59 protein-coding genes, 1 pseudogene and 1 riboswitch (2 of these 61 running past the window's edge) are annotated in these 55,530 nt (G+C 59.3%); of the genes and pseudogenes, 34 read left to right on the top strand and 26 right to left on the bottom strand.

From position 1 onward, the window contains the following. From lptE to lipB, 11 genes are all read left to right on the top strand, one after another. Nucleotides 1-63, top strand: partial view of an LPS assembly lipoprotein LptE gene (gene lptE, locus GF111_RS06700; RefSeq protein WP_038877452.1) — the 3' end only. It extends 498 nt beyond the left edge of the window; only the last 63 of its 561 coding nucleotides appear in the window; its start codon lies off the left edge, out of view; its stop codon occupies nt 61-63. Further along, nucleotides 60-1,094, top strand: coding sequence for a DNA polymerase III subunit delta (gene holA, locus GF111_RS06705; RefSeq protein ID WP_055316089.1), 1,035 nt, complete (start codon nt 60-62; stop codon nt 1,092-1,094). Before lptE ends, holA begins: the two co-directional genes overlap by 4 nt. After that, complete coding sequence (gene nadD / locus GF111_RS06710; RefSeq protein WP_015376938.1) at nt 1,084-1,746, top strand: nicotinate-nucleotide adenylyltransferase; 663 nt, start codon at nt 1,084-1,086, stop codon at nt 1,744-1,746. The genes holA and nadD overlap by 11 nt, the downstream gene beginning before the upstream one ends. Nucleotides 1,747-1,940: 194 nt before the next feature. Continuing rightward, nucleotides 1,941-2,258, top strand: coding sequence for a ribosome silencing factor (gene rsfS, locus GF111_RS06715; protein WP_038877448.1), 318 nt, complete (start codon nt 1,941-1,943; stop codon nt 2,256-2,258). A gap of 3 nt (nt 2,259-2,261) precedes the next feature. After that, on the top strand, nt 2,262-2,732 hold the full coding sequence (rlmH, locus tag GF111_RS06720; protein WP_004940002.1) for a 23S rRNA (pseudouridine(1915)-N(3))-methyltransferase RlmH: 471 nt from the start codon (nt 2,262-2,264) through the stop codon (nt 2,730-2,732). 38 nt (nt 2,733-2,770) lie between these two features. Further along, nucleotides 2,771-4,666 carry a peptidoglycan DD-transpeptidase MrdA gene (gene mrdA, locus GF111_RS06725; RefSeq protein WP_038877446.1) on the top strand — a complete coding sequence of 632 codons (1,896 nt, stop codon included), beginning with the start codon at nt 2,771-2,773 and terminating at the stop codon, nt 4,664-4,666. A gap of 8 nt (nt 4,667-4,674) precedes the next feature. Next, entirely contained in the window at nt 4,675-5,787 is a 1,113-nt protein-coding gene (gene mrdB, locus GF111_RS06730; RefSeq protein WP_004940006.1) for a peptidoglycan glycosyltransferase MrdB, read from the top strand. Between the two features lie 10 nt (nt 5,788-5,797). Next, nucleotides 5,798-6,877 (top strand): endolytic peptidoglycan transglycosylase RlpA, encoded by a 1,080-nt coding sequence (gene rlpA / locus GF111_RS06735; RefSeq protein ID WP_147190413.1) that lies wholly within the window; start codon nt 5,798-5,800, stop codon nt 6,875-6,877. Nucleotides 6,878-7,057: 180 nt separating this feature from the next. Further along, nucleotides 7,058-8,269 (top strand): D-alanyl-D-alanine carboxypeptidase DacA, encoded by a 1,212-nt coding sequence (dacA, locus tag GF111_RS06740; RefSeq protein ID WP_004940010.1) that lies wholly within the window; start codon nt 7,058-7,060, stop codon nt 8,267-8,269. A gap of 104 nt (nt 8,270-8,373) precedes the next feature. Further along, nucleotides 8,374-8,640 carry a DUF493 family protein YbeD gene (gene ybeD / locus GF111_RS06745; protein WP_004940012.1) on the top strand — a complete coding sequence of 89 codons (267 nt, stop codon included), beginning with the start codon at nt 8,374-8,376 and terminating at the stop codon, nt 8,638-8,640. A gap of 134 nt (nt 8,641-8,774) precedes the next feature. Continuing rightward, nucleotides 8,775-9,443: a lipoyl(octanoyl) transferase LipB gene (gene lipB / locus GF111_RS06750; protein WP_047728544.1), complete on the top strand. Its 669-nt coding sequence runs from the start codon at nt 8,775-8,777 to the stop codon at nt 9,441-9,443. Between the two features lie 52 nt (nt 9,444-9,495). On the opposite strand, the gene GF111_RS06755 is transcribed toward lipB, so the two are convergent. Continuing rightward, nucleotides 9,496-10,398, bottom strand: coding sequence for a capsular polysaccharide synthesis protein (locus GF111_RS06755; protein WP_162420116.1), 903 nt, complete (start codon nt 10,396-10,398; stop codon nt 9,496-9,498). Between the two features lies 1 nt (nt 10,399). Further along, a complete protein-coding gene (locus tag GF111_RS06760; protein ID WP_139156106.1) occupies nt 10,400-11,695 on the bottom strand; it encodes a flippase in 1,296 nt (431 codons plus the stop codon). Between the two features lie 632 nt (nt 11,696-12,327). Between GF111_RS06760 and GF111_RS06765 the strand changes: the two genes are divergently transcribed. Beyond that, entirely contained in the window at nt 12,328-13,284 is a 957-nt protein-coding gene (locus tag GF111_RS06765; protein ID WP_162420119.1) for an acyltransferase, read from the top strand. A 315-nt stretch (nt 13,285-13,599) separates the two neighbouring features. Further along, nucleotides 13,600-14,565, top strand: a complete 966-nt coding sequence (lipA, locus tag GF111_RS06770) for a lipoyl synthase (protein ID WP_025160046.1) — start codon at nt 13,600-13,602, stop codon at nt 14,563-14,565. A gap of 93 nt (nt 14,566-14,658) precedes the next feature. On the opposite strand, the gene tatA is transcribed toward lipA, so the two are convergent. Beyond that, a complete protein-coding gene (gene tatA, locus GF111_RS06775; RefSeq protein ID WP_038877431.1) occupies nt 14,659-14,874 on the bottom strand; it encodes a Sec-independent protein translocase subunit TatA in 216 nt (71 codons plus the stop codon). 218 nt (nt 14,875-15,092) lie between these two features. Between tatA and GF111_RS06780 the strand changes: the two genes are divergently transcribed. Continuing rightward, a complete protein-coding gene (locus tag GF111_RS06780; RefSeq protein ID WP_038877428.1) occupies nt 15,093-16,160 on the top strand; it encodes a diguanylate cyclase in 1,068 nt (355 codons plus the stop codon). A 1-nt stretch (nt 16,161) separates the two neighbouring features. Here GF111_RS06780 and GF111_RS06785 read toward each other — a convergent pair whose 3' ends face one another. Next, nucleotides 16,162-16,590 carry a GNAT family N-acetyltransferase gene (locus GF111_RS06785; protein WP_048232905.1) on the bottom strand — a complete coding sequence of 143 codons (429 nt, stop codon included), beginning with the start codon at nt 16,588-16,590 and terminating at the stop codon, nt 16,162-16,164. Between the two features lie 82 nt (nt 16,591-16,672). Then, nucleotides 16,673-16,735, top strand: a riboswitch (Fluoride riboswitch). A gap of 79 nt (nt 16,736-16,814) precedes the next feature. Between GF111_RS06785 and crcB the strand changes: the two genes are divergently transcribed. From crcB to GF111_RS06800, 3 genes are all read left to right on the top strand, one after another. Further along, entirely contained in the window at nt 16,815-17,198 is a 384-nt protein-coding gene (gene crcB, locus GF111_RS06790; RefSeq protein WP_004940022.1) for a fluoride efflux transporter CrcB, read from the top strand. Between the two features lie 289 nt (nt 17,199-17,487). Further along, nucleotides 17,488-18,084, top strand: coding sequence for a TetR/AcrR family transcriptional regulator (locus tag GF111_RS06795; protein WP_038877424.1), 597 nt, complete (start codon nt 17,488-17,490; stop codon nt 18,082-18,084). A 6-nt stretch (nt 18,085-18,090) separates the two neighbouring features. Further along, entirely contained in the window at nt 18,091-19,281 is a 1,191-nt protein-coding gene (locus GF111_RS06800; RefSeq protein ID WP_134267088.1) for a multidrug effflux MFS transporter, read from the top strand. Here GF111_RS06800 and tnpA (GF111_RS06805) read toward each other — a convergent pair. The 3 genes from tnpA (GF111_RS06805) to cspE form a co-directional block, all read right to left on the bottom strand. Beyond that, nucleotides 19,227-19,643 carry an IS200/IS605 family transposase gene (gene tnpA, locus GF111_RS06805; RefSeq protein WP_370633551.1) on the bottom strand — a complete coding sequence of 139 codons (417 nt, stop codon included), beginning with the start codon at nt 19,641-19,643 and terminating at the stop codon, nt 19,227-19,229. The two genes, GF111_RS06800 and tnpA (GF111_RS06805), sit on opposite strands and share 55 nt — an antisense overlap. A gap of 185 nt (nt 19,644-19,828) precedes the next feature. Next, nucleotides 19,829-20,266 carry an IS200/IS605 family transposase gene (tnpA, locus tag GF111_RS06810; RefSeq protein WP_038874510.1) on the bottom strand — a complete coding sequence of 146 codons (438 nt, stop codon included), beginning with the start codon at nt 20,264-20,266 and terminating at the stop codon, nt 19,829-19,831. Between the two features lie 70 nt (nt 20,267-20,336). Beyond that, a complete protein-coding gene (gene cspE / locus GF111_RS06815; protein ID WP_004940030.1) occupies nt 20,337-20,546 on the bottom strand; it encodes a transcription antiterminator/RNA stability regulator CspE in 210 nt (69 codons plus the stop codon). A gap of 346 nt (nt 20,547-20,892) precedes the next feature. Here cspE and GF111_RS06820 point away from each other — a divergent pair, with 346 nt between their 5' ends. From GF111_RS06820 to GF111_RS06845, 6 genes are all read left to right on the top strand, one after another. After that, nucleotides 20,893-22,056, top strand: a complete 1,164-nt coding sequence (locus GF111_RS06820; RefSeq protein ID WP_047728553.1) for a M20 peptidase aminoacylase family protein — start codon at nt 20,893-20,895, stop codon at nt 22,054-22,056. A gap of 187 nt (nt 22,057-22,243) precedes the next feature. Beyond that, nucleotides 22,244-23,569, top strand: a complete 1,326-nt coding sequence (locus tag GF111_RS06825; protein ID WP_147190723.1) for an LLM class flavin-dependent oxidoreductase — start codon at nt 22,244-22,246, stop codon at nt 23,567-23,569. Nucleotides 23,570-23,595: 26 nt separating this feature from the next. Then, a complete protein-coding gene (locus GF111_RS06830) occupies nt 23,596-24,516 on the top strand; it encodes an ABC transporter substrate-binding protein (RefSeq protein ID WP_047728556.1) in 921 nt (306 codons plus the stop codon). 9 nt (nt 24,517-24,525) lie between these two features. Beyond that, nucleotides 24,526-25,053 (top strand): GNAT family N-acetyltransferase, encoded by a 528-nt coding sequence (locus GF111_RS06835; protein WP_147190721.1) that lies wholly within the window; start codon nt 24,526-24,528, stop codon nt 25,051-25,053. 30 nt (nt 25,054-25,083) lie between these two features. Continuing rightward, nucleotides 25,084-25,971, top strand: a complete 888-nt coding sequence (locus tag GF111_RS06840) for an amino acid ABC transporter permease (RefSeq protein WP_004940038.1) — start codon at nt 25,084-25,086, stop codon at nt 25,969-25,971. A gap of 9 nt (nt 25,972-25,980) precedes the next feature. Further along, nucleotides 25,981-26,808: an amino acid ABC transporter ATP-binding protein gene (locus GF111_RS06845; RefSeq protein ID WP_147190719.1), complete on the top strand. Its 828-nt coding sequence runs from the start codon at nt 25,981-25,983 to the stop codon at nt 26,806-26,808. Nucleotides 26,809-26,844: 36 nt separating this feature from the next. Here the strand turns inward: GF111_RS06845 and GF111_RS06850 are convergent, their stop codons facing one another. Further along, entirely contained in the window at nt 26,845-27,354 is a 510-nt protein-coding gene (locus GF111_RS06850) for a VOC family protein (protein WP_038877409.1), read from the bottom strand. A 166-nt stretch (nt 27,355-27,520) separates the two neighbouring features. Here GF111_RS06850 and GF111_RS06855 point away from each other — a divergent pair, with 166 nt between their 5' ends. Beyond that, on the top strand, nt 27,521-28,000 hold the full coding sequence (locus tag GF111_RS06855; protein WP_038877408.1) for a cold-shock protein: 480 nt from the start codon (nt 27,521-27,523) through the stop codon (nt 27,998-28,000). An 81-nt stretch (nt 28,001-28,081) separates the two neighbouring features. Next, nucleotides 28,082-28,243 carry a YnfU family zinc-binding protein gene (locus GF111_RS06860; RefSeq protein ID WP_216636306.1) on the top strand — a complete coding sequence of 54 codons (162 nt, stop codon included), beginning with the start codon at nt 28,082-28,084 and terminating at the stop codon, nt 28,241-28,243. Between the two features lie 6 nt (nt 28,244-28,249). Here the strand turns inward: GF111_RS06860 and GF111_RS06865 are convergent, their stop codons facing one another. The 14 genes from GF111_RS06865 to GF111_RS06930 all read right to left on the bottom strand — a co-directional run bounded on the left by GF111_RS06865 (nt 28,250) and on the right by GF111_RS06930 (nt 42,797). After that, nucleotides 28,250-29,698: a GGDEF domain-containing protein gene (locus tag GF111_RS06865; RefSeq protein WP_038877558.1), complete on the bottom strand. Its 1,449-nt coding sequence runs from the start codon at nt 29,696-29,698 to the stop codon at nt 28,250-28,252. A gap of 769 nt (nt 29,699-30,467) precedes the next feature. Continuing rightward, the gene (locus GF111_RS06870) at nt 30,468-30,713 is read right to left on the bottom strand and encodes a DUF2274 domain-containing protein (protein WP_000108283.1); all 246 of its coding nucleotides are present in this window, start codon (nt 30,711-30,713) and stop codon (nt 30,468-30,470) included. After that, the gene (locus tag GF111_RS06875) at nt 30,710-31,990 is read right to left on the bottom strand and encodes a TrbI/VirB10 family protein (protein ID WP_003092274.1); all 1,281 of its coding nucleotides are present in this window, start codon (nt 31,988-31,990) and stop codon (nt 30,710-30,712) included. Before GF111_RS06875 ends, GF111_RS06870 begins: the two co-directional genes overlap by 4 nt. A gap of 2 nt (nt 31,991-31,992) precedes the next feature. Then, on the bottom strand, nt 31,993-32,985 hold the full coding sequence (gene trbG, locus GF111_RS06880) for a P-type conjugative transfer protein TrbG (RefSeq protein WP_000776560.1): 993 nt from the start codon (nt 32,983-32,985) through the stop codon (nt 31,993-31,995). Further along, nucleotides 32,982-33,686, bottom strand: a complete 705-nt coding sequence (gene trbF / locus GF111_RS06885) for a conjugal transfer protein TrbF (protein ID WP_001211312.1) — start codon at nt 33,684-33,686, stop codon at nt 32,982-32,984. Before trbF ends, trbG begins: the two co-directional genes overlap by 4 nt. A gap of 18 nt (nt 33,687-33,704) precedes the next feature. Beyond that, on the bottom strand, nt 33,705-35,072 hold the full coding sequence (trbL, locus tag GF111_RS06890; RefSeq protein ID WP_023093366.1) for a P-type conjugative transfer protein TrbL: 1,368 nt from the start codon (nt 35,070-35,072) through the stop codon (nt 33,705-33,707). Then, nucleotides 35,069-35,395, bottom strand: coding sequence for a hypothetical protein (locus GF111_RS06895; RefSeq protein WP_014603538.1), 327 nt, complete (start codon nt 35,393-35,395; stop codon nt 35,069-35,071). Before GF111_RS06895 ends, trbL begins: the two co-directional genes overlap by 4 nt. A 12-nt stretch (nt 35,396-35,407) precedes the next feature. After that, complete coding sequence (gene trbJ / locus GF111_RS06900; RefSeq protein ID WP_003092277.1) at nt 35,408-36,151, bottom strand: P-type conjugative transfer protein TrbJ; 744 nt, start codon at nt 36,149-36,151, stop codon at nt 35,408-35,410. Continuing rightward, nucleotides 36,148-38,598, bottom strand: coding sequence for a conjugal transfer protein TrbE (gene trbE, locus GF111_RS06905; RefSeq protein WP_000933135.1), 2,451 nt, complete (start codon nt 38,596-38,598; stop codon nt 36,148-36,150). Before trbE ends, trbJ begins: the two co-directional genes overlap by 4 nt. 12 nt (nt 38,599-38,610) lie before the next feature. Next, nucleotides 38,611-38,880 (bottom strand): VirB3 family type IV secretion system protein, encoded by a 270-nt coding sequence (locus GF111_RS06910; RefSeq protein WP_003092280.1) that lies wholly within the window; start codon nt 38,878-38,880, stop codon nt 38,611-38,613. Continuing rightward, entirely contained in the window at nt 38,877-39,263 is a 387-nt protein-coding gene (locus GF111_RS06915) for a TrbC/VirB2 family protein (protein ID WP_000150010.1), read from the bottom strand. The genes GF111_RS06910 and GF111_RS06915 overlap by 4 nt, the downstream gene beginning before the upstream one ends. Beyond that, nucleotides 39,260-40,330: a P-type conjugative transfer ATPase TrbB gene (trbB, locus tag GF111_RS06920; RefSeq protein WP_023093367.1), complete on the bottom strand. Its 1,071-nt coding sequence runs from the start codon at nt 40,328-40,330 to the stop codon at nt 39,260-39,262. Before trbB ends, GF111_RS06915 begins: the two co-directional genes overlap by 4 nt. Continuing rightward, nucleotides 40,327-40,803 carry a ribbon-helix-helix protein, CopG family gene (locus GF111_RS06925; protein ID WP_000085131.1) on the bottom strand — a complete coding sequence of 159 codons (477 nt, stop codon included), beginning with the start codon at nt 40,801-40,803 and terminating at the stop codon, nt 40,327-40,329. The genes trbB and GF111_RS06925 overlap by 4 nt, the downstream gene beginning before the upstream one ends. After that, complete coding sequence (locus tag GF111_RS06930) at nt 40,800-42,797, bottom strand: conjugal transfer protein TraG (protein ID WP_001163195.1); 1,998 nt, start codon at nt 42,795-42,797, stop codon at nt 40,800-40,802. Before GF111_RS06930 ends, GF111_RS06925 begins: the two co-directional genes overlap by 4 nt. A 305-nt stretch (nt 42,798-43,102) precedes the next feature. Here GF111_RS06930 and GF111_RS06935 point away from each other — a divergent pair, with 305 nt between their 5' ends. From GF111_RS06935 to GF111_RS06945, 3 genes and pseudogenes are all read left to right on the top strand, one after another. Beyond that, entirely contained in the window at nt 43,103-44,008 is a 906-nt protein-coding gene (locus tag GF111_RS06935; RefSeq protein WP_023093368.1) for a LysR family transcriptional regulator, read from the top strand. A 281-nt stretch (nt 44,009-44,289) separates the two neighbouring features. Then, the gene (locus GF111_RS06940) at nt 44,290-44,820 is read left to right on the top strand and encodes a hypothetical protein (RefSeq protein WP_000043569.1); all 531 of its coding nucleotides are present in this window, start codon (nt 44,290-44,292) and stop codon (nt 44,818-44,820) included. Between the two features lie 101 nt (nt 44,821-44,921). Continuing rightward, nucleotides 44,922-45,101, top strand: a pseudogene (locus GF111_RS06945) (integrase core domain-containing protein); the annotation flags it as partial. A gap of 228 nt (nt 45,102-45,329) precedes the next feature. On the opposite strand, the gene GF111_RS06950 reads toward GF111_RS06945, so the two are convergent. From GF111_RS06950 to GF111_RS06965, 4 genes are all read right to left on the bottom strand, one after another. Then, nucleotides 45,330-45,647, bottom strand: a complete 318-nt coding sequence (locus GF111_RS06950) for a multidrug efflux SMR transporter (protein WP_000539741.1) — start codon at nt 45,645-45,647, stop codon at nt 45,330-45,332. Nucleotides 45,648-45,705: 58 nt separating this feature from the next. Beyond that, nucleotides 45,706-45,969 carry an EexN family lipoprotein gene (locus GF111_RS06955; protein WP_000717310.1) on the bottom strand — a complete coding sequence of 88 codons (264 nt, stop codon included), beginning with the start codon at nt 45,967-45,969 and terminating at the stop codon, nt 45,706-45,708. A 32-nt stretch (nt 45,970-46,001) separates the two neighbouring features. Next, the gene (locus GF111_RS06960) at nt 46,002-46,907 is read right to left on the bottom strand and encodes a LysR family transcriptional regulator (RefSeq protein WP_000405670.1); all 906 of its coding nucleotides are present in this window, start codon (nt 46,905-46,907) and stop codon (nt 46,002-46,004) included. Nucleotides 46,908-47,000: 93 nt separating this feature from the next. Further along, a complete protein-coding gene (locus GF111_RS06965; RefSeq protein ID WP_162420121.1) occupies nt 47,001-48,404 on the bottom strand; it encodes an efflux transporter outer membrane subunit in 1,404 nt (467 codons plus the stop codon). 110 nt (nt 48,405-48,514) lie between these two features. On the opposite strand from GF111_RS06965, the gene GF111_RS06970 reads away from it, so the two are divergent. The 6 genes from GF111_RS06970 to GF111_RS06995 all read left to right on the top strand — a co-directional run. Next, on the top strand, nt 48,515-49,156 hold the full coding sequence (locus GF111_RS06970; protein ID WP_162420123.1) for a TetR/AcrR family transcriptional regulator: 642 nt from the start codon (nt 48,515-48,517) through the stop codon (nt 49,154-49,156). 20 nt (nt 49,157-49,176) lie between these two features. Continuing rightward, complete coding sequence (locus GF111_RS06975; protein ID WP_223294861.1) at nt 49,177-50,319, top strand: efflux RND transporter periplasmic adaptor subunit; 1,143 nt, start codon at nt 49,177-49,179, stop codon at nt 50,317-50,319. Nucleotides 50,320-50,343: 24 nt separating this feature from the next. Continuing rightward, nucleotides 50,344-53,448 carry an efflux RND transporter permease subunit gene (locus tag GF111_RS06980; RefSeq protein WP_003092293.1) on the top strand — a complete coding sequence of 1,035 codons (3,105 nt, stop codon included), beginning with the start codon at nt 50,344-50,346 and terminating at the stop codon, nt 53,446-53,448. An 80-nt stretch (nt 53,449-53,528) separates the two neighbouring features. Next, nucleotides 53,529-53,876 (top strand): multidrug efflux SMR transporter, encoded by a 348-nt coding sequence (locus GF111_RS06985; protein ID WP_038421338.1) that lies wholly within the window; start codon nt 53,529-53,531, stop codon nt 53,874-53,876. 15 nt (nt 53,877-53,891) lie between these two features. Further along, on the top strand, nt 53,892-54,512 hold the full coding sequence (locus tag GF111_RS06990) for a DUF3313 family protein (protein WP_000837791.1): 621 nt from the start codon (nt 53,892-53,894) through the stop codon (nt 54,510-54,512). Next, nucleotides 54,509-55,530 carry the 5' portion of an ABC transporter permease gene (locus GF111_RS06995; protein WP_000063629.1) on the top strand. The gene runs 136 nt beyond the window's last position, so 1,022 of the gene's 1,158 nt are visible here — the first part of the coding sequence; it begins with the start codon at nt 54,509-54,511; its stop codon lies beyond the right edge, outside the window. Before GF111_RS06990 ends, GF111_RS06995 begins: the two co-directional genes overlap by 4 nt.

Here is a 55,530-nt window from a genome sequence, read left to right on the forward strand (position 1 = left end):
GAAGAGAACCGGCAGAAAGCCGCTGCCGCCGGCGAACGAGCGGCAAGCCAAACCGCACAATGATCCGCATTTATCCGGAACAACTTGCCGCGCAGCTCCGAGAGGGGCTGCGCGCTTGTTATTTATTGAGCGGCAATGAACCGCTGCTGCTGCAGGAAAGCCAGGATTTGCTCCGGCAGGCCGCGCAACAGCAGCAGTTCAGTGAGCACTACAGCATTTCCCTTGACGCCCATACCGACTGGGACGCCATCTTCGGCATCTGCCAGGCGATGAGCCTGTTCGCCAGCCGCCAGACGCTGCTGCTGATCTTCCCGGAAAACGGCCCGACGGCGCCGATCGGCGAACAGCTGACCAAGCTCGCCACGCTGCTGCACGAGGATATTCTGCTGATCCTGCGCGGCCCACGTCTCACCAAAGCGCAGGAAAACAGCGCCTGGTTTAAGGCGCTCAGCCCGCACGGTGCCCTCGTCAGTTGCCAGACGCCGGAACAGGCGCAGCTGCCGCGCTGGGTCGCCACGCGCGCCAAGGCGATGAAGCTGGAGCTGGACGACGCCGCCAATCAGCTGTTGTGCTACTGCTACGAAGGCAACCTGCTGGCGCTGTCGCAGGCGCTGGAGCGGCTGTCGCTGCTGCACCCGGACGGCAAGCTCACGCTGCCGCGCGTCGAACAGGCGGTGAACGACGCCGCCCACTTCACGCCGTTCCACTGGCTGGATGCCCTGCTGGCCGGCAAGAGCAAGCGCGCCTGGCATATCTTGCAGCAACTGCAGCAAGAGGACGTGGAGCCGGTGATCCTGCTGCGCACTCTGCAGCGCGAACTGCTGCTGCTGCTGACGCTGCAGCGCCGCATGGCTTCCGCGCCGCTGCGCACGCTGTTCGATCAGCACAAGGTCTGGCAGAACCGCCGCCCGCTGGTGACCCAGGCGTTGCAACGCCTGTCCGGCCCCCAGCTGCAGCAGGCGGTACAGCTGCTGACGCAAATCGAGCTGACCCTCAAGCAGGACTATGGCCAGTCGGTCTGGCCGGAACTGGAAACCCTGTCGATGCTGCTGTGCGGCAAACCCCTGGCCACGAGTTTTAGCGATGCCCACTAATCCGGAACACCCCACCGTTTTGCACGCGCTGTTCGGCGGCACCTTTGACCCGATCCACTACGGCCACCTGCGGCCGGTCGAAGCGTTGGCCGCCGAAGTGGGCCTGAATCGCGTCACGCTGCTGCCTAACCACGTGCCGCCGCACCGCCCGCAGCCGGAGGCCAATGCGCAGCAGCGCCTGAAGATGGTGGAGCTGGCTATCGCCGGCAACCCGCTGTTTGCGGTCGACGATCGCGAACTGCACCGCACCACCCCCTCCTACACCATCGAGACGTTAGAAACGATTCGTAAAGAGCGTGGCGCCGCCCAGCCGCTGGCGTTTATTATTGGCCAGGACTCGCTGCTGACGCTGCATAAGTGGCACCGCTGGCAGGCGCTATTAGACGTCTGCCATCTGCTGGTGCTGGCGCGCCCGGGCTATAACGATCGCATGGACACGCCGGAGCTGCAGCAGTGGCTGGAACGCCATCGCACCGCCGACCCGGCGCTGCTCAGCCGTCGCCCACACGGCCATATCTATTTGGCCGATACGCCGGAACTGGAAATTTCCGCCACCGAGATCCGCCAGCGCCGCCATCAGGGCCTCAACTGCGACGACCTGCTGCCACGCCCGGTGCAGCGCTACATCGAGTTGCAGGGTTTATATCGCTAGCGAAAGGTGCGTGATATACTGCGCCGCTATTTTTCAGGTATCCGCTGAAAACCCCGGAAACCTTAGCTGGCCGGGCAGTCACCAGTTAGCTGGCTTTCAGCGGCAGCCTGCCGAAACCATTATCCGGTTACGCCGCGGCGCGCGCATTTTGCCCGCCGCAGCCGACTGAACAGAACACACCCGAGGGGGAACCTTTGCAAGGTAAAGCGCTCCAAGATTTCGTCATCGATAAAATCGATGACCTGAAAGGCCAAGACATTATCGCTCTGGACGTCCAGGGCAAATCCAGCATCACCGATTGCATGATCATCTGCACCGGCACCTCGACTCGCCACGTGATGTCGATCGCCAACCACGTGGTGCAGGAATCCCGTGCCGTTGGCATGGAGCTGTACGGCATGAAAGGCCAGGAAGCCTCCGACTGGATCGTGGTCGATCTGGGCGAAGTTATCGTGCACGTGATGCAGGAAGAGAGCCGTCGCCTGTACGAGCTGGAAAAACTCTGGAGCTAAGCGGTGAAACTGCAATTGGTGGCGGTCGGCACCAAAATGCCAGACTGGGTGCAAACCGGCTTTATGGATTACCTGCACCGCTTTCCCAAAGATATGCCGTTTGAGCTGACCGAGATCCCGGCGGGCAAACGCGGCAAAAACGCCGACATCAAGCGCATTCTGGACAAAGAAGGCGAACAGATGCTGGCGGCGGTGGGCAAAGGCAACCGCATCGTTACGCTGGATATCCCAGGCACGCCGTGGGAAACGCCGCAGCTGGCGCAGCAGCTTGAGCGCTGGAAGCAGGATGGCCGTAACGTCAGCTTGCTGATCGGCGGCCCGGAAGGGTTGGCGCCCGCCTGCAAAGCCGCTGCCGAGCAGAGCTGGTCACTTTCTCCGTTGACATTGCCGCATCCTTTGGTGCGCGTCCTGGTGGCCGAAAGCCTCTACCGCGCCTGGAGTATTACTACAAATCATCCTTACCACCGGGAATAGCCGGTGGTGACCGTGACAGAGTGAAATAAAGCAGCGGGATGAAAATAGAACGTAACCCTTTTCGCGACTATACGGCTGAATCCGCCCTGTTTGTACGCCGCGCCCTGGTGGCGTTCTTGGTCATCCTGGTGCTGTCCGGCATCCTGATCGCCAACCTGTATAATCTGCAAGTGGTCCGCGTCGAGGATTACCGCACCCGCTCCAACGAAAACCGCATCAAGCTGGTGCCTATCGCGCCCAGCCGCGGCATTATCTACGATCGCAACGGCACCCCACTGGCGCTCAACCGCACCATTTACCAGCTGGAGCTGATGCCGGAGAAGGTTGACGACCTCAAAGCCACGCTGCAGGCGCTGCGCACGGTGGTCGACCTGACCGACGACGACATCACCAATTTCGAAAAAGAGCGCAAGCGTTCGCGACGTTTCGTCTCCATTCCGGTGAAAACCGCGCTGACCGAAGTGCAGGTCGCCCGCTTTGCGGTCAATCAGTTCCGCTTCCCCGGCGTGGAAGTGAAAGGCTACCAGCGCCGCTACTACCCTTACGGCTCCGCCCTCACCCACGTCACCGGCTACGTGTCGAAGATCAACGACCGCGACGTCGAACGCCTGGACAAAGACGGCAAGCTGGCCAACTACGCCGCGACCCACGACATTGGCAAGCTGGGCATCGAACGCTATTACGAAGACACGCTGCACGGCAAAACCGGCTACGAAGAGGTCGAGGTCAACAACCGCGGCCGGGTGATCCGCCAATTGCACGAGCAGCCGCCTTCCGCCGGTCAGGACGTCTACCTGACGCTCGATCTCAACCTGCAGCGCTATATCGAGCAGCTGCTGGTAGGCAGCCGCGCCGCGGTGGTGGTGAGCGATCCGCGCACCGGCGCCATTCTGGCGATGGTGTCCAACCCGAGTTACGATCCGAACCTGTTCGTGGACGGCATTTCCAGCAAGGACTATCAGGGGCTGCTGAACGATCCGAATCGCCCGCTGATCAACCGCGCCACGCAGGGAGTTTACCCGCCCGCGTCGACGGTGAAGCCTTACATCGCGGTGTCGGCGCTCAGCGCCGGGGTGATCACCAAGAACACCGTGGTGTTCGATCCCGGCTGGTGGCAACTGCCCGGCTCGGAAAAACGCTTCCGCGACTGGAAAAAATGGGGCCACGGCCGGCTGAACGTCACCAAGGCGCTGGAAGAGTCCGCAGATACCTATTTCTATCAGGTCGCCTATGACATGGGGATCGATCGGCTGTCGACCTGGCTGACCAAATTCGGTTACGGCCAGTACACCGGCATCGATCTGTCCGAAGAGCGCTCCGGCCTGATGCCGACGCGCGAATGGAAGCTGAAGCGCTATAAAAAGCCGTGGTATCAGGGCGACACCATTCCGGTGGGCATCGGCCAGGGTTACTGGACCGCCACGCCGATTCAGATGGCCAAGGCGCTGAACACCCTGATCAACGACGGCACCGTCAAAACGCCTCACCTGCTGCAGAGCACCCGCGTCAACGGCGCGCTGGTGCCGTTCAAACAGGAAGAAGACACGCAGATCGGCGATATTCACTCCGGCTTCTGGGAAATCGCCAAAGACGGCATGTACGGGGTGGCCAACCGTCCGAACGGGACGGCGCGCAAATACTTTGCGGACGCCCCTTACAAAGCCGCGGCGAAATCGGGTACCGCACAGGTATTCGGCTACGAAACTTACAACGCCCATAAACTGGCGGAGCACCTGCGCGATCATAAACTGATGACCGCCTTCGCGCCGTTCAACAATCCGACGGTGTCGGTCGCCATCATTCTGGAAAACGGCGGCTCCGGTCCGGCGGTGGGCACCATCACCCGCCAGATCCTCGACCATATTCTGCTGGGCGACAACAATACGCAATTGCCAAGCGAAGCTCCGCTGCCGCCTGGCGTAGAAGGTGACTAAGGTAGAACATGACTGAAAGCCAACAAAAAGGCTCGATCTGGACAAAAATCCACATCGACCCGACGTTCCTGCTGCTGATCCTGGCCCTGCTGGTCTACAGCGCCTTCGTGATGTGGAGCGCCAGCGGCCAAGACATCGGCATGATGGAGCGCAAGATCGGGCAGATCGTCATGGGGCTGATCGTGATGGCCGTCATGGCGCAAATCCCGCCGCGCGTATACGAAAGCTGGGCGCCCTATCTGTATATCTTCTGCGTGATTTTGCTGATCCTGGTGGACGCCTTCGGGCAGATCAGTAAAGGCGCGCAGCGCTGGCTGGATCTCGGCGTGGTGCGCTTCCAGCCGTCGGAAATCGCCAAGATCGCCGTGCCGCTGATGGTGGCGCGCTTTATGAACCGCGACGTCTGCCCGCCTTCGCTGAAAAACACCGCCATCGCCCTGGTGCTGATCTTCCTGCCGACGCTGCTGGTGGCCGCGCAGCCGGATCTGGGCACCTCGATCCTGATCGCCGCCTCCGGCCTGTTCGTGCTGTTCCTGTCGGGCATGAGCTGGAAACTGATCGCCGTCGCCGCCGTCGCGCTGGCGGCCTTTATCCCGGTGCTGTGGTTCTTCCTGATGCACGGTTATCAACGCGACCGCGTGATGATGCTGCTCGATCCGGAAAGCGACCCGCTCGGCGCCGGCTACCACATCATTCAATCCAAGATCGCCATCGGCTCCGGCGGCCTGTCCGGCAAGGGCTGGCTGCACGGCACCCAGTCGCAGCTGGAGTTCCTGCCGGAACGCCATACCGACTTTATCTTCGCCGTGTTAGCCGAAGAGCTGGGGCTGATCGGGGTGTTGGTGCTGCTGGCGCTTTACCTGCTGGTGATCATTCGCGGGCTGATGATCGCCGCCAAGGCGCAAACCACCTTCGGCCGCGTGATGGTTGGCGGCTTGATGCTGATTTTGTTCGTTTATGTCTTTGTTAACATCGGTATGGTCAGTGGCATTTTGCCGGTAGTTGGCGTACCTTTGCCTCTGGTCAGTTACGGGGGTTCGGCGCTGATAGTGTTGATGGCCGGTTTCGGCATCATCATGTCGATCCACACGCATCGGAAAATGCTGTCTAAAAGTTTATAAGAGGTGAGTAATGCGTAAGGAATGGCTTTGGATCGGCGTCGCGGCAGTGTTGCTCTCCGCCTGTACCGCCCCGACCACGGAACAGCAGGCGCCACAACAGCCGTACAACGGCCCGGTGGTGGAAATCGGTGGCGTCGAGCCTCAATATGAACCCTATAACCCTAATAACATGCAGGATTATAAGGTTAATGGCGATACTTACCGCATCGTAAAAGATCCGCAGAACTTCTCGCAGACCGGCCTGGCGGCCTGGTATGGCGAAGAAGCCAACGGTAACACCACCGCGCTGGGCGAGCAGTTCGATCCGAACGGCCTGACCGCGGCGCACCCGACGTTGCCGATCCCTAGCTATGTACGTGTCACCAACCTGGCCAACGGCCGTCAGCTGGTGGTGCGCGTCAACGATCGCGGGCCTTACACCAAGGGCCGCATCATCGATCTGTCGAAAGCCGCCGCCGATCGCCTCAACCTGTCCAACAACACCAAGGTCAAAGTCGATTTCATCAACGTGGCGCCGGACGGCACGCTGAGCGGCCCGGGCACCATCGGCACCATCGTGGCGAAACAGAGCTACGCCCTGCCGGCACGCCCGGATCTCGGCTCCAGCGGCATGGGCACCCCGATCCAACAGGACGTGCCGGTCGCCAGCGGCGCGGCGGTGCGCCCGATCGATAACAGCAGCCTGCGCACCGACGACAACAACGCGCCAGCCGCCGGCGGCAACGCAACCGGCGGCCGCAGCGGTTTCCTCGGCGCGCCAAGCGCCGTACCGGCCGGCGTGCTGGAAGGATCAGAACCTGAAGCCGTGGCCGCGCCGGTCGCGGCCGGCACCGCGGCTGCCGGCATGGCTGCTGCGTCTTCCTCCGGCGGTTACGTGGTGCAGGTCGGTGCGCTGAGCAGCGCCGAGCGCGCCCAGAGCTGGCAGCAAAGCCTGAGCCAGCAGTTTGGCGTGCCGGGCAAAGTGGCGGCTAACGGCAACGTTTATCGCGTCCAGCTCGGCCCGTTCAGCAGCCGTCAGCAGGCAACCCGGCTGCAGCAACGCCTGGCCAGCGAAGCGCAACAACAGTCTTTCGTTACTGCTGCACCCTAAGCGTTAAGCCCGGCGGGCATTCGCGGCTGATAAGCGGTTATTTAGCTGAAACATTTTCTTGCAGCTAAAAGTTCTCTAACCGCAATTAGTCAGATGAATGGGTAATGCCTGCCGGGATCGCATCTGCTATAGTGTGGCTCGTTTTTTAACTTTACTTTCACGGATGTTGTAGTCCCGATCATGAAACAAGTAACTTCTTTTCGCTTAATCAAAAGCATCGCACTCGGCACCGTTATCGCAATGAGCGCAGCCTCCGTTGCACATGCCGATGACGTTAACATCAAAACCATGATCCCAGGTGTCCCGCAGATCGATGCGGAAGCGTATATCCTGATTGATTACAACTCCGGCAAGGTGCTGGCCGAGATGAACGCCGACGCGCGTCGCGATCCGGCCAGCCTGACCAAAATGATGACCAGCTACGTCATCGGCCAGGCGCTGAAAGCGGGCAAAATCGGCCAGGACGATCTGGTGACCGTCGGTCAGGACGCCTGGGCGACCGGCAACCCGGTGTTCAAAGGCTCCTCGCTGATGTTCCTGAAGCCGGGCGATCGCGTGCCGGTCTCCAAACTGACCCGCGGCATCAACCTGCAATCCGGTAACGACGCCTGCGTGGCGATGGCCGACTACGTCGCCGGCAGCCAGGACGCGTTCGTTAACCTGATGAACACCTACGTCAGCAAGCTGGGCCTGCAGAACACCCACTTCCAGACGGTACACGGCCTGGATGCCCAGGGCCAGTACAGCTCGGCGCGCGACATGGCGCTGATCGGCCAGGCGCTGATCCGCGACGTGCCGGAAGAGTACGCGATTTACAAAGAAAAAGAGTTCACCTTCAACAATATCCGCCAGATGAACCGCAACGGTCTGCTGTGGGATAACAGCCTGAACGTCGACGGCATCAAAACCGGCCACACCGACGCGGCGGGTTACAACCTGGTGGCTTCGGCGACCGAAGGCCAGATGCGTCTGATCTCCGCCGTGATGGGCGGCCGCACCTACAAAGGCCGCGAAGCCGAGAGCAAGAAACTGCTGACCTGGGGCTTCCGCTTCTTCGAAACCGTGGCGCCGCTGAAGGTCGGTAAAGAGTTCGCCTCCGAGCCGGTCTGGTTCGGCGATGCCGACCGCGTTGAGCTGGGCGTGGACAAAGACGTCTACCTGACCATCCCGCGCGGCCGCATGAAAGATCTGAAGGCCAGCTACGTGCTGAACACCCCTGAAATTCACGCGCCGCTGGCGAAAAACCAGGTGGTCGGCAGCATCAACTTCCAGCTGGACGGCAAAACCATCGACCAGCGTCCGCTGGTGGTGATGAACGAAGTGAAAGAAGGCGGTTTCTTCAGCCGCATCGTGGACTACATCAAACTGATGTTCCACCACTGGTTCGGTTAACGGTTGAATCGGGCGAAATTGCCCCCATATACTGAATAACATTAACTCCCGCCCCGGCGGGAGTTATAATTTATAGATTAGCTAGCACTCTGGAGCGCACGCACATGCAAAAAACTAAACTGAACGAACTGCTCGAATTCCCTTGCTCGTTTACCTACAAGGTGATGGGCCTGGCGCAGCCTGAGCTGGTTGACCAGGTAGTTGAAGTGGTGCAGCGCCATGCACCGGGCGATTACAACCCGCAGGTTAAGCCGAGCAGCAAAGGCAACTACCACTCCGTTTCCATCACCATCAACGCTACTCACATCGAGCAGGTCGAAACCCTGTACGAAGAGTTGGGCAACATTGAAATTGTTCGCATGGTGCTGTAATTCCAGCATAAACCCCTGCTTATCAACCCGGGATGGCGCAGCGTCTTCCCGGGTTGCGCATTTTTGGTCAGCGAAAGGCTGGTCGCAGGCCGGAGCGCCCGGTATAATGGCTTTACCACTTCTGTAACCTGACGATGACTCTTTTGCAACCAGACAAGATCATTTTGCGTCAGCTGGGGTTGCAGCCCTACGCGCCTGTATCCCAAGCCATGCACAACTTCACCGACAGTCGTACCGAGACTACGCCGGACGAGCTGTGGCTGGTGCAACATCACCCGGTCTTCACCCAGGGCCAGGCCGGCAAAGCCGAGCACCTGCTGATGCCCGGCGATATCCCGGTGGTCCAGAGCGATCGCGGCGGCCAGGTGACCTACCACGGGCCGGGCCAGCAGGTGATGTACGTGATGGTCGATCTGAAACGCAGCAAGGTCGGCGTGCGCCAATTGGTTACGGCGATAGAAGATACGGTTATCAACACCCTCGCCCACTTCCGCCTCGAATCGCGCGCCCGTCCCGATGCGCCTGGCGTGTACGTGGGGGAGCAGAAAATCTGTTCGTTGGGTTTGCGGATCCGCAAAGGCAGCTCATTCCACGGCCTGGCCCTGAATGTGGCGATGGATCTCAGCCCCTTCCAACGCATCAACCCTTGCGGTTACGCCGGCATGCAAATGACGCAGGTCAGCGCGCTGGCGCCCGGCGTTGGCATTGAAGACATACACCCAATCCTGGTACAGGAATTTGTTCATTTACTCGGCTACCAGACGGTCGAGCTTCGTAACTGGAACCTGCACGATTACCTATGAGGCCTAGGGGCTAGCGGTCATTTTCACCGCAATCAGAAATTGCTAACGTCTATTATTTCTTCTGTGCAGCAATATATGCCCCTAATAAACTCTTTTTAGTATAAATTCGTTTATTAATAAATCGCTCGACCCCTTTCCTTGTTGAGGAGTTAAACTTTATCAGTTTAGGAATGGCGACTTTATCTTTATTTTTTAGCAGCAACTCCGTAGCAACATAAATGCCATCCCAGTTATGCTTATAATTAAAGTAATGCCCAGTGCTTTCCGATGATGCATACAAAATATTAAAGTGATTTCTATCAAGTACAACAATGGCTGAAATATAACATAACAAGTAATCGGGCCGAGTCAGACGTTGCAACAGCTCATCTCGTCTCTCTAAGTTGGCATAATAATTCTTTGGATCGTCACTGGTTGCACAGCCTTCAAACTCTCTAAGCCATGCCTGAATGAAATTACTTTCCCTAGGGCAAACGATAAACCAGTTTTCTGAGATAGGTTTATCAATATTAGACGTACATTCATTTGAGTAAAAAAGAAATGCCTCGTGATTTTGCATTCTTGATGTTATCCACTCAAGACCTTCAGTTAAAAATATGCTGGCATCCATCCAGACTCCGCCATATTTTTTAAGAAGTAACAACCTGATGATATCAGCAACATTAGATTTAGGGAGCGAGCCATTAACCTCAGGGAGGGTAATATAATTATGAACATTGTTTTCGTTCAATACCATCACTTCGTAATCAGAACATAGTTTTTTAACCTGCTCAATGCACATTCGCACAATTTCAGGTAACGTCTCTGAGTCCCAATATATCCAGATTAACTTTGGTATCACATAATTATTGTAGTGCTTTTTATTACTTTCATTAATCTCAACCCAATTAACATTAGGTGTCTCTTCCCTTCTCTCGGTAATGATTTTTAGCATTTTAAAAAATTTCTTTATCATTTTATGAATCCCGTTTTGTCAAATAGCGAAGAGCTACACTTAAAGATGAAAGTTTGAAAGTATCCCTGTCAATAAGAATGATGCCCATACGTTTAAGCACAATATACTGATATAACGATATTGCAAATTCAGATACTGTCCATATAGTTGCAGTAGTTAAACCTCCGCCATACGGCAGAATCAAGTAATTAGCAGTCAAACTAAATACTGAAACTATGATTTGTATTTTCACAAATACTTTATCGAGCCCCATATTCAGCATCACTTGGCCGCCAATAATAATGCCATAAAACACGGCAAAAAGGCCGAAAGACAGAATCACAACGATAGGTGCTGACGGTAAAAAAGCCTTACCAAATATAATTAACGTAGCCAATTTACTGAAAGTAATCATACCGATAAGCATCATCAAACTCATGCAAATAAATATCGGCATAATTTTCTTTACTGTTTCAACACCTTCATTCTTATCCCTACCAAATTTTTCCGAAAGGATAGGGAAAATAATTTGATAAACTGGCATTATCATTACACTTTTAGCAACTTCAATAAGCTTTTGGGCTGAAGAATAGTAACCAACATCTTGCTTTGTAGATATTGCCCCCAAGAGAACAATCCCTGTAGTAGTATACAAATTTGTCACTACACTAGAGAGAAAAAGGTGCCTATCTTCCTTCAAGTAACGTATGCAGTCTTTTATTGGTGCGAATCTTAACTTTACACGATATTTACTGATGATAATACCAAATGTGATAATTGCCGTTATTAGAGTTATTACATTAAGGATCGCCGCATAGAGTAAAATATCGTCCGGAGATTTAATGAGCACAACAATCAATATGCAAGAAGCTGATTTTGAAACAAAAGATAGAAGTGCAATGGTTTTAAAATCACTATAAGCTTGCAAAAACCATGTTTGGGTAAAAAGCAAGGACAAGCACGAGCAAAAAGTAATCAGCGCAAGCGCAATGTTATTCTTAAGATCACCAATAGTGAATATACATATTGCAAATATAGCCATGCTTATAGAAATCAGTAACATCTGCGAGGTAAATATTGTTGAGAATATCTGATTACTACTGTTTTTTTCCCGCGTAACGCGTCTGACGCCAGTAAAGTTAAAGCTATAGCTGACAACAAGAGAGAAATACCCAACAATCGCTGCGATATAATTTATCAACCCCAATTTTTCAGGACCAAATATCCTGGCAACAATAGGTATTGTTATTAATGGGAAAACATAGTTTGCCATTTGCACAAAAAACATATATGAAAGATTTTTGATGTTTTTCTTCATATTATTGCATTGCTCGATTAAAATTTTAAATATTTTGACGGATTTCCCATTGAAAATCAATCGCTTTATCGGTCACCAAACCGAAACTCATTGCTAAACTTACAACATTCGACAGACCATTGATTGATAGGTCATTATTTCATGCTGCAAAATGCTAAAACAGTCACAAAAAATCAAAAAAAACCAATAAATTCAAAGTATTGAAATAAACCCCATGAAATAATAAAAATCAACACCAAAAAAATCGTCAATAGCCTAGCCCTGTAAGATAAAATTATTATTTTAAGAAATATCCCATACCGAAATTACCATGCCATACCCATTACTTTCGGTGGATGAAACCTCGAAGGTATCCAGAAATCGCTCAAGATCACCTCATCAGAGCATAGAAATCAACACGTTATCTATCGAATCAACGCAATAGCACTAAATTAATTTAATATCAAAAGGATAAACAGAAAACCCTGTAAGTTAACATTGTGTTATGTCTACCCCCCCATTCCCTCTAATTTTTTCACCCTGCTTATTGAAAATACTTCAACATTGCCTATCCTACTGATTGTGATATATTAATTTATATGGAACATTAAAGTTTCACTCAGAGATTTCATTACAAAGCTACGGGGATATTGATGGGGACTATCAGATTCGGTGCACTGGACAACCTCAAATTTTTATCGGCCATACTAATCATCAGTATGCATGTACATAACCTTGGAATGGAAAGCATTTACTCATATTCGCTCGTTAATGGTCTCTTTAGATATGCTGTTCCATTCTTCTTTATTGTCAATGGTTATTTTTTAATCGCCTCTATTGAAAAATCAGGATTTTACACTTGGGTTAAACGAGTAATCATCCTTTATACTCTATGGATGATTATTTACCTTCCTATTTATTACAAGCAGTTTGATATTCATACGAGCACTGGGAAATTAGATCTCGCTATAACAATGCTTCTGGGTTTTCATCATCTCTGGTATTTGGTCGCGATGTTTGTCGGAGGAGTACTTTTATTTTTGACCAGAAAGTCAAATATGAACGTTATGTTGGCAATTTCATTTGCATTGATAATATGTGGTGTACTTATACAGTATTACTTAAAAATCCATGGGAAACAGCTAACTCAAGACCGTTACATTCTTATTAACTTATACCATAATTTTCTATTTATGGGATTCCCTTTTATGTTCATTGGTCATTATTTACGAACCCAGAAAATAGAAATCAATCAAAAAATCGCTATCTCTATAGCAGCGCTCTCTGCCTTTTGCGTAATCTTTGAGTCGATCTATTACTATTCTATTGGTGACATACTGCCTATAGATACGCTTTTTTCCGTATCAATTTTAGCACCAGCTCTTTTCTTAATAGCAAAAAATATCAATATCAAAAAAAGCGTGAAATCGATGTCAACAATAGCAACAGCTGTTTACCTAACACATCCTTTCATCATAAAAATCGTATCATCTGATAGATTCGGAATCTCTGAGAGTATGTATACCATATTCTTACTTAGCTCTGTTTTTTCTATTTTACTTGCCATCATCCTTTCAAAGATGAATAAAAAGTTCAAGTATCTACTCTAATAGCGCTGCGGGTCTATTAATATACCATTAATGGGCCCAATAAAATCCCACAAAATTTAACCTATCGACTTAGTCCCTACATATATATCGTATTTGACTACCGAGATAATCTGTTACGCTTGCTTTGATTCATTATCTCCAGTCAACACTGCTTGCCATAGCCACTCCAATATAATCCTACAATAAGGGCTGAATGGATCGCGTCAAAAGTGATATAATTTCGGCTCGGCTTGACCATCACGTCACCATAAGATTGTAAGCTGTTGATAATCAGTAAAAAACAACTCAAGCTTCGTAACTGGAACCTGCACGATTATGAGTAAACCAATTCAGATGGAACGCGGCGTCAAATACCGCGATGCTGACAAAATGGCGCTGATCCCGGTCAAAACGGTGGTCACCGAACGGCAGGAGCTGTTGCGTAAACCCGAGTGGATGAAGATCAAACTGCCTGCCGATTCAACGCGCATTCAGGGCATCAAAGCCGCCATGCGTAAAAACGGCCTGCACTCCGTCTGTGAGGAAGCCTCGTGCCCTAATCTGTCCGAGTGTTTCAACCACGGTACCGCCACCTTTATGATCCTCGGCGCCATCTGTACCCGTCGCTGCCCGTTCTGCGACGTGGCCCACGGCCGCCCGATCGCGCCGGACGCCAACGAGCCGGAAAAGCTGGCGCAAACCATCGCCGACATGGCGCTGCGTTACGTGGTGATCACCTCGGTTGACCGCGACGATCTGCGCGACGGCGGTGCTCAGCACTTTGCCGACTGCATCTCCGCCATCCGCGCCAAGAGCCCAAACATCAAAATTGAAACGCTGGTGCCGGACTTCCGCGGTCGTATGGACCGCGCGCTGGAGATCCTCACCGCCACGCCGCCGGACGTGTTTAACCACAACCTGGAAAACGTGCCGCGCGTATACCGCCAGGTGCGCCCGGGCGCCAACTACGAGTGGTCGCTGAAGCTGCTGGAGCGCTTTAAAGAGGCGCACCCGAATATCCCGACCAAATCCGGCCTGATGGTCGGCCTGGGCGAAACCAACGCGGAAATCGTCGAAGTGATGCGCGATCTGCGCCGTCACGGCGTCACCATGCTGACGCTGGGCCAGTATCTGCAGCCGAGCCGCCACCACCTGCCGGTGCAGCGCTACGTCAGCCCGGCCGAGTTTGACGAGATGAAAGAAGAAGCGATGGCAATGGGCTTCACCCACGCCGCCTGTGGCCCGTTCGTGCGTTCGTCTTATCACGCCGATCTGCAGGCCAAAGGGATGGAAGTGAAATAACGCGTAATAGTTTGTTACGCTAAAGACGGCGGAAACGCCAAAAAACGGATGTCCACAAGGCATCCGTTTTTTATTGCGCGCCCTCAGACGGGATTAAACGTCTTTCTTCTCGACGCTCTGCTGAGCGGACTGGCTCTCGGCAGTGTTGCTGCCGGCGGCCGGCGGCGTGCTGTCGTCACCCACGGCTTTTTTAAAGCCTTTCAGCGCCGCGCCAAGATCGGCGCCGAGCGTGCGCAGTTTGCTGGTGCCGAACAGTAAAATCACCAATACCGCAATCACCAGAAGTTTGGTAATACTGATACCTTCCATACTCACCTTCTTATCATAGAGCGCTGCGTGAACAGCGAGAAAAACTGACCTTGCCTGCGAATATTTAGCGACTTTCCCCCCGCTCGCACAACCGCAACATGTAACAGAGTGAGATCCGTCGCAGGAATGCCACGCCGCCTCACGGCGTGAACTCCAGACTATTCTTAGTTTATCACCCGCATGATACGCTGCCATGATACTTATCAGGGAGATGCCGGATGTATATTGCCCCCCCCATTTTCGATGCCCGAAAATCCGGCCTCAGCTTCGCCAAACGCACCTATCTGCCCCGCGTCGCCGGTCTGGGGCTCGGCTTTATCTGCGTTTGCGCCGCACTCTATCCCTTGGCTCCGCCCACGGCGGTCTGGCTATTGCTGGCCTTTCACGGTTTTCTCTGGCCGCATCTCGCCTACCGCTTGGCCTGCCGCGCCAAAGATCCGTTCAAAGCCGAGATCCGCAACCTGCTGATCGACTCCGCCTTCGGCGGCTTCTGGGCGGCGATGATGGCGTTCAACGCGCTGCCGGCGATCGTCATCCTGTCGATGATGAGCATGAACAACATCGCTTCGGCCGGTAAGGCCCTGTTTGTCAAAGGGTTGGCGATTCAATTGGCCGCGGCGGCGCTGACCGGCGCGCTGCTCGGTTTCCCGTTCCACCCGCACAGCACGCCGCTGCAAATCTATCTGTGCCTGCCGATGATCTACCTTTATCCCACGCTGCTCGGCCTGGTGACCTACCGCACCGCCAAACGGCTGGCGGAAAAAAAACAGGAGCTGCAACGCATCAGCACCCGCGATGGGCTGACCGGCTTGTACAACCGCCGCCATTGGGAGCATCTGCTGCATCGTCAGTTCGACAGTTGCCGCCGCTACCAGGACAACGCCACGCTGATCTTGATGGATATCGATCGTTTCAAAACCATCAACGATACTTTCGGCCATGCGCTGGGGGATGAGGCCCTGGCGGCGCTGGCGGAAGAGCTGCTGATTGGCTTGCGCAACGTGGATATCGTCGGTCGCTACGGCGGCGACGAGTTTGGCGCAGTGCTGCCGAACACCAGCGCCGAACAGGCGGAAACCGTCCTGCGGCGCATCCAGCAGCGGCTGGACGCCGTTATCTTCAAAGAGGCGCCACAGCTGCGGCTACAGATCAGCGCCGGCATCGCCAACTACCACCCCGCGCTGGGCGGTTATCTGGACTGGCTGAAAGCGGCCGACGGTGCGCTTTACCGAGCGAAGCAAAATGGCCGCAACCGGCTGGAAACGGCGGCGCCGACGGGCGACTAACTTACTGGTTTAATAACTTGGCAAAATACTTCGGCGCTTCGACAAAGCCTTCACGCCGGTAAAACGTATGCGCCCGCTCGCGGCGGCTGTGGCAATGGACTTCAAGCCGATCGCAGCCGCGACGGTGCGCCAGCGCCTCGCCCTCCGCCAACAGCCGCCGCCCTACGCCTGCGCCGCGCGCTCGGTCGTCGACGCAAAAATAGCTGATGCGGCCAATGTCGCCGGCCAACGCCAGCTGCGGCAGAAAATGCAGCGACAGCACGCCCAGCACCCGCTCGCCCTCCACTGCCACCAGCAGCGCCTCGTCCGGATGCGCCAGCAGCTGGCGCATTCGCTGCGTCAGAAACGCCTCGGTGCCGGGATAATCCAACGCCGTCATTAATTCGGCGATAGCCTGGCGATCGCTCAGGCGCGCCGTTCTGATTTCCATGGGGTGACCTCGCAGATTGTCGATACTACAAAATAGGCGGCGTTAGGTGTAACATCCACCGGGTACGGTAAAAAAGGCCGTGCGGCACGCTGGAGATGACATTCCTCCCTAACCGCCTTCACAGGCTGATGATGTCTACGTAACCTCTCGGAGAGAGGCGCGTAGCGTTACGCCTGTCCCTTTCCGAGTCCCGTGAATTTCTCTGATTGAAAGGTAGTTGCCCCATGTTGAGCTCTTTACTGGCCGTATTTATCGGCGGCGGCGTCGGCAGCGTTTTGCGCTGGGCGGTAAGTATGAAAATGAATCCGCTGAACGCCCACATTCCGCTCGGTACGCTGATGGTCAATCTGATCGGCGGTTTTATCATCGGCCTGGCGATGGCGATTTTCACCCGCATGACGCATCTGGACCCCACCTGGAAATTACTGATCACCACTGGGTTCTGCGGCGGCCTGACCACCTTCTCCACCTTTTCGCTGGAGGTGGTGTACCTGATGCAGGATGGCCGCTTCGGTTGGGCGCTGGCCAACATGCTGCTCAACCTGGCCGGCTCGCTGGCGATGACGCTGCTGGCTTTCATGCTGGTGATGTGGGTCAACGGGCGCTAAGCCCTTAATGTTTCCTTAATCTTGCATGCGCATAATCTCATCCAGTACTTCTGACTGGATGAGAAACCGCTATGTTTAGCCTGCCGAAAACCGCCGCCGAAGCGATTGCCGTTGCGCTGTGCGTGCTGATCGTCGCCGCCTTTATCAAATCCTACCTGTTCGCTTAAGCGCCTTTTCCCCACGGCACGCGTTCATCTTGCGTCTTTCCGGCCGACTACACTACAATTGAGAATGAACGTTCACACCCAAAAATGTGAACCCGGCTTACGCGTAGCAAAGGATCGGGCAAATGCTCTCCCCCAACGACAGTAAACAGGCCAAGGTGCAGGCCCGCCGCGATCAGATCGTCGAAGCGGCGAAAACCAGCTTCCGCCGCCACGGCTTCCACGCCGCCAGCATGGCGGAAATCGCCCAGGGCTCGCAGCTCAGCGTCGGGCAAATCTATCGCTATTTCGCCAATAAAGACGCGATTATCGAGGAAATCGTCAACCGCATCATCGCCAGCAAGATGCAGCGGCTGGAAAACCTTGGCGATCACATCAACCTGATCGCCGGCACGCTGGCGGCGCGCACGCTGTTTCAGCAGCCGGGCGAGAGCGAAACCGATCACATGCTGATGCTGGAAGTGACCGCCGAGGCCACGCGCAACCCGGTGGTAGCCAAAATGCTCAGCGATGCGGAAGCGCGGCTGTTTCGCCACGTGTGCCACAACCTGCAGCGGCTGTATCCCCATTTCAGCGCGGAAGAGATCGCCGCGCGGGTGGAGTTTATCGCCGTCATGAGTGAAGGCACCGGTTACCGCATCCTTACCACGCAAAAAGCCGATGCGTCCCTGCTGCGCGATCTGTATCAGCAGGCCATTTCTCACCTGTTCAGGAAACGCTAATCTCCCATGACCAAACACTTAGCCAGACAACGTCTGGTGTACGCCGTCGTGCTTGGCCTGCTGGCCGCGCTGGGGCCGCTGTGCACCGATCTCTATCTGCCCGCCCTGCCGGAAATGGCGGGCGAACTGAATACCTCCACCGCCGCCGCGCAGCTCAGCCTGACCGCCGGGCTGCTCGGCCTGGGCGTCGGCCAGCTGATTTTCGGCCCTTACAGCGACAAACTGGGCCGCATGCGCCCGCTGTTGCTGTCGCTGATCCTGCTGCTGGGCGCTTCGCTGTGGTGCGCGCTGGCGCCCACCATCGACCAGTTGCTGATCGCACGCCTGCTGCAGGGCATCGCCGGCGCCGGTGGCGCGGTGATTTCCCGCGCCATCGCCCGCGATCTGTATGCCGGCCATGAGCTGACCCGCTTCTTCGCCCTGCTGATGCTGGTCAACGGCCTGGCGCCGATCGTCGCGCCGGTGCTGGGCGGCGTTATGCTGCAGGTGATGAACTGGCGCGGCATCTTCGGCGTGCTGGCGGCCATCGCCGTGCTGCTGTTCAGCCTGTCGGCGCTGAAACTGCACGAGTCCCTGCCGGCCGAGCGCCGCAGCCAGGGCGGCATTCTGGCGATGATGATGTCGCTGGGCAGTCTGTTGACCCAGCGCTATTTCATGGGCCTGTGCCTGACACAGGGCTTCGTGATGGCCGGCATGTTCGCCTATATCGGCGCCTCGCCTTTCGTCTTGCAGCAGATCTACGGCCTCAGCCCGCAGATGTTCAGCCTGTGCTTCGCCATTAACGGCGTCGGGCTGATCATTGCGGCGCAGCTGGCCAGCCGCCTCAGTTCGCGTTGGGGAGAGCGTCGCGTGTTGAAGAGCGGGCTAACGCTGGCGGCCGTCGCATCGCTGTTGCTGCTGTTGGCCGCCGCGCTGCATGCGCCGCTGGTGTTGTTGCTGGTGCCGCTGTTCTTTTCGGTGGCGGTGATCGGCATCGTCGGCCCAACCGCCTCTTCGCTGGCCATGCAAAGCCAGGGTGACAAAGCGGGCAGCGCGTCGGCCTTGATCGGCGTGTGCATGTTCGCGCTCGGTGCCTGCGCCGTGCCGCTCACCGGGCTGGGCGGCACGTCCAGCCTGTCGATGGCGCTGACCATCGTCGGCTGCTACGCCGTCGCCATCCTGCTGTTCAGCCTGTTAGGCCGCCGCAGCGAGGCATAACGCGCTTCGTTTACTCCTACCGTATCGACAAAGTATCCCCTTGCCCAAAAATGATTGCCCCACAACTTCTTTCGTATATGTGGAAAACGATTGTAAAGCCGGATTGCACTGCGTCCTTTCAGGACGCCCATCAACGTCGAAATCGATAGCTTCGGGGGGACTATCACGACCAGATGCACATGATCTGGCTGAATATTTAGCTCAAGGACTTCACAGTCCTTCATGTTGCAGAGGATATAAATTGTTCGGTAGAGCTCTTTACCCACCTTGTCGCGGAGGATTTTAAATCGATACTTCGGCGTCCACACCAGGTGGTATTTGCAACGCCAGAACACATGTGATGAACTCCTGTATAAACCCATGTTGGTGATTTCCTTCTTACTTGTGGTGAGTAAGCTGGAATATTCCGGCATGGGTTTCCTTCAGGCTAGAGCCTCACAGGTTCAATCACCACCTCCTTAGGAGGTGGTTTAAGGCTTACAGTAAAAGACCACCTCCTGAGGAGGTGGCTTTACACGACGCCCCCTAAAAGGGGGCCATTTTCGAGTTAATCCTGCAACAACTCCATCTGCTGTTCGATCTCTTGGTCCTTCTTATCCTGATGCCTCACGTATCGCCTGATAATTTCTTCGTTTACTCCTACCGTATCGACAAAGTATCCCCTTGCCCAAAAATGATTGCCCCACAACTTCTTTCGTATATGTGGAAAACGATTGTAAAGCCGGATTGCACTGCGTCCTTTCAGGACGCCCATCAACGTCGAAATCGATAGCTTCGGGGGGACTATCACGACCAGATGCACATGATCTGGCTGAATATTTAGCTCAAGGACTTCACAGTCCTTCATGTTGCAGAGGATATAAATTGTTCGGTAGAGCTCTTTACCCACCTTGTCGCGGAGGATTTTAAATCGATACTTCGGCGTCCACACCAGGTGGTATTTGCAACGCCAGAACACATGTGATGAACTCCTGTATAAACCCATGTTGGTGATTTCCTTCTTACAATAAAAAACCCGCTCAATGAGCGGGTTTTAAGAAATTCAGCTACGCAGCTTAGATAGCAGTAACGTTAGCGGCAGATGGGCCTTTGGCACCGTTCGTGATTTCAAATTCTACACGCTGGCCTTCAGCAAGCGTTTTGAAACCGTTGCTAACGATGGCAGAGAAGTGAACGAAAACGTCCTTGCTACCATCTTCCGGAGTAATGAAACCGAAGCCTTTGGATTCATTAAACCACTTAACGCTACCTTTAATCTTAGACATCAAACTTACCTTTAACGTGAATGAAAGACACAAAACCTGTGTCTATTACAGTACAGCAAGCAGGCAGGATTTTGTCCACCACCGCGATCACAGAAATCCGATAAAGAGTGAAAAAATCCGTGTTGTCCGGTGTAAATTGATTGCACCGGTTGCGATAAGTTACCGTGCCAGGTCAATCCTCTCCACCCACCGGCGAACAACGAGCGAACACCCAAACTCGCCCGCTTCCCCCAGCGTTGACGCTCCCGTGCAGACGCAATCGCTATGAAATATAACCAGATGGTCTTTTTGCTTCGGCGGCCGCTGCACTAGGGTTAGGGTTTATTTCCCACTGTGAGCCAAGCCTATGACCAGCCAGTTGGCAGACAAAATCATCGCCTATCGGCGTGAGCTGCACCAAAACCCGGAGCTTTCCAATCACGAATTCGCCACCACCGCCCGACTGACGCGCTGGCTGCAAGAAGCGGGCATTCGCCTGCTGCCGCTGGCGCTGAAAACCGGCGTCGTGGCAGAGATCGGCAGCGGCAAGGGGCCGATCATCGCGCTGCGCGGCGACATTGACGCTCTCCCGATCGACGAAATCGCCGACGTGCCCTTCAGCTCGCAAAACCGCGGCGTGATGCACGCCTGCGGCCACGACTTTCATACCTCAGTGATGCTCGGCGCCGCACACCTGCTGAAAGCGCGTGAGGCCGACCTGCCCGGCACGGTACGCCTCTTCTTCCAGCCGGCGGAAGAGACCTTCAACGGCGCCCGGCACCTGATCGACGCCGGCGCGCTGGATAATGTCGCCGCGGTGTTTGGCCTGCATAATGCGCCGGAGCTGCCCACCGGCACCTTCGCCACCCGCGCCGGGCCGTTCTACGCCAACGTCGATCGCTTCCAGATCCTCATCACCGGCAAGGGTGCGCACGCCGCCAAACCGGAACAGGGCGTCGACACCATCGTCACCGCCAGCCAGATCGTCGGCGCCCTGCAGACGCTGCCCAGCCGCAGCTTCAGCTCGCTGGAATCGCTGGTGGTGAGCGTAACGCGCATCGAAGGCGGCAATACCTGGAACGTGCTGCCGCAAACCGTGGAGCTGGAAGGCACGGTGCGCACCCACAGCGACGCGGTGCGCCGCCAGATGCCGGACAAGATTCGCCAGGTAATCGACGGCATAGCCGCCGCGCTGGGTGCGCAGGCCGAACTCCGCTGGCAGCCGGGGCCGCCGGCGGTGATCAATGACCCGCATTGGGCGGCGTTCAGCAAAACCGTTGCCGCCGAGGCCGGCTACCGGGTCGAAGAGGCGGAGTTGCAGATGGGCGGTGAAGATTTCGCGCTGTATCTGCATCATGTACCGGGGGTATTTGTCAGCATCGGTTCCGCCAGCGAGTTCGGCCTGCATCATCCGCGTTTCAATCCCGATGAACGGGCCCTGTTCCCCGCGGCGCAATATTTCACGCTGCTGGCGGAACGCACGCTGCAACAATTAACCACCGCGCCGGAAAAAGCCCTCAGCAACGCCTGAATAATGAAAATAGTATTTCCCCGACGCCGCACATGCCGCGTCGGGCCTTATTATTTCGCTCGCCGTGATATTTGCAATTTTCAACATTTGAATATGCTGTTTTGTTGTTTTACATCCCGCCGCCGCTCATCAATAGTGGACCCATCAAACACCGCGCGCCTCTGCGGCGCATGACAGGATAATCACGATGAGCGACAACGCGAATAATCAACGGCAATTGCGCCTGGGTGCCATTCTGCATGGCGCATCGGGAAATATGTCCGCCTGGCGCCACCCGGACGCCACCGCCGACGCCAGCATTAACCTCGAATTTAATATCGCCTCGGCGAAAAAAGCCGAACAGGGGAAATTCGATTTCGTCTTCGTCGCCGACGGGTTATATATCAACGAAAAATCCATTCCGCATTTTCTTAATCGTTTCGAACCGCTCACCCTGCTGGCCGCGCTGTCCGCCGCCACCGATAAAATTGGCCTGGTGGGCACCCTCTCCACCTCCTACAGCGATCCGTTCACCGTCGCCCGCCAGTTCGCCAGCCTCGATCACCTGAGCCACGGCCGCGCCGGCTGGAACGTGGTGACGTCGCCGCTGGAAGGCTCGGCCAAAAACTTCTCGCGCACTGAACACCCGGAACACAGCCTGCGTTACCGCATTGCCGGCGAATTTCTCGACGTCGCCAAAGGGCTGTGGGACTCCTGGGAAGACGACGCCTTCGTGCGTAATAAGACCAGCGGCGAATTCTTCCGCACCGGCAAACTGCACACTCTCAATCACCAGGGGGAGTTCTTCTCTGTACAGGGGCCGCTGAACATCGGCCGCACGCCGCAGGGGCGCCCGATCCTGTTCCAGGCCGGCGCCTCCGAAGACGGCAAACGGCTGGCGGCCCAACACGCCGATGCGATCTTCACCCATCACGACACGCTGGAACAGGCACAGGATTTCTATCAGGACGTGAAGCGACAGCTGGTGGAACAGGGGCGAGAACCGGACGATCTGCGCATCTTCCAGGGCGTCAGCGTGATCGTCGGCGACGACGACGCGGACGTCGAGCGCCAGTACCAGGAAACCGCCCGCCTGGTCAGCATCGAGAACGCCCTCAACTACCTCGGCCGCTACTTCGAGCATTACGACTTCGCCCGCCATCCGCTGGACGCGCCCTTCCCCGACATCGGCGATCTGGGGCAAAACAGCTTTCGCAGCACCACCGACGCCATCAAGCGCAGCGCCCGCGAGCGCAACCTCACGCTGCGCCAGGTGGCGCTGGAAGCCGCCTCGCCGCGCCCGGTGTTCAGCGGCACGCCGGAAGCGGTGGCGGACGGTCTGCAGCGCTGGTTCGACGGCAAAGCCGCCGACGGTTTCATCATCAGCGGCGGTACGCCCAACGCCTTCGGCCACTTCGTCGATCGGGTGGTGCCCGTCCTGCAACAGCGTGGCCTGTTCCGCCAGGCGTACCACGGCGACACGCTGCGCGAGCACCTGGGCCTGAAGCGCCCGCTGAACAGATTCACCCAATGATAAGATCGCTTTCAGGGATACCCGCTATGCAGAAAACCGTTACTGCCGCCCTCGTGGCGGCCTTGCTGAGCCTGACCGGCGCCGCACAGGCGGGCACCGGCATCGATTTGCAGGCCAATGAAACCCCGATCCACGCGCCGAAAAACCCGCAGGCGATCGCCAAACTGCCGGCCGATTTCCACTTCGTGAAGCCGGGCCAATTCACCGTCGCGATCGCCGCGCTCAACACGCCGCCGCTGGCGCTGTTCGCCGCCGACAACCGGCGGCTGATCGGCAGCGAGGTGGATATCGCTCAGCTGGTGGCCGACAGCCTGGGCCTAACGCTTAACGTGGTGCAAACCTCGTGGGAAGACTGGCCGCTGGGGGTGGTTTCCGGCAAGTATGACGCGGCCATCACCAACGTCACCGTGACCAAAGAGCGCAAAACCCGCTTCGACTTCGCTACCTACCGCATCGACTCGCTCGGCTTTTATGTCAAAACCGGCGGCAAGATCGCGACGATCAAACAGCCTGCCGATATCGCCGGATTAAAAATTATCGTCGGCTCCGGCACCAATCAGGAAGCCATCTTGCTGGCATGGGACAAGCAGAATCGGCAGCAGGGGCTTAAACCTTTCCAGCCAATCTACGTGACCGACGATGCAGCCGCCACGCTGGCGATCCAATCCGGCCGGGCCGACGCCTACTTCGGGCCGAACGTGCTGGGCGCCTATAAAGCGGCGCTGAACGGCCGCACCCGGCTGGCAGGCACGGTGGAAGGCGGTTGGCCCAAGGCGGCACACATCGCCGTCACCACCCGTAAAGGCAACGGCCTGGTGCAGGCGGTGAACGAAGCGCTGAACGGCGCGATCCGCGGCGGGCAGTACGATCGGGTGCTCAACCGCTGGGGCGAGAGCGTCGAACGCCTTGCGCAGTCGGAAATCAACCCGCCCGGCCTGGGCGATTAGGAGCGCGCGATGACGCAAGACACCTTCATTCAGACGCTGCCGACCGACCCGCTGATCGCCCCGGTAATCGAGGGGCTGTTCGGCGAATATCGCCGGCGTTACGGCGACTATTTTGGTGACCAGGAACCGGAACCGCTGGATCTGTACGCGCCGCCGCAGGGGGCCTTCATCGTGCTGCTGCGCGCCGGTGCGCCGATCGCCATGGGCGCCTTTAAACACTATGACGCACAAACCGCCGAGCTGAAGCGCATCTGGACGCGGGGCGATCTGCGTCGCCAGGGCCTGGCACAGCGGGTGTTGCAGCAGCTCGAAACGCTGGCGCTGGCGCAGGGATATCACCGGCTCTATCTGACCACCGGCTTTCGCCAGCCCGAAGCGGTGGGCCTGTATCTGAGCAACGGGTATCAGCCGCAGTTCGATCCCACCGTCGACAGCGAGGTTTACAGCCGCCCACCCTACGATGGCCGCCTGCCGTTCCGCAAAAACCTGATTGCAGAGGGCGCGTGTTGTTGCGCGTCGGAAAGGAAAATCGCCTAAGGCCCCTTTATCTGTATCAGGAGACATGACATGTCCAAACAAGAAGTCTTGAAAGTGGTGCCCGCCCGCTATCCGCTGCGGCTGATCGGCGCGCTGTTTTCGCTGTTTATTCTGGCTGCCATCGTGCAATCGGTGGCGGGCAACGCGCGCTGGGAATGGGGCGTGTTCGCCGAGTGGTTCTTCGCGCCGGCGGTGCTGGCTGGGCTGGGGCAAACCCTGCTGCTGACGCTGCTCGGCACGCTGTTCAGCATCCTGTTCGGCACCCTGCTGGCGCTGGCGCGATTGTCGCGCTCTTACCTGTTGGCGTCGCTGGCCTGGGGTTATATCTGGCTGTTTCGCTCGCTGCCGCTGATTCTGGTGCTGATCATCCTGTACAACTTTTCCTACCTGTACGACGCCATCTCGCTGGGCATTCCCTTCACCTCCGTGGTGTTCGCCAGCTATCCGACCATCGACATTCTCGGCCAGTTCGCCGTGGCGGTGCTGGGCCTGACGCTGGTGCAGTCCGCCTATACCGCCGAGATCATCCGCGGCGGCATCCTGGGCGTGGATTACGGCCAGCACGAAGCGGCGGCGGCGCTGGGCCTGCCGGGCTATCGCCGCACCTTCCGCATCATTCTGCCGCAGGCGCTGCGATCCATTATTCCGACCGGATTCAACGAGATCATCAGTCTGGCGAAAGGCACCTCAATCGTTTACGTGCTGGCGCTGCCGGAGCTGTTTTACACCATCCAGGTGATCTATAACCGCACCCAGCAGGTGATACCGCTGCTGATGGTGGCCACCGTCTGGTATCTGTTCATCACCACCGCCCTATCGGTGATCCAATACTACATCGAACGCTATTTCGCCCGGGGCGCGGTGCGCGAACTGCCGCCGACGCCCTGGCAGAAACTGGCCGGCTGGCTAAAACGTTAGGAGACCCGCATGTCTGAAGCCATTGATTATTACGCCTTGCCCGAACAGCCGGTACGCAACCTCACCCCGGTGCCGGCGCGCGGCCTGTTCGAAATCAGCAACGTCAGCAAGTTCTTCGGCAAACACAAGGCGTTGGACGACGTCAGCCTGACGCTGCAGCCGGGCACCGTGACCGTGATCCTCGGGCCTTCCGGCTCCGGAAAATCGACGCTGCTGCGGGCGATCAACCATCTGGAGCGCGTCGACGAGGGGTTTATCCGCATCGACGGCGACTACGTCGGCTACCGCCGCAAGGGCAACCGGCTGTACGAGCTGAAGGAAAAGGCCATCCTCCGGCAGCGCATCAACGTCGGCTACGTGTTCCAAAACTTTAACCTGTTCCCGCATCTGACGGTGCTGGAAAACATCATCGAAGCGCCGGTGGTGCACAAGATCCACTCCCGTGAACGGGCGAAAGCGGTAGCCTATGAGCTGCTGGATACGGTCGGGCTGCGCCATAAGGCGGACGCCTACCCGCGCCACCTCTCCGGCGGCCAACAGCAGCGCATCGCCATCGCGCGCGCGCTGGCGCTGAACCCGAAGGTGATCCTGTTCGATGAACCGACCTCCGCGCTCGATCCCGAGCTGGTCGGCGAAGTGCTGGACGTGATAAAGGGATTGGCGGATCTGGGCGTCACGCTGGTGGTGGTCACCCATGAAATCGGCTTTGCGCGCGAAGCGGCGGATCGGGTGGTGTTTATGGTCGACGGGCAAATCGTCGAGCAGGGCGACGCCAAGCAAGTGCTGGCTCAGCCGCAGCATCCGCGCACCGTCAACTTTCTCAACAAAGTGCTGTGATCGTCAGGGCGCCGTGGCGCCCCGTACCCGAGCCGCTTACCGGCCGGCGAAACGCCGTTTCTCGGCGGCGAAGTCCAGCGGGCGGATCCCCTGCTGGTTTTTGTCCTCGTCGGTCAGCAACGCCGGCGGAATAAACCAGGTCACCTCGAACAGCAGCCCGTCCGGATCGTGGCCATAAATGCTTTTGTGCACGCCGTGATCCTCTTCCAGCCCCAGAATGCCGCGTTCGGCCAGCTGGTGACGAATACGCTCCAGCTCCTCCAGGCTATCCACTTCCCAGGCCAGATGGTACAGCCCGGCCGGTGGCTCATGCTCCGCCGGCGGCTCGTTGTTGGCGCGAAAGACCCCGGCGCGCTGCTGGCCCAGGTTCTTGCTGAATAGCGCCAAATCGTGATCGTTGTCCGAATCGGCGGCCTGGGTAAACACCGCCCGATCGGGGCTGTCGGACGGCTTGAGCTTGAACCCCAACACCTGATGATAAAAGTCGGCGCTCTGCCGCACATCGCTGACATACAGCACGGCGTGATTGAGACGTTTGATGCCCATCGCTATTCCTTTTTCGCATTGAATGAAGTCAGCATGAACATAGCATGTGGGGAGAAAGCCGCTAAATGCCGTTATCGCATGACTAAATGCCGCCCGCGCAATCTGTCGCTGCAAGTCATTCCGCGCTATCATAAGCGCTGTATAGAACCCTTTTGTGAGAATAGCGATGAACGGCAAGATAACGACTTTTTTTGAAGACAAAGGCTTCGGCTTTATTACCGACGAGAACGGAGAAAATCGTTATTTTCACGTGATTAAAGTGCAGAACCCGGAGCTGATTAAGAAAAATGCGGCGGTGACCTTCGAACCGACCAACAACACCAAGGGCCCGTCGGCTTATGCGGTCAAAGTGTTGGCGCCCAGCAAATACATCATCATCGCCAACGAAAGAATCAAGATCGCCAGCATCAAGTCTTTCAATACTTTCACCAAGGAAGTGCCGGTCAAAGCCGACGTGGATAAAGAGAACACCGTGCTGTCGGTCGGCCTGCTGATGAACCGCATTCGCCCGCAGTCAGAAGACCAGGCGCAGACCATGCAAACGCTGCGCATGCTGACCATTACCACTTTCCAGAACACCACCCATACCTTCTCCGAGCACGAGATCGACATGGATGAGACCATCAAGGCGCTGAAAAGCCTGTAAGCCTCTGCGTACAGAAAATAACCAACGAAATTTGTCGTCGCCTGTGTTAGCGTGAGTTTTCACCTGACACAGGCTATTGATATGTCCGATTCCATCAGCGTTAAAGGTTTTATCAACCGCTCCACCCAAATCGTCTGCCCTAAATGCGGCTATGTTACCCGGCAAAAATGCGCGGCAATGCTGCAAGACGTGATACTGATTTGCCCTAATTGCGAAACCCGCTTCGAGCCCAGGCAAGGCTGAAAACGGTTAGCGGAACAGGATATGCTCGACGCTGTTGCCGTTCACCACATTGAACGACTCCACCCGATTACGCCCCTGCGATTTGGCGCGATACAGCGCGATATCCGCCATATTCATCAGCTGCTCCAGCGATTTCACCTCGTTCATCGCCAGGCTGGCGACGCCGACGCTGATGGTAATTTTCAACGTTTGCTTGCCTTCCGCCTGCAGTTCCGCCTGCTCCACCAGCCGGCGCAGATGTTCCCCCAGCGCCACGCCCTGTGCCGCCAGCGCACGCGGCAGCATGATGGCGAACTCTTCCCCGCCCAAGCGGCCGAACAGCTGATCGTGGCGCAGCTCGCGCCGTACGATGTGCGCAAATGACGCCAAAACCTGATCGCCGGCGCTGTGGCCGTGCGTATCGTTGATCTGCTTGAAATGGTCGATGTCGATCAGCAGGAGCGACACCGCCTCTTTGGAGCGGTGCTTGTGCTCCAGCAGCTCGCCCGCTTTGCGCGTCATCGCGCTGCGCGCCAGCACCCCGGTCAGAAAATCGTGGTTGGCGCTGTGCTCCAGACGCCGCATCAGCTTGCGGTTGGCGGCGATAGAACTGGCGAGGATCAGCGGCCCCATCACCAACATGGCGATGCCCAAGCGGGCGGACATCAGCGTGTCGAGGAAGGCGTTGTGGTTGTTCGGCGTTTCGTACAGCACCAGGTTGGCGGAAATACTGCTGATCTCGGTCATGCCGGTCAACAGCGTCAGCAACGTTACAGGGAACAGCTGGTAACGCACCGCGCACCACAGCAGTGCCGGGATCGGGAAGGCGATAGCGCCCGGCCCGCCGATATAGACGCTGAAGATCAGCGACAGCAGCAGCGCCAGCAGCGGCAGACAGCCTTTCAAACGCCAACGCACCTGTATGCGCAACAGCTGCTTCAGCCGCGGCGCCGCCATCAGCACCGGCAACAGCAGCAAGGTCGTCGAGAACTGCTCGCTGAACCAGGCCAGCCACGCGACCACCACCGTGTTGTTGTACAGGCTGTCGTTGCGCAGCACCGACAGCGTCGACGCCACCGCCGCACCGGCCAGACTGGCGCTGAACATATAGAGTATCGCCTGGGGTTTGCCCATGCGCCGTTGCGACTGGGGCAGCATCAGCATGATGCCGTAACCGACGGCGATCAGCGACATGTTGCAGGCGTTCAGCCACAGCGCCAGGGACCAGCCTTCGCCGGTGCTGAGATCGGCGGCGACCATGCCCAGGTAAGTGGTAAGCCAGCCGAGCGGCGTGGCGTAAACGGGTTTGCGCAGCAGCAGACCGAGCAGAATCGCATTCACCGGCCAAAATAAAGAAAGCGAACCAATCGGCCGGCTAAGAATACCCACCAGAGAAAGTAAAAAGGCCAGCATGAAAAGATTGATCAGCTGAACCGTCAGAGGCAGGCCATGCCTGGCGTTTATTCTGACGTTCATCGCCTCGCCCATATTTCGCTAATAACCAGAATAATAATGTGCATACTCTCTCGCCCGGCCAGTGAGGGATAGTCAACTCGGATTTCAACCAAAAAAGCCAGACAAATCAATAATAAAAAACGTTAACATTTAATTAACAGACTTTTCTTAGCCTGATGCGACCGCAGCGGGCTCACCCGCATAGCGTCAGCAAATAATGCCGACTCTGCTGTCAGCATAGCGCATAGCGTAATAGGCCGCCGCCGGCGTTAATTACATTAATAAGCTTGTGGTTATTGGTCGTTGAATGATGTTTGAATAACTACGCGATTATTTTCCTGCAACTGGGCCGCCCGTGCAATAACAACCCCAAAAAAGCCCGCATAGCGCGGGCTTGCTTGAACAACAGCAAATCGACAGTTACGACACAGCCATACGTTGCATGCCTGTGCTGCCGCGCAGTATAGCGGTGAAAGCTTAAGCAGACCTTAGCAACAAAAAAGTGCCGGTGTCAATTCTTTCGCGCAAATCAAGAAGGACTTGAAACCGTATATGGGACAGTAGGTTAGCTCCTTTCGGGGCCGCTTAGAAGAAGAGCGGCGTTGTCGGCTAGGAGCGACATAGGAGCGTTGGGAGAGAAAGCCGCATCGCACTGTGTAGTGCTGGATTGCCGAGGAACGGCGGGCCTGTCGCATCATCATAGCCCAACAGGCTCGGCGGCATCCAGAATGAAGAACGCGCAGCCTGGGCTGCGCGTTCGATGGATGCCGTTGAATAGCATGCGGTGCAATCATGGCGGCTTCGGTGGTGTGCTGCGGGTCGCCGTGCCCTTCCTGAATCCTCGATCCCCCGCCATGAACGCTTCCAGCATATGCGGGATCAGCGTCGCCGCATCAACGGCCTCGCCATACGCCTGCGCGTGTAGCGCGGCGTAGCGGTCGAGGTCGACTTTCAAGCTGGTCGGGCAAACGAAAGTCAGCTTGGTGCTCTCGGTCTTCGGCAGCGGGCCGAGCCGCAGCTTCTTGGTCGTGCTCATCGTGAAGTCCCCCGGTTGAAGAACAGCGGCTGGTACGGCCGCAGCACCAGATCCCGGTTGACGATGATGCGAACCGGCAGGCCCGGCCGTTGCGTTAAGGTCGGCTGGATGTTGAGGTTGCGCCGGGTCATCTCCTGGCCGACCTGATTGATGCTGTCCTGCGCGCTGTCGCGCCCAGCGATGATGACGCGATCACCATCCTGCCGGTTCTCCGGCGCGGCCAGCTCGGCACCGACGCCCAGCAGCGTGGTGAGTGCCGCACCGGCAAAGATGCGGCCCCAGTGGTAGTCCACATCGTCCTCCAGCCCGGCATAGCCGGCTGGGTCGGTGCCGGCCAGGTTGTCGAGCGTGAGCGAAGACGTGTCCGGCAGGATGATCCGGTTCCAGACGACTTGAACGCGGCTCTGCCCGTAGCTGACCTGGCTGTTGTATTTGCCCAGGATGCGCGAACCCTGCGGAATCAGCAGGAAGCGCCCGGTGGCTGTGTCATAGACCGGCTCCGTCACCGTGGCGATCACGTCGCCGGGCAAGTCCGACTTGATGCCCGTCACCAAGGCACCTGCGACCACTGTTCCGGCCATAACCTGATACGGCGAAATTGGCAGAGTCAGATTGCCGGAATTACGGGTTTCAGTGGGGCCAGCTTTCATGAAAGCCTCTTTCTGGTCTTGCCGGTTTTGCACCGCTGTCGGGTCAGCAGGTTGGGCCGCCGTGGAGGCCGGCCCGGCCGCCAGCGGGTCAAACGCCGCATTGGCGGCGAAGCCCGGCGCAGCGGCCACCTGTGTCTGCGCTACCGGCGCCGCATTCTGCCCACCCGAGCGGAAGAACACGGACGAGGCCGCGGCCGCCTCGGCTTCTTTTCGCAGGGCATCGTTCGGGTCGTGACCGGGGGCCGCGTAGGCAGCCGTCGCCGGTTGCTGCGACTTCACGATAGCCGGGCCAAGATCGCCCGGCAGCGGTGGCCCTAGTTCGGGAACGGCAGGCAGCAACGCCGGCGGCAGCTTGGAATAGTCCGTCGGCAGCGCATCCAGTCCTTCCGACTTTGACACGCGATCGACGTTGTAAAGCTCGGTCTGCTCGCCTGTGCTGCGTCGATGAGGTTGCAGCGACCACATCAGCGCGCCGAGCACGGCGACCGCTAGGACGCCGGCAAGGATGGCCAGCGAGCGCCGGTTCAGGCGTGTGACTGGACGCGGCTGGGCGCGCAGCGCCACTGCCTCCGGCGCCACCTTGTCCGCCTGCGGCGCGGCAAGGTCGGGAGTGTCATCCTGGCTCATGGTCAGTTCCTCCGTGCAACACCATCGGTGCGCTCGATCCGCACCACGTCGCCGCCATCGCCGCCCAGCCGCAGTTCGGCCGCGCCGAACAGGCGATCCACGACGTAGTACGGCGAGCGAAAACGGTAGTTCACCAGTTGCCCGTCGCCCTGCGCGCCGATGACAAACAGCGGCGGCAGCTCGCCCTGGGCGATGCCCGGCGGGAACTGGATATAGACCTTCTCTCCATCATCGAAGGCGCGCAGAGGCTTCCACGGCGGGTTGCTGCCCGATACCGCGTAGCGGAAGCGGATCTTGTCCAGCGACAGGCCCGTATCGACAGGCGTTGTTGCCTGCGCTGCCTGCGCCTGGCGCTGCAACGCGAGCATTCGGTCTTTCGGATAGTCCCAGGACACCGACGCCATCCATGCCCTCTCGGTCGAGGTCAGCTCCAGCAGGTAGGTGCGCCGACTGGTGGTGATGACGAGATTGGTTTTCAGACCGGAGCGGATAGGCTTGACCAGCACATTGACGCGCAGATCGGCCCCGCCGCCGCTGGACGTGTCGCCCACGATCCAGCGCACGGTATCGCCGGCGGCGACCGTTACCAGTTCCTCGCCCGGTTGAAGCGAAACCACCGTCACGCGCCCCGGCGACGCATAGACCTGATAAAGCGCGCCATCGGTGAACGGCCACACCTGAATCGCGTTGACGTAGCCCTCACGGGTAGGCGCGATACGCGCTTCTGCATTGGCACGGGAAACGCGCACCTTTTCGTCGGCCGGCTCCGGCGCAACGGGGGCCTCATCGAGTTCCGGCAGGGGCTTCAACTGCGCCGGCAGCGCCAGCGGTTCAGGGACGGCGACGACTTCGACGGGCTTGGGCGGTTCGGGCAACGGCTGGGCCAGCACCGTCTCGTCGAGCGAGATGGATGGCGGCGGCTTCCCCTGCGAGGCGCAGCCCGCGAGGGCCAGCAGCGTCAAAGGAACAACGTAAAGGCGGAAACGAAGTTTCATGGTTTGGCTCCTTCGGAAGAATCCAGTTCGCGGCTCCATGACAGGCCGTTGACGTAGATACCCAATGGGTTCTTGAGCAGGCGCTGTTCAGTACGCGGGGTTTGCAGGACGGTCGAAAGCACGGCGTTCCAGCGTTCGGTGCCGGCGGGCGCACCGTTGACATAGCGCTGCTCTGTCCAGCGCACGTTGAAAGACGTGTCGCTCGCGCGAACCACGCTGGTGATTTGCACCGTTACCGATTCCTTGCCGATGCGGGCGAATGGGTCATTGGTGCGGGCGTAGTCGTTGAGCACCGCCGCGCCCTTGTCGGTGGTGTAGTCGTAGGCATCGAGCCAGTTCTGCCGCACCACGATGGGGTCGATGGACAGCGAGCGAACCAGCGTCACGAAGCGCGCCAGGTGGTGCGCGATCTGCGCGTCGCCGGGCCGGTACGGCGTGGCGGCCTCTCCCACGGCGCGCACCTGCCCGGCTTGATCGACCTCGATGACATAGGGCGTCACGATGGACTGCGCCGAGCGCCACACCAGGCCGCCGGCCATCAACAGCGCGAGCACTAGGCAGCCGAAGGCCATCAGGCGCCAATTCTTCGCCTGCACGCGGGCGGAGCCGATACGGTCGTCCCACACCTGGGCGGCGGCTTGATACGGGGTGGCAGGCTGCGGCGTATCGGCGTAGCGCACCTGCGGTCGTTTGAATCGCATGGGTGTTCTCCTTGAAGGTTAGGTATCGGAATCCCGCAGGCTCGGGCCTTGCCCGGAGCCGCCGCCGTCGCCGCCGCGCAGCGTGTGGGCGGCAGTGGTCGCGGCATGGGTAGCCTGCTGGCGGCGGTGCATCCGCTTGGCCCAGGCCGGTTGCTGTTGCTTCTGCGAGCCTGCGGTGCCGTCTGCGGTCTGGCCGGGGCCAGCACCGTCGCTGCCGGCTTCTGTGCCGTTCCAGCCAGCGCGGAAGGAGTCGGCCACCTTCTGCCCAACAGCGGAAGCACCAGAGGTGACGCTGCGGCCTGCGGCTTGTGCGCCAGTCTTGGCGACATTGCCGAGGCCAGCCGCCGCGCCCTTGGCACCGCCGCCGGCCGCAGCGGAACCGGCCTGGAACGCCGATCGGGCACTGCCGGCCGCCGAAGTCGCGGCACGCGCACCGGCACCGGCCAGCTTTGCGGCCGCCGGGGCCATTCGTGCCCCGGCCATGACGGCGCCGCCCACGCCCGTTACGGCGGCGCCGATGGCAACGCCGGTGCCGACAGCCCCGACCGCAGCACCAGCCATCGCGCCCGCACCAAGCTGTGGCGCACCGGACACCAGGCCGGTGGCGATACCGGGGCCGAAAATGCCCAGCGCCAGCAGCGCGAGCGAGGCCAGCATCACGACCAGCGCGTGGTCGATGGATGGTTCGTCGGGATGCACCTGGAACTCGGCGAACAGGCCTGAACCGATGCCGACGATGACGGCCAGCACCAAGACCTTGATGCCTGACGACACCACGTTGCCTAGCACCTTTTCCGCGAGGAACGAGGTCTTGTTCCAGAGTGCAAACGGGATCAAGACGAAGCCGGCGAGCGTAGTCAGTTTGAACTCGATCAGCGTGATGAAAAGCTGTACGGCCAGCACGAAGAAGCAGAGGATCACCACCAGCCAGGCGATGAACAGAACCACGATAGGGTCGATGTTCACGAACACCTCGGGGAACCCAGCCATGTCCCCGATCTGTTCCAGAATCGGCGCGGCTGCGTCGATGCCGGTCTTCGCCAGCCGGCCCGGCTGAAGGAAGTTCTCCATCGTGATGGCCGAGCCGGTAGCGGTAATTCCCAAGCCGGCGAACGAGCGGAACACGATGCTCGCCAGCCAGTTGAAGTTGCCGATGATGTAGGCGAACGCGCCGACACAGAGCACCTTGCGCAGCAGCTTGGCGATCACGTCGTCGCCCTGGCCGGTGGCGTGGCTCATGGCCCAATACAGGCCAGCGATCGTCATGTCGATGACGATGAGCGTGGCGGTGAGAAATGCCACTTCGCCCTGCAATAAGCCGAAGCCCGAGTCGATGTAGCGCGAGAACGTATCGAGGAAACGGTCGATGATGGTCACGTCGTTCATGGCGAATCCTCGGGCGGAGTGAGCGGAACGGCGCCCTCTGGCAATTCATCTGCGGGCGTATCGAAGCTCGGCGGAATCGGCGGGAGTTCAGCCAGCGAGTTGTATTCATCCGGCCCGGTATGGCCGGCGAAGAAGCGCCGCCGGAAGGCTTCAGCGGCGGCGCGGCAGGCATCCTCGCCCACGGCCTGCCGGTCGGCCGCGCATTGCCCGCGCAACGCCTTGAGCCGCACCGGATCTGCGGCCAGGGCGTCGGCCAGGTTCTCGGCCGGCTGCTGGCCGCACGCGGTCAGCAGCACGGCCATCAGGACGGAAGCGCATCGCATGGCCGCCTCCGGTCAGTTGTTATAGAAGTTGACGGACTGCGGCGTGTACGGCGTGCCGGTGCCCAGAAAGCGCCGCCGCACTTCGCGGGCGCGCTCCATAGCCGCCGCTTGCCGCGCCAGTTCCAGTGAAGCGGCCCGGTCTTGCGTGATCTGGAGCTGCTGCGCCTGGATCGACTGCTTGGCCTGCAAAGCCAGGAGCTGGTTCGTCGCCTGCATCGCTTGCAGCGCGCCGGTGGCCGACTGGCTCTGGCTCACGAGATCGGCCAGCGCGCTTTCGTCTTGGGCGAGGTTCTGCGACACCTGCGCCTGCATCCGCATCGCGGTGTGCAAGCCGTTCAAGGTGTTCTGCCAGCGTTCGCGGGCGTCCTGTGCCATGCGGTCGCCGCTGATGGTGGCGGCGTACTGTTCCGGGTACAGGCGGGCGAACGTGGCATCCATGCTCTGCACGTCGTAGGCCAAGCCGCGCGCCTCGGCGATCAGGCGCTCGGTGGTGGCGAGCGTCGAGCGCAGGCGGTTGACGATGTTGAAGTCGAGATTTGCCAGGTTCCTGGCCTGGTTCATCAACATCTGCGCCTCGTTCTGAAGCTGGTTGATCTGGTTGTTGATCTGTTCCAGCGTGCGCACGGCGGTCAGCGTGTTCTGCACGAAGTTGGACGGGTCGAACACCGTCAGCGCGGATGCGGGCTGCACGGCCAGCAGCGATACCGACAGCACGGCAGCGAGTGAGACAGAGAGCAAACGGGGCTTGGTCTTCATGGTGAAACCTCCAGCGGTTGAGAAGCGAGAAAGGAAGCTGCCGCCGGAGCGGACGGCAGCAGGTCGGCGGCCCAGCCGAGGCCGCGATGGCGCAGCCACGCGCCGGCGAAGCCGGGAGCGCCGGCCTGCGTCAGCACGCGGTCAATATCGCGTTGGTCTTGAGGGGTGGATGCGCCCGCGAATGCGAGCGCGACAGGCCCCAGGTCGAGGTCGAACAGGCGATTGCCGAGGCGCGACTGGTAGTAGTAATCGCGCTTGGGCTGTGCGGTCGCCACGATCTCAATCTGGCGGCTGTTCAAGCCGAAGCCTTCGTAGATCGTGCGAATCTGCGGCTCGGTGGCCTGCGGGTTAGGTAAGAAGATCCTGCTCGCGCAGCTTTCGATGATGGCTGGCGCGATGGTCGAGTCCTTGATGTCGGCCAGCGACTGCGTGGCAAAGATGACGCTGACGTTCTTTTTTCTGAGCGTCTTGAGCCATTGCCGGATGCGGGCCGCGAAGGACGGCTCATCGAGGAACAGCCACGCTTCATCGAGGATCAGCAGCGTGGGCGCGCCGTCAAAACGTTCGTCGAAGCGGGCGAACAGGTAGCGCAGCACTGCTTGCACGGCGGCGGGGCTGTGCATCAGTTCTTCCATCTCAAAGCCCTGCACGTCGGCCATGCCCAGCCGGTCGTGGTCAGCGTCCAGCAGCTTGCCGTGGGCGCCGCCCAACACATAGGGCGCGAGCGCTTGGCGCAGCGCGTTGGACTGCAATAACACCGACAAGCCGGTCATGGTGCGCTGCTCCACTGGCGCACCGGCAAGGCTTCGCAGCGCCGACCAAATGGCAGCCTTCTCGTCCGGGCCGACCGTCACGCCTTCGTGCAGCAGCCGGCCCTCCACCCATTCGGCGGCCCAGGTGCGGTAGCCCTCGTGGGCTATTCGCGCGAGTGGCTGGAAGGCGATGCCGCCATCGGCACCGAGGTCGTAGTGCTCACCGCCAAGGCCGAGGATGGTGGCGCGCATCGAGCGCCCCATGTCGAAGGCGAAGATCCGCGAGCCGAAGTAGCGCCGGAACTGCATGGCCAATATGGCGAGCAGCACCGACTTGCCCATGCCGGTCGGCCCGGCGACAAGGGTGTGCCCCACGTCGCCGATGTGCGTCACCAGCCGGAACGGCGTCGCGCCATCGGTGCGGGTGACGATCAGCGGCGGGCCATCGAGGTGTTCGTTCTTCTCCGGCCCAGCCCATACCGCTGACATCGGCATCATGTGCGCCAGGTTCAGCGTCGAAACGATGGGCTGACGCACGTTCGCGTATGCGTTGCCGGGGACGGACGACAGCCAGGCATCGACTGCGTTGAGGGTTTCGGGGATGGTCACGAAACCCCGGCCCTGGATGACGCGCTCCACCATGCGCAGCTTCTCGTCGGCCACGGCCGGGTCGGCGTCGAGCACCGTCACCGTGGCGGTGAGGTAGCCGAAGGCGACTTGATCGCTGCCCAGCTCCTGCAAGGCGGCATCGGCGTCGGCGGCCTTGTTGCTGGCATCGGTATCGACCAGCGGGCTTTCCTGCTGAAAGATCGTTTCGCGCAGCAGCGCGATGACGTTCTTGCGCTTGGCGAACCATTGGCGCCGCAAGCGCCCCAATTCCCGTTCCGCCTCGGCTTTGTCCAGGCACAGGAAGCGCGTACTCCAGCGATACGCAAAGCCCAGGCGGTTGAGGTCGTCCAAGATCCCCGGCCAGGTCGAGGTCGGGAAGCCTCGTACCGACACCACGCGCAGGTGCTGATCGCCCAGCATGGGCGCCAGGCCGCCGACCAGCGCGGCATCGGCCAGCAGTGCGTCGATATGGAACGGCACGTCGGGCACGCCGACGCGATAGCGCCGCGTGGAGACTGTGGCATGCAGGTAGGTCAGCGTCTGGCTATCGTCCAGCCAGGCAATCTCCGGCATCACACCATCGAGCAGGTCGAACACGCGATCGGTCTCTGCCACGAAGGAATCAAGCCGACCACGCCAGTCCACACCCTCAGTGGGCCGGTTCTCGTACAGCATCCCAGCCGCACGGGCGCGAGACTCTTGCGGCGGTAGGTGTTGCAACGTGAAGTGATAGACGCTCTCGAAATGGCCATCCGACTCCTCGAACGCCGCGCGTCGCTCCTCATCCACCAGCCAGGACAGTGGTTCGGGAAAGGAGGATTGCGGATAGCTCGATGCCCGCATCCGCTCGGCCTCGATATAGAAGGCCCAGCCAGACCCGGTACGGCGAAGCGCGTTGTTCTGCCGCGCCGACGTGGCAATCAGCTCGCCCTGTGTCGCACTGTCCAAGTCGGGGCCGCGAAACTGGAACGTGCGTTGAAACGAACCATCTTTGTTCAGCACAACGCCCGGCGCGACCAGCCCGGCCCAGGGCAGCCAGTCGGCAAGCAAGGCCGGGCGCTGACGATATTCGGCAAGGTTCAGCATGGCGTCCTCCCCTCACACGTCCAGAAGCGGGCGGTGTTTGATATGCCGCGCGAAGACCTGCATGAACTGCGGATCGACGCGCGCACCCCATACGGCCAGCGAGTGGCCGACGATCCAGAGCACCACGCCGGGAATCCACAGTTGCAGGCCCAGCCCGACGGCGGCGGCTAGCGTGCCGTTGGCAATCGCCACGGTGCGCGGCGCACCGCCCAGCAGGATCGGCTCGGTCAGCGAGCGATGCAGCGGCACTTCAAAGCCCGGAAGATCGGTGGCCTTACTCATACGACGGCCCCTCCGGAGAAGCTGAAGAACGACAGGAAGAACGAGGACGCGGCGAACGCGATGGACAGGCCGAACACGATCTGGATCAGCTTGCGAAAGCCGCCGCTGGTATCACCGAACGCCAGCGCAAGCCCCGTCGAGATGATGATGATCACCGCCACGATCCGGGCGACTGGCCCTTGGATGGATTCGAGGATGGAGGTCAGCGGCCCTTCCCACGGCATCGAGGAACCGGCGGCCTGCGCCGTGCCCGCCAGCAACAGCATCAGCGCGGCCAGCAGCAGCCCTTGCCCTGCGGGACGGGCCAGGTGGCGCAGCCGCGCCATGCTGGACAGGCGAGAAATAGGATTTACGGAAAGACGGAAAGCATCAACGTGCGTCATGGCAGTTCTCCAGGTTGGTCAGGGGTCGAGGAAGGCGCAGCGGCAGCGGCTGCAAGAGGAACCGGCGGCAGCTCGGGAAACGGCGTTTCCAGCGCATCTGTCAGGCGATAGCCCGCACCGTCGAAGCCGACGACACGGGAGATGGTTTCGACGTGACGTTTGCGGCCACGGCCTGCGATGTGAATCACCACGTTGACCGCCTCGGCGATCAGGGCGCGGGGCGGATTCACTGCCACTTCGAGGATCAGTTGCTCCAGACGCAGCAGTGCGCCCAAGGCGGAGCCGGCATGGATGGTGGCAATGCCGCCGGGGTGGCCGGTGCCCCAGACCTTCACCAAGTCCAGGGCTTCGCCGCCACGCACTTCGCCGACGATCACGCGGTCAGGCCGCAGGCGCATCGTGGCCCGCACCAGCTCGGTCATTGTGACGACGCCGGCGCGGGTGCGCAGCGGCACATGGTCGCGGGCCGCGCATTGCAGCTCGATGGTGTCTTCGAGCACCAGCACGCGGTCGCCTGTGGCGGCGATCTCGGCCAGCAGCGCGTTCGCCAGCGTGGTCTTGCCGGTGCTGGTGCCGCCGGCGATCAGGATGTTCTGCCGCTCGCGCACGGCGCGGCGCAGGAACTCGGCCTGCCCGGCGGTCAGGATGCCGTCGGCCACGTAGCGATCCAGGCCGATGATGCTCACGGCCCGCTTGCGTAGCGCGAAGGCTGGCCCCGGGGCGGCCGGAGGCAGGATGCCCTCGAAACGCTCGCCGGTTTCCGGCAACTCGGCGGTCAAGAGCGGCTGGCCGCGATGCACCTCCGCGCCGACATGCGCGGCGACCAGGCGGATGATGCGTTCACCATCGGCCTCGGGCATCTCCACGCCCAGCGGCGAGCGACCCGACGACAGCCGATCCACCCACAGGGTGCGATCGGGGTTGAGCATGATTTCCACAACATCCGGATCTTCGAGCGCAGCGGCGATCAGCGGCCCCATCGCCGTGCGCAGCATCTGGATGCGGCGATCCTGGGACGCCGCGGCGGATGAGCGAGATTCAGGCGGAATCTGCGGAACGGCACTCATGACGCACGCTCTGCAGCTCGCTCATCGGCGGACGCCATCGCTGCTGCGTCATCCATCCGCATCGGATCGGGGTGCAGTTCCTCCACCACGTCGCGCACCAGACTGCGGCCACGCAGCAGGTGGCGACCCAACTGCTCGACGAACTGCTCGAAGCGCGCTTTGCCCTGGGCGCGGGCCGCGTCCTTGTGGGCTTCTGGCACCGGCGTGCTGATGGTCAAGAAATAGCGGATGAACAGCGCCAGCGTTTCGATCTGGATGTTCTGGTCGCGCTCCATGCGTTCGGTCTGCCGCGACAGTCGATCCAGCCGCTTGGCAATGGCGGCCTCACGCTGGTCGCCCGCATCGGGTGACAGCCAGGACGCCAAGGCCGCTGCGACGATGGAGGACTTGGACACGCCTTTCTTGGCGGCAAGTTCATCCAGGCGCTTGGCGTGCTCGGGCTGGATGAAAAGATTGAGGCGGTATTGGCTCATAGGTCGATTCCGTCGTTGGGGTCGAGAGAAGCCAGCCGGGCCGTGCGCTGCATGGCCGGGTCGAGCTGGCCGGGAAGCGGGAGCGCCAGGTCGTCGTCATCGAGCAGCTCCAGGTCGTTCGCACACGCGTCCAACTCGGGCTCGTAGGCGACGGTTTCGGAGAGTTCGAGCTGGCGGCGCGGGCCGCCGTCATCGGTGCCGCCCGGACCATCGGCGGATACCGAGGTCGGCGCCGTAGGTACGGCCGGGATCGCCAAGCCGCTCCAGTCGTCGGGGCGGGCTGGCGGCGCGTCGGCGTACCTCCCGACTGCGAGCACGGGCGGTGGCAGGACGCGATCCTTGAAATTGGCGTCGACGTAGTAACGCAGCTTCTTCGCGCGGATCGGGGCAACGCTGGACACCATGACTACGGCGTCCTCAGGTGGAAGCTGCATCACCTCGCCGGGCGTCAGCAGCGGACGTGCAGTTTCCTGACGCGACACCATCAGGTGCCCCAGCCACGGAGCGAGGCGGTGGCCCGCGTAGTTGCGCTGCGCGCGAAGCTCGGTGGCGGTGCCGAGGGTTTCGGAAATCCTTTTCGCCGTCCTTTCGTCGTTGGTGGCGAAAGTCACCCGGACATGGCAGTTGTCGAGGATGGAATGGTTCTGCCCATACGCCTTGTCGATCTGGTTCAGGCTTTGAGCGATGAGAAAGCTGCGGATGCCGTAGCCGGCCATGAAGGCAAGCGCGGACTCGAAAAAATCGAGGCGACCCAGCGCCGGAAACTCGTCCAGCATCAGCAGCAGCTTGTGCCGGCGCGCGATGCCATCGCTGCCGTCGAGCGATTCGGTCAGCCGCCGCCCGATCTGGTTCAAGATGAGCCGGATCAGCGGCTTGGTGCGGCTTATGTCGGAGGGCGGCACCACCAGATAGAGCGATACCGGGTGCTCGGCGGAAATCAGGTCGGCGATGCGCCAATCGCAGCGCGATGTGACTTCGGCCACGGTCGGGTCGCGGTACAGGCCGAGAAACGACATGGCGGTGGAGAGCACGCCCGATCGCTCGTTGTCCGACTTGTTGAGCACTTCGCGGGCAGCGGATGCGACAACCGGGTGAGGCGCATCGCCCAGGTGCTTCGTCGTCATCATCCGGTGCAGCGTCAGCTCGAACGGACACGCCGGGTCGCTGAGGAAGTTGGCGACGCCGCGCAGCGTCTTGTCCTCGCCTGCGTACAGAACATGCAAGATTGCACCGACCAGTAGCGCGTGGCTGGTCTTCTCCCAATGATTGCGCTTCTCTAACGCACCTTCAGGGTCAACCAGAATGTCGGCGATGTTCTGCACGTCGCGCACTTCATGTGCGCCGCGCCGGACTTCAAGCAGCGGGTTGTAGGCGGCCGACTGCCTATCGGTGGGGTTGAAAAGCAGGCAGTGCGAAAAGCGCGAACGCCAGCCCGCCGTGATCTTCCAGTTCTCTCCCTTAATGTCGTGAATGACGGCGGACGCCGGCCACGAAAGCAACGTAGGCACCACCAAGCCCACGCCCTTGCCCGAGCGCGTGGGTGCGAAGCTCAGGACATGTTCCGGCCCCTCATGTCGGAGGTATTGGTCGTCGTGTTGGCCGAGGAAGACGCCCGCCGGGAGGGTCAGTCCAGCTTTGCGGATGTCGACGGCATCGGCCCAGCGTGCCGAACCATAAGTCGTAACCAGCCGCGACTGCCGAGAACGCCATACCGACATGGCGATGGCGACGAGTAAAGCGAACAAACCGCTACCACCCGCAATCGCACCGCCTGTGTCGAAGACGTGCGGCGCGTAGGCATCAAAGAAGAACCACCATTCGAACAAGCGCCACGGGTGATAAACCGGTACACCTAGAAGATCGAACCAGGGCGATCCGAGGCGTACTTGATAGCCAAGGGTCGCTGCTGTCCATTGTGTGGCGCCCCAGACGCCGGCGATCACGATGCCGATTACCACAGCGATCTGGCCGAACAGAACGTTCGTCCCTTGCATGACCTGTCCTCCGATTTCTCCTGCGCTGGTGTCTCATTGAAAGCGTTGCACAGGGGGTGTCGCAGGCGTCAGGATCGGTTCTGGGCTAGTGCCGGTCAAAGACCGTTCGCAGCACAATGGTCGAGGGAAAAGAAAGAATGAGCGCGGTGGCGAGTCAAAGAAAAGCGCCGCAAGCGAAAGCGCACTGCGGCGCATACAGAGTTCCAAGCAAGTTACCCAAAAAAAGCCGTCAATGGGCCTTGCTTCCACTCATAGGCAATATTTAGATATCATGAAAAACGATGATATTTAAGATTGGAATAAAAATGAAAAATATCAAGAGTATGGATCTCAACTTGCTCAAGGCGCTGGACGCATTGTTAGACGAACGCAATGTGACACGGGCGGCGGCCCGTCTGGGACTAACCCAGCCGGCCTTGAGTGGCATGCTGACGCGGTTGCGCGAGAGCTTCGGTGACCCGCTTTTCGCGCGCTCGCAGCGGGGTATCGTTCCAACGCAGCGGGCGCTGGATCTAGGGATGCCTGTCAAGCAGGTGCTCGCCGAAATCGACGCGCTGCTCCAGCCACCTTCCTTCAATCCGGCCACCGCACAACTGACCTTCTCCATCGCCGCGACGGACTATGCGCTGCGTGCCGTTGCTGTCCCATTTCTATCGGCACTTAAACGGCACGCACCGCGTGTACGAGTCTCATTAGTGCCAGTCGAGAGCGGGCAGCTACAGAACCAGCTTGAGCGCGGTCAGATCGATTTAGCCCTCCTGACGCCAGAGATCACTCCGCCAAATCTGCATGCCCGAGAGCTGTTCAAGGAACACTATGTGTGTGTCCTGCGGGAAGACCATCCTGCGGCTATGGGGCGCAAGCTGACCGTTAAACAGTTCTGTGCTCTCGACCATGCGCTTGTTTCCTACGATGGTGGAGGTTTCCGCGGCGTCACCGACGATGCGCTAGAACAGTTGGGCAAACGACGCAGCGTCACACTGTCGGTCAAGAGCTTTCTGATCTTGCCAGACATCCTGCGTGCCAGTGACATGGTTGCGATCTTGCCGAGCCGCTTGGTCGCCGGTATGGACAAGCTGGCTATCTCCCTGCCGCCGGTGAAGATACCGGGGTTCACCAAGACGGCTGCTTGGCACGAACGCACCCATCACGATCCAGCACATCGCTGGATACGAGCACTGCTGTTCACTTCCTGTGCTAACAACAAGTAGGCAAGATCGCTCCTATCGTCATGCTCAGCACAACTCTACCTCGCACTACAAATAAGCAATCAGTCGGCTCAATTGGAGACGCGCCCTTTCGTAGCGCCGCTGCGAGATAGCCTAGTCGGTGGATGGCAGAACCTAGGCCTTGATATCATATTTTATGATATCAAAAATAGAAACTTAGGATTTCACTTATTGCAGATGGAGGCTCATGATTTGCTCCATGACCACTTGAATGACGCAGCCACCCCTGTTGCGTCATCGACATTTTGTGAAGGAGCTTCGATATGAGCAAGCAACAGAACGCCATCCTCTGGCCCGAAGGCTACACGCCGGGCTTTACTGAGAATTTCGCCTCCAATGAGATCATCGCCGCCGGCTTGAGCGCGGCCGACGTATGGCCTCTACTCGTCACACCATCGCTGTGGCCAAGCTACTACGCCAACTCGGCTAACGTGTGCTTTCATGACGGCAAAGGCCCGGTACTGGCCGACGGCGATCGGTTTTACTTCGAGACCTTCGGCTTCCCGGTAGAGGGGCAGTGCAACGAATACGTGCCACCTGCGGATGGGCAACCCGGCCGCGTGGCCTGGCACGGCTGGTCCGGCGAGGAAGGCACAGATACGCGCCTGGATGTGCATCACGCCTGGCTGGTTGAGAACCTGGACGGCAGGCGCGTGCGCATCCTCACGCAGGAAACTCAGAAGGGCAAACCGGCCGAGGAGCTGCACAACGCCAAACCCAACCCGATGATCAACGGCCATCAGGACTGGCTCGACAGCTTGGTCGAGGCAGCGCGCAAAGCCAAGCAGGCGTAGTGGTCTCCGGCCGCTTGATCCCAAGCGTCTGAACGGAGAAAACCATGATGAGAACTCCCCTCAGGATTCTGCTGGTCCTGACTTCGCAGGCAACGATGGGCGACGAACTGCTCAACCGCGAATGGTTCCGCAGTCGGACCGAAGCGAAGGTGCTGATCGAACGTTGGCGACAGTTCTACAACGAGCAGCGGCCGCATAGCGCGCATGCTTACAAACCGCCGGCGACGATCCGGCGCAACTGGATCCAATCCGATAGCATCCCCTCCGAACTCACTGCCTGACTGGCTACAAAGTTCGTACTCAGGTCACCTTGGCGCAGGCACTGAAGGTGGAGCCACCCGGAATGGGTGCTCCCACCGCCTTACGCGCACTGGCTCGAACTCTCCCGAGGCGCCGGCAAGCTCGTCACATAGCGACTAGAGAGAGGAGGTGACCGTACGAGTTCCCAGCGCCCGATCCACTCTGGGAGCTGGGTCGCCTAGCGACTACGCTACCAATGGAGCTAGCGATCAACTCGATAACTTGAGCGTGATAACGCCCAGGATGATCAACGCCACGCCAAGGTATCGCATCAGGGAGGTTGGGTCGCCATAGAAATGAATTCCGACTAAGAAAGTTCCCGCCGCTCCGATACCCGTCCACACCGCATAAGCAGTCCCAATCGGTATCTGACGCTGAGCAAGCCATAGGAAGGCGCCGCTAATTGTCATGAAAGAGACGGCTACTGCGACCCCACTCCAACGCGATGTTGGCTCTTGCGCCATTTTCAGCCCGACCGGCCATCCGATTTCAAACAATCCAGCCAAAACAAGATAGATCCAACCCATTGCGATTCTCCTTCAAATTTTTCATATCCGGCATACATACTCCGGCATGACCACCAGCTTAGAACTTCGGCGGCTCTTTAGGCGTGGTGTGGGGCACATCGCCATCTTCGTAAAAGCGCTTTCGCGTAGCCTCGGCAACCCGGTTACATAGTTGGTCGCCCAGCATTGGTCGATCCAACTTGCATTGCTTGCGCAACTCTTTCAGACGCTCAGGATTGAGCGCTAATTCATCGACTGTCGGAAGGTTGGCTTTATCTGGTTTCCCAGATGGGCTGCAGGCTGCCAATGTCGAGGAAAGCAATATGAGAGCAATCTTCTTCATGGTTAATTTTCTTTGGGAGATTGTGTGATGGTTTACCGCCGACCTTTGGCATCTGGAGATTTGATCGAATGAACGCGTTCCATGAAGCGAGTCAGCATTTCTGACGGCTCGCTGGCCGGCCGTAGTAGATAGGTCGTGAGCATTGGCGAACGTCCAGTCAGCGGCCGTGCGACCACCCCCTGTTCCCTGCTGGCTGTGATATGCGCGCCTCCTGTGAGGCCTAGTGCAAGTCCCGCCGAAACCAGGACCATCATTAGATCGCTGGAAGTCACGCGTTCGGCAATCAGTGGCTCTATGTCCACGCGACGTAGCACCCGTTCAACTTGCCGAGCATGGCCCTCACACGCCACCGCGTCGCAGAGCACCAGCGGATACCGCAACAGCTCTTCTAGGGGAATCTGTTTGTGGGATAGCAAGGGGTGCCGTGCGGGCACAGCTACCATCAGAGGGTCACTCCACACCGGCACGGCGATGATGCCTTCGCCGACTTCATCCGATTGAGCGAAGCCGAGATCGTACAGTTCGCCACACAATCCCTTGATTTGCTGTGCCAAAGGCACCTCGAAGAAGCGAACTTCCACTTCCGGCTCTTCCTGCCGGCAGAGCGCCAACAACGCAGGCAGGCGCGATGGCGTGATTCCATCAGACAATGCAATACGGAGCTGGCAATGAAAGCCATTGGCTGCGGCGTTCACACTGTCGCGCGCCTGCTGCAAAGCTGCGAAGACACGCGGCACGCTCTCAAAGAAGAGCCTGCCCGCACGAGTCAAGCGGGTGCTCCGAGTGGTTCTCGCAAATAGCGCTACGCCCAACTCTTCCTCAAGTTCCTTGATGGCGCGCGACAGCGGCGATGTCTCTATGTGGAGGCGCTCTGCGGCTCGGGCAAAGTGCAGCTCCTCTGCCACCGCCAGAAAGTAGCGCAGGTGTCGAATTTCCATGTTCGCATTCCTCATCACTCAGGCCTCACCACCTTCGCCTTGCGTCACGCTATTTAGCTAGCCTTCGCAAGCTGCTCCAGCATGTTTCTGCGATCAAACAGGAGAGCCGGATAATGCTTTTGCCAGGACGCCCCATTGCATGGCTGTCTCGGCCCGCGTGCGGATCAGCGAAGCCTGCGCTGACAGCACCCCGGCCTCAGCCTCGGCCACCACCGTGGCGTCCACTTGTCCCGCCTCGAACAGACGTCGGCTGCGATCGAGCTGACGCTCCGCGACTGCGACACCCTCGGCCTGATGCTCCAGTGCTGCGTGCTGCGTATGCCAACCGAGATATGCGTTCTCTACGTCCTGCAAAGCACTCAACAAAGTGCGCTCGAACTCCGCACGGGCAGCTCGGCTGCGCGCCTCTCCGGTCTCGATGCCGGCACGGATCGCGCCACCATCGAAGATCGGCAACGACACCCCGGCCCCAAGTGAAAAAATGTTTCCAGTGATGCGGGTTCCCACACTCTCTACGCGCTGCCGTCCGCCGCTCAGGTCCAACACCAGCCTGGGGAAGCGTTCGCCTTCGGCTGCGTTCCAGCGCGCGGTTTCGGCGGCGAACTTCGCTTCGGCGGCGCGCACGTCGGGCCGCTCACTCAGCAGGTCCGCAGGTATGCGTGTCGGTGTCCAGTCCGGGACGGCGAGCGACGCAAGAGTTGGGGAAGCTGCAGGCGCTCCGGGCGTTTGTCCCACTAGTACATCGAGTGCATGCGTCGCCTCGCCGCGCGCACGCCGCAGTTGCTCTTGCTCCACGCGCAGTGCGACGACGCCGGCGCGGGTACGCTCGATGTCGAAGCCGGTAGCTTGTCCGGCCTCGAACTTCCGTTGCATCAGCAAGACGAGTCGTTCTGCGGATGCCAGCCGCGCCGCGGCTAGCGCTTCGAGCTCACTGGCTTGGCGCTGCTGCACAGCCGCCGACACTGTTTCAAACGCGACCTGCCACCGCGTGGCAACCCACGCTTGTTCGGCTGCCACCGCATCCAGGCGCGCACCTTCTGCTGCCTGCGAAAGCCGTCCCGACAGGTCTGCCTCCCACGATGCGGACAACGTGGCGCGGCCATCATTGCCGATTGCAACGTTCTCTAAATAGTCGCGTCCTCGAGTTGCCTGCGTGCCCGCGGACAACGAGGGGAGCAGGGAGGCCCGTGCTCGCCGCGTGGCGGCCGATGCCTCGTCCACGCGCGCTCGCGCAATCGTCAGTTCGGTATTGCGCTCCAGCGCCGCCCGGACCAAGGCATTGAGGTGCGGATCGCCGTAGGCCGTCCACCAATCGACGGGAAGAGTACGGCGGGACGATTTGTCCAAGATGCCTTCACCTCCCTCTTCATTTGAGAAATGGGCCGGTACATCCAGGCGAGGTGGATCGGCAGAGTGCGGGGCATGGCTGCAGGCCGCAAGAAGCAGTAGCGGAGAAATCATGGCAATGAGGCGATAGCGTTCAAGAATTTGAGACATGGCAGCTCCTTGCGCTCCGAAAAAGTCTTGACGGACTGTTGTATGGCTTCTACTATACCGTCTGGTACCGTCTGGACTGTATATGACTCAAGCTTTTTTGGAGCACGACCATGCCGCCCCGCGCGAAAACAAAGTTGCCCCCCCCGTCCACTGCCCATAGCAGCGCCGATGCGCAGCCCGGCCTCCAGCAAGGAGCCCAGCGAACTCGCGACCGCATCCTGCAGGCCGCCCGCGAACTGGTGCTGGAGGAAGGTGCCAGTCGCTTGACACTGGACGCCGTCGTTGTGCGGGCCGGGTTGAGCAAAGGGGCGTTTCTCTATCACTTCAAGACCAAACGCGATTTGTTCGTGACACTGATCGACGAGATGATCCGGGCGTTCGACGCGGTACAAGCCAATCACGAGCGCAGGTTTGCCGGAGATCCGGACCCCTGGCTGTCGAGCCAGGTGGAAGCGATGCCCGACGACGAGATGCAGAAGATGGGCGCAGCGCTGCTCGCGGCAGCTGCGGAAGATCCAACACTTCTCGACCCACTGCGCGAGTGTTACCGCGTGCAGTACGAACGCGTGCGTCGATCCCCGCGTGGCACCGAGACCGCGGCACTCATCAAGCTGGCATTGGATGGCGCCCTGTTCGCCGATCTTCTGGGTTTGCCAATACTCGCACCCGCAGAGCGGCGGCATTTCTTTCGGGCGCTCCAGGATCTCGCCTCGGGCCATCTCGAACTTGTCCCGGCAAAAGGACGCACATGAGTCGCGTCCGTAGCGGTGTCATGACCGCGTGCGCACCGCGCTCCTTGGCGGTTGCTTGCACACTATCCATTTCGACTCTGCTCTCAGGGTGCGGAAACTCGCAATCCACCGTATCCGAGCCTCCGCGCGCAGTGAAGCTCGCCGCCGCGCAGTCGGATCTCCCGCATAGCTCTCGCATCGAATTGACTGGCTCGGCGCGAGCAACCGAGCGCAGCATCCTAGGATTTGAAACAGGAGGACGGATCGCCAAGTTGAACGTCGACGTGGGTGAACGGTTCTCCCGCGGCCAAGTCCTGGCAGAACTTGATGCGCAACCTGACCGGCTTCGCGTGACACAAGCGCAAGCATCCCTGGCGGCCGCCGAAGCCGGCCTGATGGATCGACGTGTACAGACAGATCAACAGCGCCGGTTGCTCGAAAGCGAAGTCATCTCCCCTGCTGCGTTCGAGAGCGCGAAGGCGCAGCTAGCGGTCGCAGAGGGTCAAGCGCGCACTGCCAAGGCGGCGCTTGGCCTGGCCGAACGAGCACAACGTGGCACGATGATCGTCGCTCCTTTCGATGGTGTCGTGGCGGAAAAGCTGGCTTTGGCGTTCACCGACATTGCTGCTGGTGCGCCGGTATTTCAGGTCGACGGCGTGCGCAGTGGCACTGAGATCATCGCGAACGCGTCTACTACACAGGCACCTCACATAGATGTCGGCCAACGCGCAGAACTGAGCTGGAGCGGAGCCGAACAACCAATCCGAGCGGTGGTACGTCGTGTCGGTCTGCGCGCCGAAAATGGCTCGCTCCTACCCGTGGTGCTAGTGCCTGAAGATAACGCGCAAGCGCGCGCACTTCGGCCAGGTATTCCCGTACAGGTCGTGCTCGACGCACCTGCGGCAACCTCCAAGACCTCTCGGCCCGAGACTGTATCCATACCTTATGCCTCGCTGGTGCTCGGCACGAAGCCGGGCGAGGCTTCCGTCTTCGTCTACACCCCTGAAGATAAGAAGGTGCACCGTCGCGCGGTGCGCTTCACGCCGGTACAGGAAGGAGACAGCGCGCGCGTCCTCGCTGGACTCAAGCCCGGCGAGACGGTGGTTGCCGCCGGAGGAGGATGGCTCACCGATGGACAGCCAGTGACACCACTGGAAGCCACCACTCAATTGACCAAGCGCTAACGCGATCCACCAGGTTACTTCATCATGAAGATCACCGAGATGGCGCTGCGCGCCAGTCGACTTACCTACTTTGTAGCGCTCATCATTTTCGTCGCCGGCATCGCGACCTTCCTGAATTTTCCTTCTCAGGAGGAGCCGACTGTCACGGTCCGCGATGCGATGGTCACGGCGTTGAACCCGGGGCTGCCCGCCGAACGCGTTGAGCAACTCATTGCCCGGCCGATCGAGGAGCGCTTGCGCGAACTGGCAGAGGTCAAGCGCGTGACGAGCACCGTGCGCGCAGGCAGCGCCATGATCCAGGTCACGATCTGGGACCGCTACACCGACTTGGCACCGATCTGGCAGCGCGTCCGGGCCAAGGTCGCCGATTCGAAGGATGCCTTACCACAGAGCACGATGGGGCCTTTCGTCGACGAAGACTTCGGCCGCGTCGCGGTTGCCTCGATTGCGGTCACTGCACCAGGTTACTCCATGAGCGAGATGCGCGTCGCGCTCAAGCAGATGCGCGACCGCCTGTACACCGTGCCTGGTATTGAGCGCATCACTTTCTACGGCCTGCAGGAAGAGCGCGTCTATCTCGAATTCGATCGGCCTAGGCTCGCGCGATTGGAGCTGACACCACAGGGGGTGATCGACCAACTCGTCAAACAGAACGTCGTCGCTTCGGGTGGACAAATTGTTGTCGGCGGCATCAATGCAACCTTGGCGGTCAGTGGCGAAGTGCGTGACGCTCCCTCCCTGCGAGCAATGCCGATCGCGCTGCCACGACCGCAAAGTAGTACGGCGCCCGTGCCGACGATCGCATTGGGTGAACTGGCGCAGGTGAGTGTGCGGCCAGCCGATCCGCCGGAATCTGCTGCCATCTACAAAGGCCAGCCCGCTGTCGTCATGGCGGTTTCGATGGCCTCCGGTCAGAACGTGGAGCAGTTCGGAAAAGCGCTCAAAGCACGGGTTGCAGACCAGGAGAAGCTGCTGCCGGCGGGTTTCGATCTGTCATACGTCACTTTCCAGGCCGATGTCGTCAAGCACGAGATGGGCAAAATGAACCACGTCATGATGGAGACGATCATCGTCGTCCTCGGTGTCGTCGTGCTATTTCTCGGTTGGCGCACCGGGATCATCGTGGGCATGATCGTGCCGTTGACGATCCTCAGTGCACTCATCGTCATGCGCGCGATGAACATCGAGCTTCAGAACGTCTCGATGGGCGCCATCATCATTGCGCTCGGCTTGTTGGTGGACAACGGCATTGTGATTGCCGAAGACATCGAACGCCGCCTGGCCGGTGGCGAAGATCGTAAGCATGCCTGCCTCGAGGCGGGCCGCACGCTCGCCATTCCGCTGCTCACGTCCTCGCTCGTGATCGTGATCGTGTTCTCGCCGTTCTTTTTTGGCCAGAACGCCACGAGCGAGTATCTGCACAATCTCGTGGTCGTGCTGGCACTGACGTTGTTCGCTTCGTGGCTGCTGTGCCTGACTGTCACGCCCCTATTGTGCTACCACTTCGCCAAACCCCATCACAAGCAGGAGCAGGGCGACGCCTATGACACCCGCTTCTACCGTGGCTACCGGCGCGTACTGGAGTGGGTGCTCCACCATAAGGCGGTCTATGTAGCGTCGATGATCGCGGCGCTTGCCATTGCGCTGTATGGCTTCACCACCCTGCCGTACGATTTCATGCCCAAGTCCGACCGGCTTCAGTTCCAGATTCCGGTGCAGCTCGCCCCCGGTACCGACTCGCGCGAAACGCTCGCCCGCGTGAAGCAGATCAGTGGTTGGCTGGGCGACACGAACATCAATCCAGAAGTCTCCGATCACATCGGCTACGTCGCCGATGGTGGCCCGCGCTTCATCCTTAGCCTGAATCCACCACTGCCGGCATCGAACATCGCGTACTTCGTTGTCACATTGAAGCCGAAGAGCGACATCGACGCCGTCCTCGCCCGCACCCGCAGCTACTTTGCGCAAGCACATGGCGACGTGCGCGCCGAGCCCAAGCGTTTCTCGCTCGGTGCGACCGAGTCAGGGACTGCCATTTATCGCGTCAGCGGTCCGGATGAGGAGGTATTGTTGGGGGCCGCGTCCAAAATCGAAGCAGCGCTGCGCAAGCTGCCCGGCACCATCAACGTCAAGAACGATTGGGATACGCGCGTTGGCCGCATCGACGTACGGGTCGACCAGGACCGCGCGCGTCGGGCGGGCGTGACGACTGAAGACATCGCTGGCGGGCTGGATGTCCGCTACAGCGGCAGATCGATCTCGGTTATTCGCGACGGTGACACCTCCGTCCCGATCGTCCTGCGCAGTATCGTAAGCGAGCGTCGCAGCACGGCAGACGTAGGCGCGACGCTCATCTATCCCACCAACGGCGGTCCAGCGGTGACGCTGGCTCAGGTCGCAGACGTATCGCTCGCGAGCGAGCCCTCGGTCATCCAACGGCGCAATCTCATCCGCACGATCACCGTGCAAGGACAGAACACCTCTTACACCGCCCAGGAGATCATCAACCGCCTGGCGCCTAGCGTCGCTGCCCTGGACCTGCCCGCGGGCTACTCGGTTGAACTTGGCGGCGAGATCGAGGAAGCCGCCGAATCGAACGCCGCGCTGTCGACCTACATGCCCCTCGCATTTCTGGCGATGCTGATGCTGTTCGTATGGCAGTTCAATTCTTTCCGCAAGCTCGGTGTGATCCTCGCGACGATCCCTTTCACGCTTATCGGCGTGGTATTGGCTCTGAAGCTGACCGGCACACCTTTCAGCTTCATGGCGACCTTCGGCGTACTGGCCCTGTTCGGGATCATTGTCAACAACGCCGTGCTCTTGCTGGAACGCATCGACCAGGGGCTAGCGGAAGGCCTGCCACGCCATGAAGCCTTGGTTGGGGCCGCGATACAACGGCTTCGTCCAATCGTGATGACCAAGGTCACCTGCATTTCGGGACTGGTGCCACTCATGCTCTTCTCCGGACCATTATGGAAAGGGATGGCGATCGCGATGATCGGTGGGCTGGCACTCGGAACGCTGGTGACGTTGGGCTTGATTCCGCTGCTTTACGAAGTCCTGTTTGGAATCAAGCGAATTGGGCCGTGGAACCTGAGTGTCGCCACCGCGCATGGAGATCGCTCATGAGTCTCTTGCGAGCCGCCGCGTGCTGCGCATTCTCAGAATTCGTATGCACCCACGCTTCATGCGTATGTCTCGCTAGGCTTATGCGATTCAGCACCCATCCGCTGATCTGGAAATCCTGGTCGATTGTCATTGCCGCAGGGGTTCTAGGAGCGGGCTATCCACTGGGCCTGCGGGCCATCACGGCGGGCGGTCCGATGCGCTGGGTCGGCCTCTGTGTGGCAGTGACGTGCATGGCGGCCAGCGGCGCACTTTTGTGGTTCGCGCTCAAGCGGATTCCGATCAGCGCGGCCTCTGCAGCCTGGGCAGGAATCGGGCTACTTGGAAACTTGGGCGTCGGCGCCCTCCTACTAGGCGATGTCGCATCGGTAACGCGCTGGTCTGGCACCGCCCTCATCGCAGCAGGCATTGCCTGTCTTAGTTTCGTTTGATCAAGGAGACCCATTATGAAGAGCAAAACTGCATTGATCCGCGGCGGCATCTTTTTTTGCGTAGCAGGCGCGCTCTCTGGATGCGCGACCAACAGCATGACGCGCTCCGGATTTCTCGGCGACTACGAGAAGTTATCGCCGACACGATACGAGAACGTACTGATGTACCGCGCAGCGGGATTCGAGCCCAAGCGTTATGCCGCTGTCGTGGTGGAAGAAGCGCAGATCAAGACCGCCTCGGGTCGCATCGATGGGCTCGATGACGCGCAGCAGCGCGAAGTGCTAGACCATGTGACGAGCGAACTGAAACGCCAGGAAGGCAAAAGTCCCGCCCCCCCAGGTGGCGCGGGACAGGTTCGGGTGCGTGTAGCGGTCACCGAACTGCAGACACCGAATCGGGCAGTCAATGCAATGACGACCCTGCTGGTTGGACCCGTGACGACGGGTGGTGCCAGCCTAGAGTTCGAAGCAGTCGATTTAAGGACGGGACGCCGGGTTGCTGCCGCCAGTTGCTTCGAGCGCGGCAACGTCATTAAAGAGTTCGCCGGTTCGTACACATTGCTGGGTCATGCCAAAGCGGCGATCACGAACTGCATCGAGCGCATCGACAGCGCTTGGCGGGACACGCAGCCATGAGCAACGCTTCACAGGCTTGGCTCCGGCAGGATGCCATGGTCGGCGGTGATCACAAATGGCTGGCGGGTGGCGACTGGACGATAGAGCACTACGCCAGTCTGGCAAAATCCGTGTCCGCCGCCCGCATCAGTCATGCCGAGGGGTACGCCACTCCCTTACTCGACTGGACGCAAGTCCAGAGACTGGACACCGCCGGCGCGGCTCTGCTGGTGGAAATTCTCGGGCCAGACTCGATACTCGACCGGCCGGAGGCAGCTCCAAATCTGTCCTCGGATCGCCTCGCCCTAATGAGAGCGCTGGCCGCCGCTGCTACCGATCAGCAGAAGACGGAGAAAGCAGCGGTGAGCGGGAATCCTCTGCTCCGCGGTCTGGGACGCATAGGCCTGACCTTGGAACAGGGCTGTCGTGCGTGTCTTGGTCTGGCCGGGTTCGTGGGCCAGATCATCGAAACATGGAGCCGTACCGTTCGTCACCCGCGTCGCTGGCGCGCGACCTCGGTGATCGCTCAAATCCAGCGATCAGCGGTGGACGCCATTCCCATCGTGGCGCTACTGAGCTTCATGGTAGGAATGGTGGTGGCGTTCCTGGGAGCAACGGTGCTGGCCAACTTCGGTGCGAGCATCTTCTCGGTGCATCTGGTCGCCTTCTCGTTCATGCGCGAGTTCGGAGTGCTGCTCCCGGCCATATTGATTGCAGGCCGTACCGCAAGCGCGTACACCGCCCAAATCGGTTCGATGAAGGCAAATGAAGAGATCGATGCGCTTCGCTCCAACGCGCTCGACCCCATCGAGTTACTGGTGCTGCCACGCGTGCTGGCGCTTCTTGTGTCCTTGCCACTGCTCACCTTAGTAGGCATCTTGGCTGGCATTGCGGGCGGCGCCACCGTATGCGCACTGAGCTTGGAAATTCCTCCCGCACAGTTCCTTGCCATCGTGCAGGAAAAAATCGAGGTGCGCCATTTTCTTGTCGGAATGAGCAAGTCCCCGCTCTTCGCGGTGATGATCGCCGCTATCGGCTG

Source organism: Serratia sp. HRI, from assembly GCF_010119335.3.
Classification (GTDB): domain Bacteria; phylum Pseudomonadota; class Gammaproteobacteria; order Enterobacterales; family Enterobacteriaceae; genus Serratia; species Serratia nevei.

Coding starts and splice junctions, on each gene's coding strand:
- holA (WP_055316089.1), top strand. CDS start 60: ATGATCCGCATTTATCCGGAACAACTTGCCGCGCAGCTCCGAGAGGGG.
- nadD (WP_015376938.1), top strand. CDS start 1,084: ATGCCCACTAATCCGGAACACCCCACCGTTTTGCACGCGCTGTTCGGC.
- mrdA (WP_038877446.1), top strand. CDS start 2,771: ATGAAAATAGAACGTAACCCTTTTCGCGACTATACGGCTGAATCCGCC.
- mrdB (WP_004940006.1), top strand. CDS start 4,675: ATGACTGAAAGCCAACAAAAAGGCTCGATCTGGACAAAAATCCACATC.
- rlpA (WP_147190413.1), top strand. CDS start 5,798: ATGCGTAAGGAATGGCTTTGGATCGGCGTCGCGGCAGTGTTGCTCTCC.
- dacA (WP_004940010.1), top strand. CDS start 7,058: ATGAAACAAGTAACTTCTTTTCGCTTAATCAAAAGCATCGCACTCGGC.
- ybeD (WP_004940012.1), top strand. CDS start 8,374: ATGCAAAAAACTAAACTGAACGAACTGCTCGAATTCCCTTGCTCGTTT.
- lipB (WP_047728544.1), top strand. CDS start 8,775: ATGACTCTTTTGCAACCAGACAAGATCATTTTGCGTCAGCTGGGGTTG.
- GF111_RS06755 (WP_162420116.1), bottom strand. CDS start 10,398: ATGATAAAGAAATTTTTTAAAATGCTAAAAATCATTACCGAGAGAAGG.
- GF111_RS06760 (WP_139156106.1), bottom strand. CDS start 11,695: ATGAAGAAAAACATCAAAAATCTTTCATATATGTTTTTTGTGCAAATG.
- GF111_RS06765 (WP_162420119.1), top strand. CDS start 12,328: ATGGGGACTATCAGATTCGGTGCACTGGACAACCTCAAATTTTTATCG.
- lipA (WP_025160046.1), top strand. CDS start 13,600: ATGAGTAAACCAATTCAGATGGAACGCGGCGTCAAATACCGCGATGCT.
- tatA (WP_038877431.1), bottom strand. CDS start 14,874: ATGGAAGGTATCAGTATTACCAAACTTCTGGTGATTGCGGTATTGGTG.
- GF111_RS06780 (WP_038877428.1), top strand. CDS start 15,093: ATGTATATTGCCCCCCCCATTTTCGATGCCCGAAAATCCGGCCTCAGC.
- GF111_RS06785 (WP_048232905.1), bottom strand. CDS start 16,590: ATGGAAATCAGAACGGCGCGCCTGAGCGATCGCCAGGCTATCGCCGAA.
- crcB (WP_004940022.1), top strand. CDS start 16,815: ATGTTGAGCTCTTTACTGGCCGTATTTATCGGCGGCGGCGTCGGCAGC.
- GF111_RS06795 (WP_038877424.1), top strand. CDS start 17,488: ATGCTCTCCCCCAACGACAGTAAACAGGCCAAGGTGCAGGCCCGCCGC.
- GF111_RS06800 (WP_134267088.1), top strand. CDS start 18,091: ATGACCAAACACTTAGCCAGACAACGTCTGGTGTACGCCGTCGTGCTT.
- tnpA (WP_370633551.1), bottom strand. CDS start 19,643: ATGGGTTTATACAGGAGTTCATCACATGTGTTCTGGCGTTGCAAATAC.
- tnpA (WP_038874510.1), bottom strand. CDS start 20,266: ATGGGTTTATACAGGAGTTCATCACATGTGTTCTGGCGTTGCAAATAC.
- cspE (WP_004940030.1), bottom strand. CDS start 20,546: ATGTCTAAGATTAAAGGTAGCGTTAAGTGGTTTAATGAATCCAAAGGC.
- GF111_RS06820 (WP_047728553.1), top strand. CDS start 20,893: ATGACCAGCCAGTTGGCAGACAAAATCATCGCCTATCGGCGTGAGCTG.
- GF111_RS06825 (WP_147190723.1), top strand. CDS start 22,244: ATGAGCGACAACGCGAATAATCAACGGCAATTGCGCCTGGGTGCCATT.
- GF111_RS06830 (WP_047728556.1), top strand. CDS start 23,596: ATGCAGAAAACCGTTACTGCCGCCCTCGTGGCGGCCTTGCTGAGCCTG.
- GF111_RS06835 (WP_147190721.1), top strand. CDS start 24,526: ATGACGCAAGACACCTTCATTCAGACGCTGCCGACCGACCCGCTGATC.
- GF111_RS06840 (WP_004940038.1), top strand. CDS start 25,084: ATGTCCAAACAAGAAGTCTTGAAAGTGGTGCCCGCCCGCTATCCGCTG.
- GF111_RS06845 (WP_147190719.1), top strand. CDS start 25,981: ATGTCTGAAGCCATTGATTATTACGCCTTGCCCGAACAGCCGGTACGC.
- GF111_RS06850 (WP_038877409.1), bottom strand. CDS start 27,354: ATGGGCATCAAACGTCTCAATCACGCCGTGCTGTATGTCAGCGATGTG.
- GF111_RS06855 (WP_038877408.1), top strand. CDS start 27,521: ATGAACGGCAAGATAACGACTTTTTTTGAAGACAAAGGCTTCGGCTTT.
- GF111_RS06860 (WP_216636306.1), top strand. CDS start 28,082: ATGTCCGATTCCATCAGCGTTAAAGGTTTTATCAACCGCTCCACCCAA.
- GF111_RS06865 (WP_038877558.1), bottom strand. CDS start 29,698: ATGAACGTCAGAATAAACGCCAGGCATGGCCTGCCTCTGACGGTTCAG.
- GF111_RS06870 (WP_000108283.1), bottom strand. CDS start 30,713: ATGAGCACGACCAAGAAGCTGCGGCTCGGCCCGCTGCCGAAGACCGAG.
- GF111_RS06875 (WP_003092274.1), bottom strand. CDS start 31,990: ATGAGCCAGGATGACACTCCCGACCTTGCCGCGCCGCAGGCGGACAAG.
- trbG (WP_000776560.1), bottom strand. CDS start 32,985: ATGAAACTTCGTTTCCGCCTTTACGTTGTTCCTTTGACGCTGCTGGCC.
- trbF (WP_001211312.1), bottom strand. CDS start 33,686: ATGCGATTCAAACGACCGCAGGTGCGCTACGCCGATACGCCGCAGCCT.
- trbL (WP_023093366.1), bottom strand. CDS start 35,072: ATGAACGACGTGACCATCATCGACCGTTTCCTCGATACGTTCTCGCGC.
- GF111_RS06895 (WP_014603538.1), bottom strand. CDS start 35,395: ATGCGATGCGCTTCCGTCCTGATGGCCGTGCTGCTGACCGCGTGCGGC.
- trbJ (WP_003092277.1), bottom strand. CDS start 36,151: ATGAAGACCAAGCCCCGTTTGCTCTCTGTCTCACTCGCTGCCGTGCTG.
- trbE (WP_000933135.1), bottom strand. CDS start 38,598: ATGCTGAACCTTGCCGAATATCGTCAGCGCCCGGCCTTGCTTGCCGAC.
- GF111_RS06910 (WP_003092280.1), bottom strand. CDS start 38,880: ATGAGTAAGGCCACCGATCTTCCGGGCTTTGAAGTGCCGCTGCATCGC.
- GF111_RS06915 (WP_000150010.1), bottom strand. CDS start 39,263: ATGACGCACGTTGATGCTTTCCGTCTTTCCGTAAATCCTATTTCTCGC.
- trbB (WP_023093367.1), bottom strand. CDS start 40,330: ATGAGTGCCGTTCCGCAGATTCCGCCTGAATCTCGCTCATCCGCCGCG.
- GF111_RS06925 (WP_000085131.1), bottom strand. CDS start 40,803: ATGAGCCAATACCGCCTCAATCTTTTCATCCAGCCCGAGCACGCCAAG.
- GF111_RS06930 (WP_001163195.1), bottom strand. CDS start 42,797: ATGCAAGGGACGAACGTTCTGTTCGGCCAGATCGCTGTGGTAATCGGC.
- GF111_RS06935 (WP_023093368.1), top strand. CDS start 43,103: ATGAAAAATATCAAGAGTATGGATCTCAACTTGCTCAAGGCGCTGGAC.
- GF111_RS06940 (WP_000043569.1), top strand. CDS start 44,290: ATGAGCAAGCAACAGAACGCCATCCTCTGGCCCGAAGGCTACACGCCG.
- GF111_RS06950 (WP_000539741.1), bottom strand. CDS start 45,647: ATGGGTTGGATCTATCTTGTTTTGGCTGGATTGTTTGAAATCGGATGG.
- GF111_RS06955 (WP_000717310.1), bottom strand. CDS start 45,969: ATGAAGAAGATTGCTCTCATATTGCTTTCCTCGACATTGGCAGCCTGC.
- GF111_RS06960 (WP_000405670.1), bottom strand. CDS start 46,907: ATGGAAATTCGACACCTGCGCTACTTTCTGGCGGTGGCAGAGGAGCTG.
- GF111_RS06965 (WP_162420121.1), bottom strand. CDS start 48,404: ATGTCTCAAATTCTTGAACGCTATCGCCTCATTGCCATGATTTCTCCG.
- GF111_RS06970 (WP_162420123.1), top strand. CDS start 48,515: ATGCCGCCCCGCGCGAAAACAAAGTTGCCCCCCCCGTCCACTGCCCAT.
- GF111_RS06975 (WP_223294861.1), top strand. CDS start 49,177: ATGACCGCGTGCGCACCGCGCTCCTTGGCGGTTGCTTGCACACTATCC.
- GF111_RS06980 (WP_003092293.1), top strand. CDS start 50,344: ATGAAGATCACCGAGATGGCGCTGCGCGCCAGTCGACTTACCTACTTT.
- GF111_RS06985 (WP_038421338.1), top strand. CDS start 53,529: ATGCGATTCAGCACCCATCCGCTGATCTGGAAATCCTGGTCGATTGTC.
- GF111_RS06990 (WP_000837791.1), top strand. CDS start 53,892: ATGAAGAGCAAAACTGCATTGATCCGCGGCGGCATCTTTTTTTGCGTA.